Annotated in this window: 46 protein-coding genes and 1 tRNA gene (1 of these 47 running past the window's edge); 25 read left to right on the forward strand and 22 right to left on the reverse strand. The window is 63.7% G+C overall.

What is annotated here, in order from left to right:
• Positions 1–689, reverse strand: a 689-nt coding sequence (locus ACTJKX_RS16890) for a caspase family protein (protein WP_440725951.1), incomplete at its 3' end; no start/stop codon positions are given.
• 296 nt (positions 690–985) lie between these two features.
• On the opposite strand from ACTJKX_RS16890, the gene ACTJKX_RS16895 reads away from it, so the two are divergent.
• Complete coding sequence (locus tag ACTJKX_RS16895; RefSeq protein WP_394309313.1) at positions 986–2242, forward strand: hypothetical protein; 1257 nt, start codon at positions 986–988, stop codon at positions 2240–2242.
• A 98-nt stretch (positions 2243–2340) separates the two neighbouring features.
• On the opposite strand, the gene ACTJKX_RS16900 is transcribed toward ACTJKX_RS16895, so the two are convergent.
• Together ACTJKX_RS16900 and ACTJKX_RS16905 are read right to left on the reverse strand one after the other, a co-directional pair.
• On the reverse strand, positions 2341–2865 hold the full coding sequence (locus ACTJKX_RS16900; protein WP_367622546.1) for a universal stress protein: 525 nt from the start codon (positions 2863–2865) through the stop codon (positions 2341–2343).
• A 159-nt stretch (positions 2866–3024) separates the two neighbouring features.
• Positions 3025–4056, reverse strand: a complete 1032-nt coding sequence (locus ACTJKX_RS16905; RefSeq protein ID WP_440725952.1) for an NAD(P)/FAD-dependent oxidoreductase — start codon at positions 4054–4056, stop codon at positions 3025–3027.
• 236 nt (positions 4057–4292) lie between these two features.
• Between ACTJKX_RS16905 and ACTJKX_RS16910 the strand changes: the two genes are divergently transcribed.
• Positions 4293–5174 (forward strand): AraC family transcriptional regulator, encoded by an 882-nt coding sequence (locus ACTJKX_RS16910; protein WP_394309317.1) that lies wholly within the window; start codon positions 4293–4295, stop codon positions 5172–5174.
• Between the two features lie 12 nt (positions 5175–5186).
• Here ACTJKX_RS16910 and ACTJKX_RS16915 read toward each other — a convergent pair whose 3' ends face one another.
• From ACTJKX_RS16915 to dgcN, 3 genes are all read right to left on the reverse strand, one after another.
• A complete protein-coding gene (locus ACTJKX_RS16915) occupies positions 5187–6134 on the reverse strand; it encodes a L,D-transpeptidase family protein (RefSeq protein ID WP_415086596.1) in 948 nt (315 codons plus the stop codon).
• A 148-nt stretch (positions 6135–6282) separates the two neighbouring features.
• Positions 6283–6969 carry a fumarylacetoacetate hydrolase family protein gene (locus ACTJKX_RS16920; protein WP_440725953.1) on the reverse strand — a complete coding sequence of 229 codons (687 nt, stop codon included), beginning with the start codon at positions 6967–6969 and terminating at the stop codon, positions 6283–6285.
• Positions 6970–7026: 57 nt separating this feature from the next.
• On the reverse strand, positions 7027–8034 hold the full coding sequence (gene dgcN, locus ACTJKX_RS16925) for an N-acetyltransferase DgcN (RefSeq protein ID WP_440726081.1): 1008 nt from the start codon (positions 8032–8034) through the stop codon (positions 7027–7029).
• A gap of 295 nt (positions 8035–8329) precedes the next feature.
• Between dgcN and ACTJKX_RS16930 the strand changes: the two genes are divergently transcribed.
• Genes ACTJKX_RS16930 through ACTJKX_RS16945 form a run of 4 tightly spaced genes read left to right on the forward strand, consistent with a single transcriptional unit; the run spans position 8330 to position 12438 of the window.
• Positions 8330–9352 carry an MlaE family ABC transporter permease gene (locus ACTJKX_RS16930; protein WP_311940329.1) on the forward strand — a complete coding sequence of 341 codons (1023 nt, stop codon included), beginning with the start codon at positions 8330–8332 and terminating at the stop codon, positions 9350–9352.
• Between the two features lie 2 nt (positions 9353–9354).
• Complete coding sequence (locus ACTJKX_RS16935; RefSeq protein ID WP_311940331.1) at positions 9355–10161, forward strand: ABC transporter ATP-binding protein; 807 nt, start codon at positions 9355–9357, stop codon at positions 10159–10161.
• A gap of 56 nt (positions 10162–10217) precedes the next feature.
• A complete protein-coding gene (locus tag ACTJKX_RS16940; protein WP_367622541.1) occupies positions 10218–11795 on the forward strand; it encodes an MlaD family protein in 1578 nt (525 codons plus the stop codon).
• A gap of 16 nt (positions 11796–11811) precedes the next feature.
• Positions 11812–12438 carry an ABC-type transport auxiliary lipoprotein family protein gene (locus ACTJKX_RS16945; RefSeq protein ID WP_440725954.1) on the forward strand — a complete coding sequence of 209 codons (627 nt, stop codon included), beginning with the start codon at positions 11812–11814 and terminating at the stop codon, positions 12436–12438.
• A 103-nt stretch (positions 12439–12541) separates the two neighbouring features.
• Here ACTJKX_RS16945 and ACTJKX_RS16950 read toward each other — a convergent pair whose 3' ends face one another.
• Positions 12542–13840, reverse strand: coding sequence for a hypothetical protein (locus ACTJKX_RS16950; RefSeq protein ID WP_440725955.1), 1299 nt, complete (start codon positions 13838–13840; stop codon positions 12542–12544).
• A 126-nt stretch (positions 13841–13966) separates the two neighbouring features.
• Between ACTJKX_RS16950 and ACTJKX_RS16955 the strand changes: the two genes are divergently transcribed.
• Positions 13967–15169, forward strand: coding sequence for an MFS transporter (locus ACTJKX_RS16955; RefSeq protein ID WP_394309325.1), 1203 nt, complete (start codon positions 13967–13969; stop codon positions 15167–15169).
• On the opposite strand, the gene dgcA is transcribed toward ACTJKX_RS16955, so the two are convergent.
• On the reverse strand, positions 15139–16122 hold the full coding sequence (gene dgcA / locus ACTJKX_RS16960) for an N-acetyl-D-Glu racemase DgcA (RefSeq protein ID WP_440725956.1): 984 nt from the start codon (positions 16120–16122) through the stop codon (positions 15139–15141). The two genes, ACTJKX_RS16955 and dgcA, sit on opposite strands and share 31 nt — an antisense overlap.
• Positions 16123–16130: 8 nt before the next feature.
• Entirely contained in the window at positions 16131–16451 is a 321-nt protein-coding gene (locus tag ACTJKX_RS16965; RefSeq protein WP_068298777.1) for a 2Fe-2S iron-sulfur cluster-binding protein, read from the reverse strand.
• A 399-nt stretch (positions 16452–16850) separates the two neighbouring features.
• On the opposite strand from ACTJKX_RS16965, the gene ACTJKX_RS16970 reads away from it, so the two are divergent.
• Entirely contained in the window at positions 16851–23906 is a 7056-nt protein-coding gene (locus tag ACTJKX_RS16970; protein WP_440725957.1) for a hypothetical protein, read from the forward strand.
• 193 nt (positions 23907–24099) lie between these two features.
• Positions 24100–24741 (forward strand): LysE family translocator, encoded by a 642-nt coding sequence (locus ACTJKX_RS16975; protein ID WP_394309330.1) that lies wholly within the window; start codon positions 24100–24102, stop codon positions 24739–24741.
• Positions 24742–24793: 52 nt separating this feature from the next.
• Here the strand turns inward: ACTJKX_RS16975 and ACTJKX_RS16980 are convergent, their stop codons facing one another.
• From ACTJKX_RS16980 to ACTJKX_RS16990, 3 genes are all read right to left on the reverse strand, one after another.
• Positions 24794–25858, reverse strand: a complete 1065-nt coding sequence (locus tag ACTJKX_RS16980; protein ID WP_394309331.1) for a glycosyltransferase family 4 protein — start codon at positions 25856–25858, stop codon at positions 24794–24796.
• A gap of 9 nt (positions 25859–25867) precedes the next feature.
• Complete coding sequence (locus ACTJKX_RS16985; RefSeq protein ID WP_440725958.1) at positions 25868–26683, reverse strand: UDP-2,3-diacylglucosamine diphosphatase; 816 nt, start codon at positions 26681–26683, stop codon at positions 25868–25870.
• A gap of 299 nt (positions 26684–26982) precedes the next feature.
• Positions 26983–27843, reverse strand: a complete 861-nt coding sequence (locus ACTJKX_RS16990) for an undecaprenyl-diphosphate phosphatase (RefSeq protein WP_440725959.1) — start codon at positions 27841–27843, stop codon at positions 26983–26985.
• Positions 27844–28079: 236 nt separating this feature from the next.
• Between ACTJKX_RS16990 and ACTJKX_RS16995 the strand changes: the two genes are divergently transcribed.
• Positions 28080–28505 (forward strand): DUF2852 domain-containing protein, encoded by a 426-nt coding sequence (locus ACTJKX_RS16995; protein ID WP_311940350.1) that lies wholly within the window; start codon positions 28080–28082, stop codon positions 28503–28505.
• Between the two features lie 445 nt (positions 28506–28950).
• Positions 28951–29799: a fumarylacetoacetate hydrolase family protein gene (locus tag ACTJKX_RS17000; RefSeq protein WP_440725960.1), complete on the forward strand. Its 849-nt coding sequence runs from the start codon at positions 28951–28953 to the stop codon at positions 29797–29799.
• 152 nt (positions 29800–29951) lie between these two features.
• On the opposite strand, the gene ACTJKX_RS17005 is transcribed toward ACTJKX_RS17000, so the two are convergent.
• Positions 29952–31235 (reverse strand): OmpP1/FadL family transporter, encoded by a 1284-nt coding sequence (locus ACTJKX_RS17005; RefSeq protein WP_440725961.1) that lies wholly within the window; start codon positions 31233–31235, stop codon positions 29952–29954.
• Positions 31236–31684: 449 nt separating this feature from the next.
• On the opposite strand from ACTJKX_RS17005, the gene ACTJKX_RS17010 reads away from it, so the two are divergent.
• Positions 31685–32743 (forward strand): hypothetical protein, encoded by a 1059-nt coding sequence (locus ACTJKX_RS17010; RefSeq protein ID WP_440725962.1) that lies wholly within the window; start codon positions 31685–31687, stop codon positions 32741–32743.
• A gap of 96 nt (positions 32744–32839) precedes the next feature.
• Here ACTJKX_RS17010 and ACTJKX_RS17015 read toward each other — a convergent pair whose 3' ends face one another.
• On the reverse strand, positions 32840–34162 hold the full coding sequence (locus ACTJKX_RS17015) for a dicarboxylate/amino acid:cation symporter (protein WP_440725963.1): 1323 nt from the start codon (positions 34160–34162) through the stop codon (positions 32840–32842).
• 243 nt (positions 34163–34405) lie between these two features.
• On the opposite strand from ACTJKX_RS17015, the gene ACTJKX_RS17020 reads away from it, so the two are divergent.
• A complete protein-coding gene (locus ACTJKX_RS17020; RefSeq protein ID WP_415086615.1) occupies positions 34406–36238 on the forward strand; it encodes a sensor histidine kinase in 1833 nt (610 codons plus the stop codon).
• Between the two features lie 166 nt (positions 36239–36404).
• Complete coding sequence (locus tag ACTJKX_RS17025) at positions 36405–37778, forward strand: sigma-54-dependent transcriptional regulator (protein ID WP_440725964.1); 1374 nt, start codon at positions 36405–36407, stop codon at positions 37776–37778.
• A 151-nt stretch (positions 37779–37929) separates the two neighbouring features.
• Here the strand turns inward: ACTJKX_RS17025 and aceA are convergent, their stop codons facing one another.
• The gene (gene aceA, locus ACTJKX_RS17030; RefSeq protein ID WP_367622527.1) at positions 37930–39228 is read right to left on the reverse strand and encodes an isocitrate lyase; all 1299 of its coding nucleotides are present in this window, start codon (positions 39226–39228) and stop codon (positions 37930–37932) included.
• Between the two features lie 150 nt (positions 39229–39378).
• On the reverse strand, positions 39379–39612 hold the full coding sequence (locus tag ACTJKX_RS17035; protein WP_068298726.1) for a hypothetical protein: 234 nt from the start codon (positions 39610–39612) through the stop codon (positions 39379–39381).
• A 172-nt stretch (positions 39613–39784) separates the two neighbouring features.
• Between ACTJKX_RS17035 and ACTJKX_RS17040 the strand changes: the two genes are divergently transcribed.
• The gene (locus ACTJKX_RS17040) at positions 39785–41194 is read left to right on the forward strand and encodes a helix-turn-helix domain-containing protein (RefSeq protein ID WP_440725965.1); all 1410 of its coding nucleotides are present in this window, start codon (positions 39785–39787) and stop codon (positions 41192–41194) included.
• 22 nt (positions 41195–41216) lie between these two features.
• On the opposite strand, the gene ACTJKX_RS17045 is transcribed toward ACTJKX_RS17040, so the two are convergent.
• Complete coding sequence (locus ACTJKX_RS17045) at positions 41217–42773, reverse strand: FAD-dependent monooxygenase (protein ID WP_440725966.1); 1557 nt, start codon at positions 42771–42773, stop codon at positions 41217–41219.
• Between the two features lie 152 nt (positions 42774–42925).
• Between ACTJKX_RS17045 and ACTJKX_RS17050 the strand changes: the two genes are divergently transcribed.
• From ACTJKX_RS17050 to ACTJKX_RS17065, 4 genes are all read left to right on the forward strand, one after another.
• Positions 42926–43537, forward strand: coding sequence for a TetR/AcrR family transcriptional regulator (locus tag ACTJKX_RS17050; protein WP_440725967.1), 612 nt, complete (start codon positions 42926–42928; stop codon positions 43535–43537).
• A 149-nt stretch (positions 43538–43686) separates the two neighbouring features.
• Positions 43687–44772, forward strand: a complete 1086-nt coding sequence (dinB, locus tag ACTJKX_RS17055; protein ID WP_367622524.1) for a DNA polymerase IV — start codon at positions 43687–43689, stop codon at positions 44770–44772.
• 103 nt (positions 44773–44875) lie between these two features.
• Positions 44876–45595: an SDR family NAD(P)-dependent oxidoreductase gene (locus ACTJKX_RS17060; protein ID WP_440725968.1), complete on the forward strand. Its 720-nt coding sequence runs from the start codon at positions 44876–44878 to the stop codon at positions 45593–45595.
• Entirely contained in the window at positions 45592–46698 is a 1107-nt protein-coding gene (locus ACTJKX_RS17065) for an S-adenosylmethionine:tRNA ribosyltransferase-isomerase (protein ID WP_440725969.1), read from the forward strand. The genes ACTJKX_RS17060 and ACTJKX_RS17065 overlap by 4 nt, the downstream gene beginning before the upstream one ends.
• On the opposite strand, the gene ACTJKX_RS17070 is transcribed toward ACTJKX_RS17065, so the two are convergent.
• Positions 46688–47299, reverse strand: a complete 612-nt coding sequence (locus ACTJKX_RS17070) for a helix-turn-helix domain-containing protein (RefSeq protein ID WP_311940376.1) — start codon at positions 47297–47299, stop codon at positions 46688–46690. The two genes, ACTJKX_RS17065 and ACTJKX_RS17070, sit on opposite strands and share 11 nt — an antisense overlap.
• 262 nt (positions 47300–47561) lie before the next feature.
• On the opposite strand from ACTJKX_RS17070, the gene ACTJKX_RS17075 reads away from it, so the two are divergent.
• Both ACTJKX_RS17075 and ACTJKX_RS17080 read left to right on the forward strand, forming a co-directional pair.
• On the forward strand, positions 47562–48374 hold the full coding sequence (locus ACTJKX_RS17075) for a helix-turn-helix domain-containing protein (RefSeq protein WP_440725970.1): 813 nt from the start codon (positions 47562–47564) through the stop codon (positions 48372–48374).
• A 69-nt stretch (positions 48375–48443) separates the two neighbouring features.
• On the forward strand, positions 48444–48872 hold the full coding sequence (locus tag ACTJKX_RS17080; protein ID WP_440725971.1) for a VOC family protein: 429 nt from the start codon (positions 48444–48446) through the stop codon (positions 48870–48872).
• A gap of 131 nt (positions 48873–49003) precedes the next feature.
• On the opposite strand, the gene ACTJKX_RS17085 is transcribed toward ACTJKX_RS17080, so the two are convergent.
• Positions 49004–51319, reverse strand: coding sequence for a xanthine dehydrogenase family protein molybdopterin-binding subunit (locus ACTJKX_RS17085; RefSeq protein ID WP_367622519.1), 2316 nt, complete (start codon positions 51317–51319; stop codon positions 49004–49006).
• A 178-nt stretch (positions 51320–51497) separates the two neighbouring features.
• On the opposite strand from ACTJKX_RS17085, the gene ACTJKX_RS17090 reads away from it, so the two are divergent.
• Together ACTJKX_RS17090 and ACTJKX_RS17095 are read left to right on the forward strand one after the other, a co-directional pair.
• A tRNA-Lys gene (locus tag ACTJKX_RS17090) sits at positions 51498–51573 on the forward strand.
• Positions 51574–52346: 773 nt separating this feature from the next.
• Positions 52347–53201 (forward strand): cupin-like domain-containing protein, encoded by an 855-nt coding sequence (locus ACTJKX_RS17095; protein ID WP_394309356.1) that lies wholly within the window; start codon positions 52347–52349, stop codon positions 53199–53201.
• 441 nt (positions 53202–53642) lie between these two features.
• Here ACTJKX_RS17095 and ACTJKX_RS17100 read toward each other — a convergent pair whose 3' ends face one another.
• Both ACTJKX_RS17100 and ACTJKX_RS17105 read right to left on the reverse strand, forming a co-directional pair.
• Complete coding sequence (locus ACTJKX_RS17100) at positions 53643–53891, reverse strand: hypothetical protein (RefSeq protein WP_068298675.1); 249 nt, start codon at positions 53889–53891, stop codon at positions 53643–53645.
• A 181-nt stretch (positions 53892–54072) separates the two neighbouring features.
• Positions 54073–54576 (reverse strand): ABZJ_00895 family protein, encoded by a 504-nt coding sequence (locus tag ACTJKX_RS17105; RefSeq protein WP_311940388.1) that lies wholly within the window; start codon positions 54574–54576, stop codon positions 54073–54075.
• Positions 54577–55382: 806 nt separating this feature from the next.
• On the opposite strand from ACTJKX_RS17105, the gene ACTJKX_RS17110 reads away from it, so the two are divergent.
• Entirely contained in the window at positions 55383–55706 is a 324-nt protein-coding gene (locus ACTJKX_RS17110; RefSeq protein ID WP_394309359.1) for a hypothetical protein, read from the forward strand.
• A 126-nt stretch (positions 55707–55832) separates the two neighbouring features.
• On the opposite strand, the gene ACTJKX_RS17115 is transcribed toward ACTJKX_RS17110, so the two are convergent.
• Positions 55833–57113 carry a DUF3422 family protein gene (locus ACTJKX_RS17115; protein WP_440725972.1) on the reverse strand — a complete coding sequence of 427 codons (1281 nt, stop codon included), beginning with the start codon at positions 57111–57113 and terminating at the stop codon, positions 55833–55835.
• Between the two features lie 237 nt (positions 57114–57350).
• On the opposite strand from ACTJKX_RS17115, the gene galE reads away from it, so the two are divergent.
• A protein-coding gene (gene galE / locus ACTJKX_RS17120) for a UDP-glucose 4-epimerase GalE (RefSeq protein WP_440725973.1) crosses the window boundary here: on the forward strand, positions 57351–57671 show its start. Its footprint extends 657 nt past the window's final position; the window shows 321 of its 978 coding nt (coding positions 1–321); the start codon lies at positions 57351–57353; its stop codon lies beyond the right edge, outside the window.

Here is a 57671-nt window from a genome sequence, read left to right on the forward strand (position 1 = left end):
CCCTGGGTCGACTGGTCGACATCGGCCCTGACCTGGCCGAACATCTGGCGGATGTCGAGGCCGGGCGTCTCCATATGGGCGAGCAGCGCCGTGGTGAAGGGCGAGTTGCGCCCGCTGCCATCCTGCGCCACCGAACCCGGCGCCGTGGAGAAGGCGATCAGCGTGCCCTTGGCCGAGGAGGCGTCGAGATCGATGCGGGCCAGCCCGCGCGTCCCCGCCCCCCGCGTCAGCTGGCGCGTCAGGGGATTGTCCCGGCACGAATCAAGGATCACGATCTTCACCTTCGGCGCCGCGCTGTCGACCAGTTCCAGCAGCTTGTCCAACGACAGGGTCTGGGTGTCCAGATCGAGCTCGTCCGAGATCTTGGCCGAGACAGGCACCAGGTAGTTGCGCCCCTTCACCTGCACGCCATGGCCCGAATAGAACACCACCACGCTGTCGGCATGGTCGGCATCGCGCAGGAACGCCCTCAGCCCGTCATTCATCGCCGCCAGGTCGCCGTCCTTGACCAGGGTCACCGCATAGCCGATCCGCCCCAGCGCCGCCGCCATGTCGTTGGCGTCATTGGCCGGGTTCACCAAAGGCGTCACCGAGCGATAGGCGCTGTTGCCGATCACCAGAGCCGCCTTCTGGGCCGCCAGAGCCTCGCCCCCGACAAGCAGGCCGGCGAGCAGAAAAAGACCCCACATATAACGTCGCATCATCATGGCCCGACCGGTCTTATGCACCTTCGCAGAGTATCACCTTTTGTTAACACATCGAACGCGCGAAAAAGCACATCGAGCCCCCAGCACAATTTTGAGGAGCGATGGCTGTGGCAGGATTGTCACGCCGACCAACCGTCTCATGATTCAAGGCAATTTCGCCGATTTCACCCTTGCAACGAAGCAGCGCTTGCGGCCATGAAGGCTGCGACCCAAGTGTTGTGTACGGGATCGGAGAGGCCGTGGATTTGCGCCAGGCAACCGCCATTGCGAAACAATTCATGCCACGGCCGGGCAAACCGGCCAGCCTCGCGGTTCTCGCCCTGCTCGCAGCAACCGGCACGGTCCAGGCAGGCGACGATTCGCAGCCCATGCAATTCAGCATCATTGCCTCCGGCAAATCCTGTCCGGGATGCGTGGTGATCAATGCCTCGGGCCAGATCGTCGACGAAACCTCGCGAAATTTTGCCGTCTTCCTCTCGCAGAACCGCCTGAGCGGTGTGCTGCCGGCGGAACCTGCGGACGGGCAATTCCCACCAAGCGATGCGACGAAGGTCATCATCGCTTTCGAGTCGATCGGCGGCAAGGTGCAGCCTGCCCTGATCATGGGGCGCCGCATCCGCAAGGCCGGATGGACGACCGTGATCGGCCAGGCCCGCCTTCAGCGCGGCCAGCCGGTCTTCAATCAGGCCGGCTGCTTCTCGGCCTGCACCATGGTGATGCTGGGCGGTACAGCGCGTTTCGTCGTGCCGGGCTCGAAGGTCGGCGTGCACCAGTTCTCGCCGCAATTCACCGATGGCGAAAGCTTCGATGCCCGCGAAATGGGCCAGATCGTGCGTGACTATGGTCGCGAGGTCGTCAGTGTCTATGATTTCGTCAAGACTCTGGGGGTGAACGAAGCGTTCTTCACCACCACCCTGCGCACCCCCTTCAACAGCCTCGACGTCCTGCCCGAAAGCCAGTGGATCCCGGTCGGCGTCGCCACGACCCTGCTGCCGGCCTCCGATGAACCCGTTACGACCTCGAGCCTGCTCACCGGCAGAGGGAACGAGCAGCCGATGGCCGCTGTCGCCAAGCCGAGCGTGGGGCTCAAGGCCTCGCCAGGCATCCCGCCGGCCGGCCACGGCCGCTGGACCCTCATCCAGGCCGCGGGCCTGCCGGCAACCGCGGAATTTGCCAGCGAACAGTTCCGTGTCGCCCTCGCCTGCCGCGACAGCAAGACGGCGCGCCTCGAATTATCCTTCAAGGCCCTGGCGCCGCTCGATCTCGAACGTATGCGGGCTGCTGCCGTCTCGGCGCGATCGCTTAGAATTGCCGGGCGCCAGATTGCGATAGACAGCGTAGAGGCGGCCGGAAATGGCGAACAGAGCGTTGCCGCCCTGCTCGCCGCCAAGGATGTCAGGGATTTGCGCAGGAGCGGCAATCTCACCGTCGCCGTGCTCGACAAGGCCGGTGAGCCGGTCGGTCGATCGGAAGCGATCCCGACCGAAGACGCCTCGAAAACGCTCGACGACGCCATGGCCTCCTGCGGAGCCTGAGAGCCCGACGCCCCGGGACAGGCTGTGGCCTTCGCGGCCTCGCTGCGCTTTTTTTGAGGCAGGGGCCTAATCCATCAGGAACGGCGCCGTCTCGCGCTTCAATGCAGCTTGTCGGCTTCCCAGGCTGCCCGCATGGCATCGTCGACCGAGGCGAAATGCGGCGACACATCGTCGGTGGTTTCCTCGGCGTGCGGCTTCTCCTCACGGATGACCAGCACAGAGCAGCCGGAATGGCGTACGATGGCGCTCGCATTGCAGCCGAGCAGATAGGTGGCGACACTCGGTTGGTGTGAACCGACCACCACGAGATCGGCCTTCTGTTCCTCGGCGATGGCCAGAACTTCGTGGTAGATGCCGCCGATCCGCACCACGCTCTGCACCTGGCCGCCCGGCAGCAGTACCGTGCGGGCGAGATCGGCGAGCGAGCCCTTGGCCTTTTCGGCCACTTCGCCTTCAAAGCTTACGGGCACCGTATCCAGCATCATCAGGGGCATGATCGGCACGACATGGACCAGGGTCAGCGTCGCGCCGGCGGTATCGGCAAGTTTCACTGCGCTGTCGATGGCGAGTCTGGCCAGTTTCAGATCTGCAATATCGACAGGAACGACGATCGACTTGAACATCTTGTCTACTCCCGTTGGCCGAGCTGACGCACAGAACAGAATAGACGTTATGGCGTCACGCCTCAGTTGAAAGAGCACGCCCCAGCCATCCTTGGACGGCTGTACCTAATCGATATAGGGCCCCCTGACGAATTGCAAACGCTTGGGATGCCAAAAAGTTCAGAGCACACCGAGTTTTTTTTGCAGGGAAGACGATGAGGTTGTGTATTGAAACGTCAAGCGTTTCTCCGGGTAGATATAGCGGAAAGCCTTCTGCGCCATCAGTGCGCCTTCATGGAAGCCCGACAGGATCAACTTGAGCTTGCCGGGATACCAGTTGATGTCGCCAATGGCGAAAATGCCCGGCTGCGACGTCTCGAAGGTCTCGGTGGACACCAGCACCAATTCGTCATTGTGCAAATCGAGCCCCCAGCTCGACACCGGTCCAAGCTTCATGGTCAGGCCGAAGAAGGGCAGCATGTGCTCGACCGGCCAGGTGTAGACCGTGCCGGAATCCTCGCGGATCACCGCACCCGAGAGCTGGCCATCCGCTCCCTCCAGGCCGACGACCTGCCCGAATTTCAGGTCCATCGCCCCCTCTGCCGCCAAGGCCCGCATCTTCTCCACCGAATGGGGAGCAGCCCGGAACGCATCGCGGCGATGCATCAGGGTCACGCGCTTGGCGATGGGCTGCAGGTTCAGCGTCCAGTCGAGGGCGGAATCGCCGCCGCCGACGATCAGTACGGAGCGGTCGCGGAAAGCCTCCATCTGCCTGACGGCATAGGAAACCGACTTGCCCTCATAGGCTTCGATGCCCTCGATCGGTGGCTTCTTGGGCTGGAAGGAGCCACCGCCGGCGGCGATGACCACGGTCTTGGTCTCGAACACGTCGCCGGCATCCGTGGTGACGCGGAACAGGGGATCACCGATGCGCTCGATCGTGGAGATCATGCGCGACAGATGGAAGACGGGCGAGAACGGTTCGATCTGCTTGAGCAGATTGTCGACGAGTTCCTGCCCCGTCACGATCGGGAAGCCGGGAATGTCGTAGATCGGCTTTTCAGGATAGAGCTCGGCGCACTGGCCGCCGATCTTGTCGAGAATGTCGACCACATGCACCCTGATATCGAGCAGACCGAGTTCGAATACGGAGAACAGGCCAACAGGCCCGGCGCCGACGATGAGCACGTCGGTCTTGATAATCTCAGTCATGATCTGTCCGATAGGTGGTTCACAGCAGCTTCTAAAGCGTTTTGCGATTTGGCGGAATCGCCAAGAATCGCAAAGACGCGTCCAATCAAAGAGTGAGAGCAATGCGGCGTTTCCGTCTAAACGCGCTTTGCTCTAGGGCAGCAAGGCTGACCAAAGTCAACGAAGCGCATGCCCTCGTCAACTCCGCAATCATGATCAAATCAGCGCAGCTAGGGTGAGGCCACCGGAGACAGATCATGACCCGACACGAAACCAGCCTTGCCTATGCAGCTCGCATCGAACGGGTGATGAGCCATATCGCCGATCATCTCGACGACAGGCTCGAACTCGACGATCTGAGCGACATTGCCTGCTTCTCGCCCTACCACTTCCACCGCGTTTTCGTAGCGGTCACGGGAGAAACCGTGGCAGAGGCTGTGCGGCGGCTGCGCCTCCATCGTGCCGCCGTCGAGCTCAATCGCTCGCAGCACGCGCTGGTACGCATCGCCGCCCGGGCCGGCTACGGATCGGTGGCGGCCTTCACCCGCGCTTTTGCGGCCTCCTATGGCTCGCCGCCGGCCGCCTATCGGCGTGCGGGCCAGGATCTGCGCCCGATCCTTCAGCCATCAGGATCTCAAGCCATGACCCGTGCCACTGCTTTGCGCTCAACCGTGCACTATGACGTCACCATCGAGACTGTGCCCAAACTCCGCCTGGTCACCCTGCCCCATCGCGGCGACTACCAGAAGATCGGCGCCAGTTTCGAGCGCCTGTTCGCCTGGGCTGGCGGCCACGGCCTGCTGCGCCCGGGTGTCCGCATGATCGGCATCTATTATGACGATCCCGACAGCAAGCCTCTCGCGGAACTGCGCTCCGAGGCAGGCCTCGCCGTGCCGGAAGATAGCCCGCTCGGCCCCGAGATGGCCTGGCGCGAGGTTGGCGGCGGCCCCGTGGCCCGGCTTGTGCACAAGGGCCCCTATGCCGATCTCGATATCGCCTATGCCTATCTCTACCACAGCTGGCTGCCGCATTCCGGGCGTCAGCCGGGCGAGGCACCCTGCTTCGAGGAATATCTCAACGACCCGCGTAGCGCGCCGCCGTCCGAATGGCTGACGGCCGTGAACCTGCCGTTGAAGTGACATCCATCCAGATCAGAGGCTGGCACCCAATCGAGTCAGCCAGCGGCGCCAGCTTGGTGCGACGTCAACCGCCACCTTGGTAAAATCGGCTTCGTCTCCGGCACGGTACTTTGCAACGGCAGCGAGAGTATCCGGGGAGACAACCAGCGAAGGACACGGCTTTGCCGGCTCCAGCGGGACCGAGCTGCGGGCGTTGAAGACGTAGCGCCCGCCGCAGCTTGCCACGGTTGGTTCCCGCCGCGTGGCTTCGAAATGATCATACCCTTCCTTCAGATTCAGCCAGAAGGCCAGGTCGGGGCCACTCGCGTTGACGGCCATGTTCCGGGCATGCATGCGGAAAGGAAAAGCCTGCACCTGAATGGTTTGCTGCCCGGCATCCAGGGCGTCGCGCACCAGCGGATAGATTTCGTTGATGCCTCCATCCGTCATGGCGAAACAGCCGACAGAGCGGCACGCACCATGCACCATCAGGGCAGACCCGGTATAGCCAAGAGAGCGTTCAAGCGAGTTGGGAAAGCCGAGGTTGAAGGAAAGGTAATAGGCCGAGCGCGGATTGAGCGAGGTCTTGGTCAGGGTGTAGAACCCTTCCGGCGATTGACGGTCGCCTTCGCGCCTTTTGCGCCCGAGTTCACCCGACCAGCTACAGATGGGCCATGTCTTCAGAAGAGAAAAGCGCCCGTCTGCGCCTTTCTTCCAGATTTCAAGCTCGTTTTCGGCCTTGAATATGCGGATCAACACCGGATCGGCGCTCTTCATGCCTGCTTTTGCCATCACCGTTCGAACCGACATCGGTATGGGTTGAAGGTGACGCTGTTCGAGCGGAATACCAGGCGGAAGGGCGGCAAAAACAGGCGGTTTTTCATCCTTGAACGGCAGGTGGAGCCCCGAGCGATCAAGCATCGCGGGCAAAGCCGTGAACGCTCCTGTCAGCGCAAGTATCGAAACACCAATACCGATCATGCGCCTCGTCATTCCAACTCTATCATCTACATGAATCGGCCCAGCAATCGCAGGCTTTTCCGGCGGTTTTGTGATTGCTGCGGCCTTGGTGGTTACGGTCCCGCCCGGATTCTCATGGGAAATGTGCGGCGAACAAGCCGTCGCCCCATCAGCTCTCGTAGCTCACGACGATCTCCCCGATCCCCTCGCAACTGCCGCGCAGGGTGTCGCCCGGCTTCACCGAGCTGACCCCGGCCGGTGTTCCAGTCATCAGGAGATCGCCGGGCGCCAGCGCCACATAACGCGACAGATAGGCGATCGCCTCCGGTACCGACCAGATCATCTGCGACAGATCGCCGGACTGCTGCACCTTGCCGTTGACCGTCGCCTCGATCCTGCCCTTGTCGGGGTGGCCGATGCGCGCCGCCGGCACGATGGCGCCGATCGGGCAGGACTGGTCGAAGCCTTTGGCGAGCTCCCATGGCCTGGAAAGCTTCTTGGCCTCGGCCTGGATGTCCCGGCGTGTCATGTCGAGGCCGACGGCATAGCCATAGACATGGTCGAGCGCCCGTTCGACCGGCATGTCCCGTCCGCCCCGTCCGATGGCGACCACAAGCTCGATCTCATGATGCAGATCCGAGGTTTGGCTCGGAAACGGCAACAGGCCGCCGGGATTGACCGCATCGGCAGGCTTGGCAAAGAAGAAGGGCGGCTCGCGCGTAGGATCGGCTCCCATCTCGCGGGCGTGGTCGGCGTAGTTGCGGCCGACGCACCAGATGCGCCGTACCGGAAAGACGGCGGCTTCACCGGCGACCGCTACGAAGGCCTGTGGCGGCGGTTCAATGACATAGTCCATCGCAAGATCTTCCTGGTTGATTGGAACGCTCCGGCTCATCGCGCCGACAAGCGCAAGTCAGTCGAACACTTCTCTCAAGCGCTTGACGATATCGGCCACACCGAACCTCACGGGATCCGTCGTGGGCAGGCCTTCGGTCTCGCCGATCTCGGCCAGGCAGGCCCTGGCAGCCGTCTCGTCCAGGGCCTGGGTGTTGACGGCGATACCGACACATTGAATGCCCGGATTGGTCAGGCGGCCATTGGCGATGGTGGCGTCGATGACGGCTCGAATGCTCGGCAAGGCGGCCGGCACACCACGCATGGTCGTGCGGGTCGGCTCATGGCAGACGACGAAAGCATCGGGCTGGGCGCCATGCAGCAGCCCGAGGGTCACGCCGGCGAAGGAGGGATGAAACAGGCTGCCCTGTCCCTCGATCACGTCCCAATGACGGGGGTCGGCATCGGGGCTGATCCATTCGGCGGCGCCGGAAATGAAATCGGCCACCACCGCATCCACAGCCACACCCCGCCCCGAAATCAGGATACCGGTCTGCCCAGTGGCCCGGAAATCGGCGTCGAGCCCCTGGACCCGCATCTCCCGTTCCAGAGCAAGGGCAGTATATTTCTTGCCGACCGAACAATCGGTGCCGACAGTGAGCAGACGCAGGCCGCTGCGCTTGGTGCCCTTGCCGGTGGCAAAACTCTGGCCCGGGATACGCACATCGTGAAGCTGCCGGCCATGGCGCCGGGCGGCTTCGGCAATTTGCGGAAATTCCTCCAGCCGGCGATGCAGGCCCGAGGCGACGTCGAGCCCGGCTTCCAGCGCTTCGACGATCACGCTGATCCAATGCTCCGGCAGGACGCCGCCGGCGTTGACCACCCCGATCACCAGCGTCCGCGCGCCACGTCGAACACCCTCGCCAATGCCGATGTCCTCCAGCCCCAGATCCGCCCTGCACCCCGGCAGCCGCAACTGGCCGAGGCACCAGTCCCTGCGCCAGTCGACGATACCGGCCGCGGTCTTGGCGGCAAGCTGGTCGGCCACGTCGCCAACGAACATCAGATAGGGCTTTTCGATCTGCATGGGGGCGGCGACCTTCCTGAAGATATGCGCGCAGTGGTTGCCGGGTCGCGCCGTCACACGCTATCCTATTGACTGCACAGAAATATTGGCAAAATGGCACGGGGCTTTTTGCGCATCATGCCCGAAAGATTAGTATGACCTCCAGTGATTCCCCCGCAAGAGCCCGTTTCGCAACTTGAAGCCCGAGCAGGACATAGACAACAGCGATCTGACCCAGACGGGTCCCGCTCGGCTGGCGCCAACAGGCGCCTGGGTCGCACGCAATTCGCGGCATCTGGAAAAACTCTCCGCGATCATGATCAAGGCCGCCCCGGCCAATACGGTAGTGGAGTTCGACCTGTCCGGCGTCTCGCAGCTCGACACGCTCGGTGGGGTCGTCATCGAGAATATCCGGGCGGCCTTCGGCGCGCGCAACTCCACGCTCGAGATCACCAATGCTACCGAAGCGCAGGCGATCCTGCTGGCGGAGATCGCGGCGCAGAACATTACGTCGCCCCCACAGCCGCCGGAAGCGCATCATCTCATCGAACTCCTGGCCGATCTCGGCCAGTCCATGCGCCGGATCGTGCATGATGCCGTGAACATGAATGTGTTCCTCGGCGAAACCATGCGCGCGATCGGACGCCTGCTCACGGCGCGTACACGCTTTCGCTGGGCCGCAGTGGTGAACCAGATCGAATTGATCGGCCTGCGCGGTGTACCGATCATCGCGCTGATCTCCTTCCTCGTCGGGGCCATTCTGGCCCAGCAGATGATCCTGCAACTGAGCTATTACGGTGCCACGCTGCTGGTGGTGTACACCCTGGCCGTGCTGATGTTCCGGGAAGTCGGCCTGCTGCTTGCGGCCATCATGGTGGCCGGCCGCTCGGGTTCGGCGATCACGGCCGAACTCGGCTCTATGAAGATGCGCGAGGAGATCGATGCCATGCATGTCATGGGCATCGATCCCATGGAAGTCCTGGTCATCCCGCGCATCCTCGCCTTGATCATCGCCCTGCCGATGCTGACCTTCCTGGCCGCGATGGCGGGTATGTTCGGCGGCGCTCTGGTGGCCTGGGGCTATGGCGGCATCACGCCCACCACCTTCCTGCAGAACCTGCGGGATTCGATGACCATGCACACTTTCCTGGTCGGCCTGATCAAGGCGCCGGTCATGGCGCTGATGATCGGCATTACCGCCTGCATCGAAGGTTTCAAGGTCCAGGGATCGGCTGAATCGCTCGGGCGCCAGACCACGGCCTCGGTGGTCAAATCCATGTTCATCGTCATCGTGGTCGATGGCCTCTTCGCCATCTTCTTCGCATCCATCAGTTTCTGACCATGGCGCCCCCAGACCAATCCCGCGAAACCATCATCTCCGCCCGCGACGTGCGCGTGAACTTCGGACCCCGATTCATCCTCGACGGCCTCAGCCTGGACGTCTACCGCGGCGAGATCCTCGGGGTTGTCGGCGCTTCGGGCACCGGCAAATCGGTACTGATGCGCACCATCATCGGCCTGGCGCCGCTTCACTCCGGACAGATCGAGGTCTTCGGCCTGGACTATCTCAATTTGCGCCCGCGCGAACAGCAGCGCATCGCCCGGCGCTGGGGGGTGCTGTTCCAGCAAGGCGCCCTGTTCTCCTCCCTGACGGTGAAGCAGAACATCCAGGTTCCGATGCGCGAATATCTCAAGCTCTCGCCCAAGTTGCTGGACGAGCTCGCCATGCTGAAGATCGCGCTGGTCGGCCTCAAGCCCGATGCTGCCGACAAGCGTCCCTCGGAACTCTCCGGCGGCATGATCAAGCGCGCGGCACTGGCGCGGGCGCTGGCCCTCGATCCGGACCTGGTTTTCCTGGACGAACCGACCTCCGGCCTCGATCCGATCGGCGCCGGTGAATTCGACGAATTGATCGCCACGCTCAGGCAGACACTCGGCCTGACCGTCTATATGGTGACGCACGACCTCGACAGTCTCCACGCGATCTGCGATCGCATCGTGGCGATCGGCGAGGGACGCGTGTTGGCCCAAGGCCCGATGGAGACCATGCTCGCTTCCGAACACCCCTGGCTGCGCGCCTATTTCCATGGCCCCCGTGCCCGCGCCGCCTTGGCGACCGCCAGTAACGGCGCCAGGAAACCGGGTTGAGCATGGAGACCGAGTTGAGCATGGACATCGAGCTGAACATGGATAGTGCCTGACCCATGGAAACACGCGCTCACAATGCCCTGATCGGCCTGTTCACGCTTGCAGTCGTCGCCGCAGCGCTCGGCTTTGTGGTCTGGTTCGCCCGCATCAGCGAGAGCCAGACGGTCCGGCGTTTCCAGGTGGATTTCGCCGGTTCCGTTACGGGCCTTACCGTCGGGTCGAGTGTCACTTTCAACGGTATCCGGGTTGGCCAGGTCGAAACGCTGGAGATCAATCCCAACAATCCCTCGGGCGTGATCGCCATCATCAGCGTGCGCGACAAGACCCCGGTGAAGGTCGACACTTCGGCAAGACTGGAATTCACCGGTATCACCGGCGGCGCCAACATCCAGCTCTATGGCGGCAAGCCGAACACGGAGGACCTCAAGCCCAAGGACGACCAGCAATATGCCGTGATCCAGGCCCAGCGCTCGGAGCTGCAGAACCTGGTCGATGGCGCGCGCGACACCATCACCCAGGCGGCCTCCACCATGAACCGCCTGGATGGCTGGATCGCCCAGAACGAAGGCAATGCCACGGCGACCATCCAGAACGTCCAAGCCTTCACCAAGGCGCTCGCCGACAATTCCGCCAATGTCTCCGACTTCCTGCACAGCACCGGCGAGGCTGCCCAGAGCATCAAGCGCGTGGCCGACAACCTCAACGGCATGACATCCGACCTGCAGGCCTTGCTCAAGGCGGTTTCACCCGAGAAGATCGATCATATCGTCAGCAACGTTTCCCTGGCTTCCGACAATCTGACGTCGTTCACCAAGGCCTTCGACGCCGCCAAGGCGCAGGCTGCCGTGGACAATATCACGGCCTTCAGCAAGACCCTGGCCGACAGCCGCGAGCCGCTGCAGGCGTTCGCCACCAATGCCTCCTCGCTGACGGCGCAGCTCAATGCGATGGCGCCGAAGCTCGATGCGGGCCTCGAAAACATCAACCGCATCACAGCTGCCGTCGATAGCGGGAAGGTCAACCAGGTGGTCGACAACGTCGCCGCCTTCACCGGGGCCCTCGGCCAGAACGCCGAAGAAATCACGGCTTTCGTCAAGGATGCCCGCAGGATTTCGGGCGACCTGTCGGCAATGACGCCCAAGCTTGCCGCTGCCTTCGACAGTTTCAACAGGGTCGCGACCGCGCTCGATCCGGCCAAGATCGACGGCGTCGTCACCAATGTGAACAAGTTTGCGACCACCCTCGGCGACTCCAGCGCCCAGGTCCGCCAAGTGGTCGCCGATGCCGGCGATATCTCCAAGAAGCTCAACCGCGCAGCCGACCAGCTCGACGGCATCATGAAGAACATCACCGCCATGACCTCGGGCCAGGGCGGCCAGGGCATGTTCGCCGAGATCACCGAAGCGGCCAAAGCCATCCGCCAATTCGCCACCAATCTCGACGCCCGTACTGCGGCATTGGCCAAGAATCTCGACCAGTTCACCGGCGCCGGTCTGCGGGATTATCGGCAATTGGCCGTTGACGGACAGAAAACCCTGCAGAATCTGCAGCGAACCCTCAACGGACTTCAGCGCAATCCACAACAGCTGATCTTCGGGCCGAAATCGAATATCCCTGATTACAAGGGTAAATGATATGCGTGGTGTCGGTATGCGTTCCCTCCTCCGCCCCCTGCCCGCCCGTTCGGCAAAGGCCCTGGCGCTCGCGGCAACCCTGCTGGCCGGCGGGTGCTCCACGCTGGCCGGTTCGCCACCGCCGGCCACCTATGACCTCAGCGCCCCCCGGGACGTCGAGGCACGCGGCAACAGCCGCGCCCAGATCATGGTGGCCGAGCCGACCGCGCTGCAGGCCATCAACAGCGACCGCATCCTGGTGCATAGCGCCAACAGCCAGATTTCCTATCTGCCTGCGGCCCAATGGGCCGACCGCCTGCCCGTGCTGGTGCAGGCCCGCCTGATCCAGACCTTCGAGAATGCCCACCGCATCGGCATGGTTGGACGACCCGACGACAAGTTCACGCCCGATGCCCTGCTGGTGACGGAACTGCGTGATTTCCAGATCGATGCCGGCACTTCGCCCGTCGCCGTAGTCACGGTTGCCGCCCGGGTGGTCAGCCAGAAATCGGGGCGCATCGTCGCCGCCAATCTGTTTTCCGCCCGTGTCCCCGCCGCCGGCTTGACCGGTCAGCAGGCCTCCGCCACCCTCGATCAAGCCCTGCGCAAAGTGTTGATCGAGATCGTGGCCTGGACGACGGGCAAGGCATCCCTGGCATCATAATTTAGATTATGATTCAATCGTAATAGATTGAAACAAAAGGGATATCCTTTGATGCCCCTCAACCCGCCCCGGCGATCATGCCTCCACCGCCTGCCGGTTCGATTCAGCTGAACAGCGCCGCCTTCTTGGTGAACGGCATGATCTCGATTTCGCCGAGAGTCAGGTGAGGCGCGAGTTCGCGTGCCTTCGGCGGGGCGGGCCGGTGTGCGACGGCGACCTCAACGTCCTTGTCCACCACCGCCTCAGGCTCGAGCCTGAGGGGAGCGGTAAAGATCGAGTGCTCCTCCTCCATCGGTTCCTCATCGATGAAGGTCACCAGCCCGGGAGTAGGTGCAGGCTCGAGTGCTTCCTCCACCACCGCCACCATGTCGAGCACCTTGTCTCGCTCGCTCTCCGGTATTGAAAGACCGGCAGCGCCATCGCCCTTGCCCGAAATTGCCGCCCATTTGTCGAGGCGATGCTGAGCCGTCTCCTCGCCGGCCGCCAGTTCCCTGTGCCAGCGCTGAGTAGCGAGGTGATTGGGCGGCAGGATCAGTTCCTGGCGCGGCACGTCCAGCGTCAGCAACGCCTCGGTCGCCTCCTCATCGAGTTCCAGGATCGGAAAGAGCTCTCCGGGTTCCGCCGTGCCGCCGCCGGTCGCGGAAACAGCCTCGTCTTGCTCGATGGCAGTGGCGCCGATCTCGCCCCCAGCCTGCTCGTCGGCCAGCTGGGTGAACGGGGCATCGGGGCTGTCAGGGCTCGCCAGGTCGGGCGGCAGGCCCAAAGAAGCGATCTCGGTTGCCGCGAGTTCGAGCCTTGCCCATCCCCGATCGGTGCCAGGGACTTCAGCCCCGTGCCCGGCAACCGGTTCAGCCTGCTCCGGTTCGGCGGTCGACGGCGCCTTCATCGTGGAAGCTCCCGCCTCGATCGGCTCTGCAGCTTCGTCCTTGGGCGTGTCTTCCGCCAGTTCAGCAGTCATGGCGGAACCAGCATCCACGCCATCCGATCCGGTTTCGGAAACGGATTCGGTGCTGTCTGTCTGGGTTGCCGCATCGCTCCTTCCGAAAACCGACGTCTGCTCTTCCACGCGGCGCTCGACAAGGGAGGGCGGAGCATCCCCCGGCGACGAAGCCACGCTGGCAGCAACCTCCACGGTTACCGGAGCCGATTGGGCAGCGGCGATCGCCTGCGCGATATCGGCCATACCGCGCGTGACCTCGTCACGGGCATCCAGCGCCCCGGCACTATGGACGAGACGCTCGAGACGGCGGATCGCCGCCAAGACCACTTCGGTGTCGGCATTGCGGTTTCGGCGGGCATATTCGGCCAGGAACCAGCGCCCCCGCGCCGTCTCCATCACGGCCGCTTCGATGGCGCCGTAATCCTCTTCGCTGAGCAGCGTTTCGGGCGAAAGCGATTGCATGAAATGGCCCTCGTCAACTGGCACAGGCGGGCGTAAGAGAATCAACGAATCGTCGTTGTCCTGATTCTCCCCCATATAATCCAAAGCGCCCGCCCGGAGCCAATCCTGCGCGGTTGTTTTCCCCCGATGTCGCTGATTTCCTTCAAGGATTGGAGCGTCTCACGCAAATCTGCGATCGCAGCCAGCGTGACCTACGCCCTGTTGCTCTCCGGCCCCGGCGTCTACACGCCCTTCTTTCCCCTTTGGCTGGTCGAGCGGGGCTTCGATGCCAGCGATATGGGCCTGCTGCTCGCCATCCCCATGCTGATGCGCGTGACTTCGGCCCCCTTCGCCTGGGTCGGCGACGGTCCGCTCGGCCCACGCCGCACCTTTCTGTTCATGGTGTGCTGCGCGGCCTTCGGCTATGCCGGCCTCACTTTTGCCGAGAGTTTCACCGCGGTCGCCATCAATCTGGCCATCGCCTTTGCCTTCGTGGCCGCCACCACGCCCTTGCTCGACACCATCGTTCTGGGCGGTGTCAGCCTGCATGGCCATAAATACGGCCAGATCCGGCAATGGGGCTCGCTCGCCTGGCTCGTTTCAGGACTCACCGCCGGTCTGGTGCTGAAGCATCTGCCGATCACGACGGTGCCGCCGATCCTGGCGATCCTCGCGGCGCTCACGGTTTTCGCCGGCCTGTCCCTGCCGGACGATCGCAGCCGCGGCCGGCGGCTGGTCATGCGGCCGGCATCGGAAGGCACCTCGCCGCCGCTCAAGCTGATGATCGTCTTCGTTGCCGGCATCGCCTGCCTGCAGGGGGCCCACGCCTTCCTCTATAGTTTCGGCACGCTGATCTGGCAGGATCAGGGCTTTTCTTCCCTGCAGATCGGCGTCCTCTGGGCCATCGGCGTGGTGCTGGAGACCAGCGTCTTCCTGTTCGGCAGCAATATTGCCGGGCGGCTCGGTCCCTACCGCCTGATCCTGTTCGGCGGAGCTGTCGGCATCACACGCTGGATCCTGCTGGGCCTTGCTCCCGCCAATGGCTTCGCCGTGGCAGGGCTCCAGGCCCTGCACGGCTTTTCCTTTGCCTGCGTGCATCTGGCCACCATGGGATGGGTCGCCCGCTTCACGCGCAATCCCTCGGCGCGCCAGGGCGTGGTCGCCTCGGTCATCGGCATCGGCCTCACCCTCGGCACCGTGCTGTCCGGCGAACTCTACGGCCTGTTTTCAGCCCATGGCTATTTCGCCATGGCCCTGATCGCCATGATCGGCACCGGCCTGGTGGTCGTCGCCGGCACGGTCGAGCGCAGGAGTGGCTCTCAGCCCCAGAGCCCGGCTTCGGGTGGATAGACGGTGCTGCCGTCATAGCGCAGGCCGGGCTCCCGGTCGCGGGCGAGCAGCAGCGGCCCGTCGAGATCGACGACGACGGCCTGGCCGGCAAGCAGCAGTGCCGGAGCCATGGCCAGGGACGTGCCAACCATGCAGCCGATCATCAGGTCGAGCCCCAGCGAACGCGCCTGCCCGGCCAGCGCGATGGCTTCGGTAAGGCCGCCCGCCTTGTCGAGTTTGATGTTGATGGCGTCATAGCGTCCCTTGAGGCTCGGCAGCGACGCGCGGTCATGCAGGGATTCATCGGCACAGACCGGCACGATCCGCTCCACCTGCGCAAGGGCGCCATCATCCCCGGCCGGCAGCGGCTGCTCGATCAGCGTGACGCCGGCCTCCGCGCAGGCGCGCAAATTGGCCGCGAGATTGTCGGCCCGCCAGCCCTCGTTGGCATCGATGATCAATTGCGACTGAGGGGCATGGCGGCGGACGGCGGCGATGCGCGCGGCATCATCGGGCGTGCCGAGCTTGATCTTGAGCAGTGGCCGATGCGCGGCCTTGGCCGCTGCCTCGGCCATGGCCTCCGGCTCGCCCAGTGAAATCGTATAGGCGGTGGTCAGCGGGCCGGGTTCGGCCAGGCCCGCCATGGCCCAGGCCGGCTTGCCGGCAAGCTTGGCCTCCAGATCCCACAGGGCGCAATCGATGGCGTTGCGGGCGGCACCGGCTGGGACAAGGTCCTGGAGAGCGGCACGCGACAGCCCGGCCGCGATCGCCCCACGCCGTGCCTCGATCGCCTCGATCACGCCTTCTACCGTCTCGCCATAGCGCGCATAAGGCACGCATTCGCCGCGTCCCCTCAGGCCATCGCGCACGATCTCGACGACGACCACTACGGCCTCCGTCTTGGATCCGCGGGCAATGGTGAAAACGTTGGCGAGCGGCCAGCGCTCTACGGCGACGGAAAGATGCGCGGCCATGGCGAAGATCAGGCCTGCTTTTCGGGGGTGTTGACGATCAATCCGTCGAGATTGTCGCGAACGCGGATCTGGCAGGAGAGCCTGGAGGTCGGGCGCACGTCGAAGGCGAAGTCCAGCATGTCCTCCTCCATCGGCTCGGGCTCACCGACCAGGGGCATGAACGCCTCGTCGACATAGACATGGCAGGTGGCACAAGCGCAGGCGCCGCCGCACTCGGCCACGATACCCGGAATGCCGTTGCGGATCGCCGCCTCCATCACCGTCGAGCCCGGCTCGGCCTCCACCTCCCGGCTTTCGCCGGTGTGATCTCGGAATATGATTTTGACCATCGTCCATCTCAGCTTTCTGACAAGCGTTCTATATAGAGCGCATTGGCAAGGTTCCAGTCCGGCCCCGTCGAGATTGCACGCGAGGCGGGCTTTCCGGACGCTCCACTTTTCACCAACGCGGTCCCAATCCCGGGAGAACCTCGAATTTGCCTCATTTTCGCGCGATTTCGACGTGGTAAAAAAGTCGTTAACGATGCTGCTGGAAAGCGTGCCGAAGCGGTTTCCATTCCCAGCCGTGCAGGATAGGATTTCAAGCTGGCAGCATTGTCCTTCGCATAGGCGGACCGATGCGAACCCCATTTCGCCTGGGATGGGGGCCGAAACAGGTGCAGCGATTTCAGCCTGGGGTCGTCCGGATCCCAGGCGGGCGGCGTTGAATTGAGTAGCGTGAGGCAGATTATGGCGAACAAGTCGAAGATGCAGGATCCGGCGGATGCCGCCCTGTCTGCGATCGAGGAAGCACTCAATCTGAGCACGGCTGCTTCACAGACGCCTGACAAGGAGCCCGCGCAGCTGCCCAAGGCCGACGAGGGCTTCAACTTCGAAGTGGAACCCGAGCCACAGGAACCACCGGCCGCCGCACCTCGCGCCGAAGACAAGCCTGCTGCCGACCGCCCGCTCGCCCGTGAACCCCGCTCGCCCGCCAATGACGATCGCGCCAGCGTTGGCCAATTGCTGCAGGCCCTCCAGCGCCGCCCCTCGCGCACGCCCTATTGGACCGCCCTCGCCCTTTCCGTCGTCTGGCTCGCCGGCGGCGCCCTGCTTCTCAGCATCCTCGGCAACCTCAACCTCGCCAACCTGTTCCAGGCTTCGACCTACCAGGCCAATCCAGGCCTGGCGCTCGGCATTCTCGCCGTGGTGCTGCCGCCCTTCTTCTTCTTTGCCGTGGCCGGCCTGATCTGGCGCTCTCAGGAAATGCGCTTCGTCACCCGTTCGATGACGCAGGTCGCCTTGCGTCTGGCGGAGCCTGAAGGAGCCGCGGCCGAGGCTGTCACCTCCGTCGGCCAGGCCATCCGCCGGGAAGTCGCCGCCATGGGCGACGGCATCGACCGCGCCCTCGCCCGCGCCAGCGAACTCGAAATCATGGTGCATAACGAGGTTTCGATGCTCGAGCGCTCCTATACGGAGAGCGAGCAGCGCATCCGCTCGTTGGTGGACGATCTTTCGACCCAGCGCGAAGCCATCGTCGGCAATGCCGACCGCGTACGCTCGGCCATCGTGGTCGCGCATGACGACCTGACCCTGGCGCTCGGCTCCGTCGCCGGCCGCATTTCCTCGGAAGTCTCCGAAGCCGGCCTGCAGGTGATGCGCTCCTTCGGCGAGCGCGGCAGCCAGCTCACGTCGGAGCTCGCCAAAGTTGGCGACCACATGGTCGGCGCCATGGCCGATCGTGGCAATTCGCTGATCGACCGCATGACGACGACCGCGCAGGACGTCAACAAGGCACTGTCGAGTTCGTCCGACCAGGTGACCGAGCAGCTCAACCGCCGCGTCGCCGAGATCACCGAACACCTGACCTCGACCTCCAACCAGGTCAACGAGAACTTCGCGACCCGCGCCAACGAGATCAGCAACACGTTGTCCTCGCGCGCCCTCGAGCTCAACGAGACCCTGACCACCAGCAGCCAGCGCATCGTCGACGACATCGTCGAACGCGGCACCGCGGTCAACGACACGCTGGTGCGCACCGGTTCGGGCCTGACCAATGCCTTCGCCGAGGGCACCGACGTGGTGGTCAGCTCCATTCGCGATACCGGCGCCAAGATGGTCGAGCAGATCATCGGCTCCGTGGCCGACGTCAATAGCACGCTGCGCTCGACGGGCGATGCCATTCTCGGCGACTTGCAGAACCGCGGCATGGACGTCGCCGGCAAGCTCGAGAGCACGGCCACCCAGATCGCAGAGATCATCACCACCCGCGGCGGCGACCTTGCCGATCGCCTCACCCAGACCGGCGAGCGCATTCACGAATCCATCGTGGTCGGCGGCGGCGACATCGATCGCAGGCTGGCAGCGACCGGCCAGACCATCGTGGCCAACATCGAAAAGCGCAGCACCGAAGCCGAGTCTGCTGTCACGGCATCGGCACAGCGCCTGCAGGCCGTGCTGGAAGAGGAAGGCACACAGCTTTCAGCCCGTATCAACACGGCCGCCCGCGACGCTTCCGGCATTCTCGCCATTGGTGGCGACACGCTGACCCGCGTCATCGGCGAGCGCAGCGCTGCCGCCGTCTCGCAGATCAATTTCGGCGTGTCGCGGCTCGAGAACACCGTCGAAACCCAGACCAACGCCTTCGGCAAGGCTCTCGCCGAACGGCTGGACAGCCACGAGAAGCGCAGCCAGGAGATCGCAGACAATCTGCATGCGCGTCTCGACGAGCGCCTGTCGGGCCTGGAATCCCGCAGCCTCGACCATGCCCAGAAGGTACATTCGGCCCTGGACGACACGCTCAAGGGCTTCGATACACGCTTTGCCGAAAGCGCCGGCACCATCCATGCCGGGCTCGACACCCGCATGTCCGAGTTTGAGCATCGCTTCAAGTCGCTCTCCACCCTCGCCCATGCCGATCTCGACCGGCGCCTGGGCGAATTCGAGGTGCGCTTCGCCACCAATATCCAGAACAACCGTTCGGGCCTCGACGATACGCTCAAGGGCTTCGAGCAGCGCTTCAACGCCAATGCCGAGCAGGCGCATGGTGCTCTCAGCCAGCGCCTCGGTGAGTTCGAGCAGCGCTTCGGCACCAATGCCGAGGATATCCACGCCTCGCTCAGCCAGCGCCTCGGCGACTTCGAGAAGCGCTTCGGCTCGGGTGCCGACAGCATCCATGCCTCGCTCAGCCAGCGCCTCGGCGAATTCGAAGAGCGCTTCGGCGCCGGCGCCGAGACCATTCACACCACGCTCAATCAGCGTCTGGGCGACTTCGAGAAGCGCTTCGGCTCGGGCGCCGACAGCATCCATGCCTCGCTCAGCCAGCGCCTCGGCGAGTTCGAGCAGCGCTTCAGCGCCGGCGCCGAGGATATTCACACCACGCTCAATCAGCGTCTGGGCGACTTCGAACAGCGCTTCGGTGCGGGTGCCGATGACATCCACGCCGCCCTCAGCCAGCGTCTGGGTGACTTCGAGCAGCGCTTCATGTCGGGCGCCGGCGACATCCAGACTGCCCTTTCGCAGCGCCTCGGCGAGTTCGAGCACCGCTTCATGTCGGGAGCGGGCGGCATCCAGACTGCCCTCGCCGACCGCATGAGCGAATTCGAACAGCGCTTCATGTCGGGCGCTGGCGACATCCAGACCGCCCTCGCCCAGCGCATGAGCGAGTTCGAACAGCGCTTCGGCTCCGGTGCTCAGGGGATCGAGACCACGCTCAACCAGCATCTGGGTGAGTTCGAGAAGCGTTTCGGTTCCAACGCCCGCGACATCCAGACCACGCTCAGCCGCGAGCTGGGTGGTTTCGAACAACGCTTCGGCGCCAGCGCCGATCAGGCCCAGGCCGCGATCGAGCAGCGCATCAGCGATTTCGAGCAGCGCTTCGGCGCCAGCGCGGACCAGGTTCAGGCCTCGGTCGACAAGCGCCTGGGCGAGTTCGAACTGCGCTTCGGCTCCAGTGCCAACGGCGCTCAATCGGCTCTCGACAAGCGCCTGGGCGAATTTGAACAGCGCTTCGGTGCCAGTGCCGAGGATGCGCATGGCCGGATCGACACGCGCCTCAACCAGTTCGAGCAGTATTTTGCCGGCAGCGCCAATGACGCCCATACCCTGCTCGATACCCGCCTCAATGATTTCGAGCGCCGCTTCCAGCTGATGGCCTCGACGGCCGCCTCGAATTTCGAGAACCGCATCAGCGACTTCCAGGCCAGCTTCAGCGACACGCTGCAAGCCAACCAGGCCGATCTCGCCGCCCGTCTCGGCGATTTCCAGAGCCGCTTCAACGGAGATGTGCAGAACACCCAGGCCGCGCTCGACGACAGCCTGGCCGCCTTCGAGATGCGCTTCGCCAGCAACACCGCTCTGGTGCGCTCCTCGCTCGACCAGCGCTTCGGCGCCTTCGAGACGCATTTCCTCAACAACTCCTCCGTCTTGCAGGACGCACTCGACGAACGTCTGGTTACGCTGCAGGCGCAGGTCGCGGCCAATACCGACGTCATCCATGGCGCGATTGCCGACAAGCTCAACGCCTTCGAGACCAAGTTCCAGTCGAACGCGACCACCATCCACGCCACGCTGGACAATCAGCTCAAGGCCTTCGAGGATGGCATGAGCCAGCGTATCGGCGAGGTGAACCAGTCACTGGGGCGCCAGATCTCCGAGCTCGACGACATCGTCAGCAACCGCGGCCAGGCCCTTGCCGCCCGCATCGGCGACGATTCCCGGGCCCTCAGCGACGACCTCGCCCAGAAGCTGCTCGGCTTCGAGAGCTCAATCCGCCTGCACGGTACCCGCCTCACCGACCAGGTGCAGGCCCACACCGCACAGGCAGCCGAACTGCTCGGTGGCAAGCTCGAAGCCTTCGATGCCCGTTTTGGCACCCACACGGCCTCCGTCGCCCAGACGCTGGAAGAAAAGCTGGCGGCACTGGACGGACAGTTGTCGGATCTCGATGACCGCCTGACCACCAAGGCGAGCGACGTCGCCCAGGCCATCGAGGGCCGCCTCGCCCGGATCGATCAGGGCCTGGACAGCCGCGCCCGCTCGCTCAACGAGACCCTGGCGACCCGTACGCTCGAACTCGCCAAGCTCCTCGGCGAAGGCGGCAAGGAAGTCGGCGCCACGCTGGAAGCCAAGGCCCGCGAGGCCAGCGACCTGCTCGACGGCCGCGCCGCCGCCATCGGCAGCGTGCTCGACAACCGCGCCTCCCAGATCAGCGACCTCCTGGATGGCCGCAGCAGCGCCATCGACGAATTGCTCGGCGGCCGCGCCACGCAGATCAGCGCCCTCATCGACGAACGGACGCAGGCGATCGGCACCCTGCTCGACGGGCGGGCCCGCGAGATCACCTCGCTCATCGACGGCCGCAGCGCGGCGCTCACCGAGACCCTGTCGCGCCGCGCCGACGACATCGTCGTGGCGCTCGGCAACAAGGGCGCCGACCTGACCGAAACGCTCGGCGCCCGCGCCGAGGACCTGACCTCGCATCTCGACAGCCGCTCCTCGCTGATGAGCAACGACCTGACGGTCAAGGCGGCCGAAATCGCAGCGCAGTTCGACAGCAAGACCACGGCCATTGCGGACGCGCTGTCCAGCAAGGTCGGCGAAATCGATCGCGCCCTCAGCACGCGTGCCGACGACATCGCGCACACGCTCGACTCGCGGATCACCCGCTTCGAACAGGACGTTCTCGGCCGCCTCGCCGATCTTTCTGACTCGCTCGACTCGCGCGGCCTGCATATTGCCGACACCCTCAGCGAGAAGGTGCAGAACGTCTCGGTCGACCTCCTGCAGAGCGTCGCTTCGGTCGATGCCACGCTGAGCCGCCTGTCCGGCGACGTCAGCGTCAAGCTCGGCGAGCGTGCAGAGGAGATCAATGCCCTGCTCGACACCCGCGCCAATGCCATGGCCGGCCTGCTCAGCGAACGCGGTCAGCAGTTGATCGACACGCTGAACCAGATCTCGGGCGATGTCAGCACGCAGTTGCGCGACAAGACCAGCGCCCTCGCCAGCCTCCTGGGCGCCCGCTCCGGCGAGATCGCCCGGATTCTCGACGAGCGCGGCCAGTTTCTGGTCGAGACGCTGTCCACGCGCAGCACCAGCATGTCGAGCGAACTCGGCGACATCGCCGACACGGTGGCCAAGGCGCTCGACGAGCGTGCGGGCCAGCTTGCCGAGTTGATCGGCCAGAAGGGCGGCGACCTGGTCGAAGCACTCTCGACCAAGCGTTTCGAACTCAGCCAGGCGCTGGAGGCTTCGTCGCAAGCCCTCTCCTCCTCCATCGAGACCAAGGCCAGCCAGGCGATCGGCGATCTCGGTTCGTTGCAGGCCCGTCTGCGCGAGGAGATCACCGGGCTGCTGGATCGGGTCGCGGGCACCAACACCGCCCTGCACGAGTCGCTCGACAATTCCACCAAGGCCCTCGATGCCATCGAGGGTGGCCTGGCCGGCCGCCTGCGCGACTTCCAGTCGACCATGCTGAATCTCGCCGACCAGACCAGCGGCGCGACCGATCGCGTCGGTGATCAGGTCACGACGCTGCGCGACCTTGCCGCGCACGTCATCAGCGATGTCGGCACCATGGCCAATCGCCTGGAGGAACAGAGCAACCACCTCAGCAGCGCTGCGGCTGTCCTGACCGACACACAGACCCGTGTCGACCAGGCCCTCGACGAACGTCGCGCCACCCTGGAGGCCCTGGTCTCCACCGTCGGCGGCAAGGTCGAGGCGATGGAAGCGATGATGAAATCCTTCGCCGAAGTGATCGAGGAAAAGCTCGCCAATGCCGAAAGCAAGGCGCGCCAGACCAGCGGCCTGCTTGCCGACAACGCCAACACCACGGCGCAGGCCATCGCCGACCAGTTCGAGCTCATCCGCGCCACCACCGGCAAGGAGCGCGACCGCACCTCCACGGCCCTCAAATCGACCTATGAGCAGGCAGTGCAGGAAATCTCCGGCCTGTTCGGCAGCGCCACCGAGCGTTTCGCCGAAGTGGCCCAGGAGATGCGCGGCATGACCCAGACCGTGAAGCAGGAGCTGGAAGCCACCCGCTCCGAGCTCAAGCGCGGCCTCCTGGAGATCCCGAAGGAAACCTCGGACTCCACCGCCACCATGCGCCGTGTCGTGGCCGAGCAGATCCAGGCCCTCAACGACCTCGCCGATATCGTCAGCCGCTCCAGCCGCTCGCTCGATATCGCCGAGCCGACCGACCGGCCGATCCCTGCCCCGCTCCGGCTGCGCGAGCGCGCCGACGTGGCGGCCGAGGCCCCTGCCCGCCGGGCGGAAATGCCGCGCGCCGGCACGCTGCCTCCGGTGCCCGAGTTGAAGCCTGCCGCGCCGGCCCGCAGCACCGCTGTGGCAGCACCCGCCTCGCGGGGTGAACGTCGCGGTACCGGCTGGCTCTCGGAAGTGCTGGCCCGCGCCTCGCGCGAAGAGCCCGAACCGGCTCCCCAGGCCAACACGCCCGCCGTGATGGCCTCCTCCCTCGACACGCTGTCGGTCGATATCGCCAAGATGGTCGAGCATGACGCCGTCGCCGAGGTTTGGGACCGTTACCGTCGTGGCGAGCGCAACGCCTTCTCGCGCCGGCTCTACACGCTGCAGGGCCAGCAGGCCTTCGAGGAAATCCGCCGGCGCTATCGGCGCGACGCGGACTTCCAGGCGACGGTGGACCGCTACGTCCAGGAGTTCGAACAGCTCATCACCGAAGTGGACCGCGAGGATCGCAGCGGCAACATGGCCCGGACCTATCTCACCGCCGATTCCGGCAAGGTCTATACGATCCTGGCGCACGCAGCCGGCAAGCTCACCTGAGCCCGGCTGGAAACGACCTTTCTCAACTGCCTGGTTGAGCATGGAAAAGGCCCCGAAATCCCAGGGCCTTTTTCGTTGTGTCGGCAGGATGGCTGCCATGCCGAAGCTGGGCTTGCGCTGAAGCCAGGCGCCGCTATTGTCCGTCAATCCTCAGCCAACATGCCGACGCCCGGCTTGCAGTGAGACGTTTGCGATGGGTGACGCCCTGCTCCATCAGTTCCATGCCTTGCTGGCGGTCTATGCGCTCTACACCGTCGCCGTCGCCAGCCCCGGCCCGAGCAACATGGCCATCATGGGCGTGGCCATGGGACAGGGGCGCCTGCCGGCGCTGGTACTGGCTTCCGGCATCATGACGGGCTCGATGATCTGGGCAATGCTGGCGGCCACCGGGGTTTCCACCTTGCTGGCCGCCTATGCCAACGCCATCACCGCCATCAAGATCGGCGGTGGGCTCTATCTTCTCTATCTGGCCGTCAAATCGGCGCGTTCGGCCTTCAAGGCCGGCCAGGACGAAACCAGGCAAGAACGGGGTCCGATCGACTACCGCCGGCTCTACTGGCGTGGCCTGATGCTGCATCTGACCAATCCGAAGTCGATCCTGGCCTGGATCGCCATCATGTCGCTCGGCCTGAAATCGGACGCTCCCGGCTATACGGCCCTGGCCATCATCGTCGGCTGCGCCATGATCGGACTGACGACCTTCGGCGGTTACGCCCTGGTCTTTTCCGCCCGCCCCATGGTTCGCCTCTATCAGAAGGCGCGGCGCTGGATCGAAGCCACGCTGGCATTGTTCTTCGGCCTGGCCGGTATCCGCCTGCTGCTGTCGCGGATGTGAGTCCGGACATCGCCTGGTCATAGGGCCGCGCGCCGGGCTCCAACCTTGATAGTCAAACCGGCAGGCTGGCACCGCCCTGTTTGACCGCACTGGCTGGCACAGGCGTGGTCTTTGCCCGGCGGCAGGCATCCACCACATTGGCGACGAACTGGTGGGCGCAGGCGTCCCAGGAATATTTCAAGGCCTCCGCCCGGGCGTCCGCGGGCTTGAGGTCGAGGCAGGCGCGCGCCGCGACGGCAAGGTCGTTGTCGAGGATGCCGGTCCTGCCGGAGCTGATCACGTCGATCGGCCCCGTCACCGGAAAGGCTGCCACCGGCAGGCCGCTGGCCATCGCTTCGAGCAGGACGATGCCGAATGTATCGGTCAAGCTCGGGAAGACGAAGACATCCGCCGAGGCATAGGCCCTCGCCAGGTCCTCTCCCTCCAGCATGCCGGCAAAATGAACGGCCGGATAGCGCGAGCGCAGTATCTCCAGGGCTGGGCCTCCGCCAACCACCACTTTCGAGCCGGGCAGGTCGAGATCGAGGAAGGCCTCGATGTTCTTCTCGACCGCAACCCGGCCGACATAGAGGAAGATCGGTCCCGGCAGGTCGAAGATGCGCACCGGTCTTGGCCGGTACAGTTCGGCATCGACCCCGCGAGACCAGCGCATCAGCCGCTTGAAGCCGCGGGCCGCCAGTTCACGCTCAAGAGCCGGCGTAGAGACCATCGTCCCTGCCCCGGCATTGTGGAAACGCCGGATCCAGCGATAGCTCCAGTCGAGCGGTACCGGAACGCGCGCAGCGAGATATTCGGGAAAGCGAGTGTGATAGCTGGTGGTGAAAGGGCGTCCCTTCTTCAAGCAGGCCCGGCGGGTCAGCAGGCCGATCGGCCCTTCGGTGGCGATATGGACATAATCCGGCTTCTCGGCCTCGATATGCCGCTCGATGGCGCCGAGCGGCGGCATGGCAAGGCGGATTTCCGGATAGGATGGCATCGGCACCGACCAGAAGCGATCCGGCGCCAGGAAGTCGATTTCGACGCCCTGTCGCGATGCAGCAGCAGCCGTCTGCTCCAGGGACCGGACGACGCCGTTCACCTGCGGGCGCCAGGCATCGGTGGCGATCAGGATCTTCATGGGACCGGCTCAGGCGGCGCGCTGAGGAACCAGCGTCTCGTCCTGGAGGGCCGGAGGCTTGTCGGCCTGCCGGACCAGTTCGCTCCAGCGCACCAGTTCGAAACGGCCGTCGAAATGCTCGACGATCGCGGTGCAGCTTTCCACCCAGTCGCCGGAATTGATGTAGGTGACGCCATCGAGGTCGCGCAGCGTGGCGTGGTGGATGTGGCCGCAGATGATCCCGTCGCAATTCAAACGCTTGGCTTCCTTGGCCAGGGTTTCCTCGAAATGGCCGATGAAGCTGACGGCGTTCTTCACCTTGAGCTTGGCCCAGGCGGACAGAGACCAGTAGGACATGCCGAGGCGCCGGCGAATGGCGTTCAGCCAGGTATTCACACCCAGGGCCGTGACATAGGCCCAGTCGCCGAGCAGGGCCAGCCACTTGGCGTGGCGCACCACCACGTCGAAGGCATCGCCATGCATTACTAGGTAGCGCTTGCCATCCGCCGCGACATGCACGGTCTGCTCGATGACCTCGATGCCCCCGAAGTGATGCCCGGGAAAATCGCGCAGGAATTCGTCGTGGTTGCCGGGAATATAGACCATGCGCGCACCCTTGCGGGCCTTGCGCAGCAGCTTCTGCACCACGTCGTTGTGGGCCTGCGGCCAGTACCAGCCGCTTTTCAACTGCCAGGCATCGACGATGTCGCCGACGAGGTAGATCGTCTCGGCGTCATAGGCGCGCAGGAAGTCCAGCAGCATGCCGGCCTGGCAGCCACGCGTCCCCAGATGCACATCCGAGATAAAGAGCGCTCGGTAGCGCGTGCCTTCGCTGTCGCTGTTCATGGCACCATCCTCGCCTGGCCCAAAAAACCTGTCGTCGAAACGAAGCATGAGAACGCGGCGCTTGCTTTGATGCGCTTTGCTGCAGACATCAGCGAAATCGACGACGCATCCTGATTGTCACAAACACGATTCAGTTCATGGTTTTATGACAGGCGACATGTCCGAGGGGGATCGCTGCCCATTCGCCCGCTTTTTCTCTGATGGCGTCTTGAGCCGAGACGAAAACAGCTCGATTTGCAAAGACACGCCGAAACAAAGACTTGCAGCAAACAGGCATTCACTCATGAGGGCCTTTCGCTCTAGTGATAGGCAACCCACAGCACGATGGCACCAAGCACAATGCGGTAGATGATGAAGGGCCAGGTCGAAAAGCGCTCGAGGATGCGCATCAGTCCCCAAAGGGCGGCAAAAGAGGAAATCGCCCCGACCACCAGGCCCACCAGGAGGATCAGCCAGCCTTCAACGGAGAGATGGGCACGCAGAAGCGTGGCGATTTCGTGCAGGCCGGCCAGGGCAATCGCGGGAATGCCCAGAAGGAAGGAAAAGCGTGCCGCCTCCTCGCGCGAGAAACCGCAGAACAGCGACGCCGTCAGGGTCGAGCCGGACCGCGACACGCCGGGGATCAGGGCGCCCACCTGAGCGAGCCCGACGATCAGGGCATCGCGCAATCGCATGTCCTCGACCCGGCGCCGATGGCGAGCCAGGAGTTCGGCAGCAGCGAGCAGGCCGCCCATGACAAGGCAGGCAAGGCCGATCACAGGCAGGGCCCGCAGGGGACTGTCGCAACGATTGAGCGTTGGCGCGAGCAGCAGGCCGGCCAGCACGATCGGCACCGTACCCAGCACCACGCCGACCGCCAGGCGAAATTTCGGGGACATCCAATCCCCTGTCCGCACGGCCGCCAGCGATCCCAGGGTGATCGAGCGGATATCCGTCCAGAAATAGCAGACCACCGCGCACAGGGCCGCAAGCTGCATGGCCGCGGAGAAGGCCGAGCCGGGATCCTGCCAGCCAAGCAGGGCCGGCACCAATCGCATATGGGCCGTGGAGGAGATCGGCATCAACTCGGTGATACCCTGGACGACGCCGAGGAAAGCGACCTTTGCCACCCCCAAAGTCATGAAGCCGGTGTCGACGCCTTCGGTGCAAGCGCCATTCATTCCACACCTCGAAGATTGCGCCCGGCCCAGCACGCGCGCCCACAAAGCTTTCGATCACGGCAACTTTGCGGCAGGCTAGCGTCGCCGATGAAATTGCGGTGCGCTTCATGTGACGGCGTGTTGCCGCTGCGGCGAGCGGCAAGATTAAATCGGACACAACTTCGGCTTGTACCCTTGAAGCTGCCCCCAGCCACCCCCAATTGCTCGGGTGCTGGGTTGCAACATGGGAGAGGATAATGACCTCTTGTTCTACGCGTGGCCGCTGGCATCCGCTTCATGTCGTGGCGGTCATCGCCGGCTTTCTGATCTGGTGGCCGCTTGGCCTGGCGGCGCTGGCCTATTTCATCTGGGGCGACCGCTTTCCCCGGGAAAAGGTGCGTGAAGGCTTCGAGCGGGCCAAGGCGGAATTCGCCGGCTTCTCGCGTGATCAGCGCAGCTATGCCGGCCAGGGCTGGTCGGCCACCGGCAATGCCGCTTTCGACGATTATCGCCGCGAGACGCTGCGCCGCCTGGAAGAGGAGCGCCGGCGCCTCGAGGAAGAAGGTCGCGCCTTCGCCGAATTCGTCACCAATCTGCGTCGTGCCCGCGACAAGGAAGAGTTCGATCGCTTCATGGCCGAGCGCAATGCCGCACGCAATGGTGGCGAGGGACACTCCGCCTGATCCCGAGAGCAAGGCGCGTTTGGGCGGGAGCGATGTAGACCAAGCAGGTCGCACCTTGCTCAGGCCACCAATGTTTCCAAACCGATCACGAGGCCCGCACAGCCCAGCTGTGCGGGCTTTGTCATGTGCCGGGCTTGGGGACGACAGGCTTGGACGCAACCTTCGCGAAACCCGCGAAGGACTATCCGTTCTTTCTGCGCAAAGCGCGCTTCCACCGCATTTTGCCCGCAGATTGGGGGGTGCATTCCCTCTTCTCGACATGATTCCAACCATTCATCTGACAAATATTGGTGTGGCATCCCACACAATGCTTGCGACCGCCCCCCCGATCGGGCATGGTCCGCACCGGCCGGCTGATGGCATTTGCCTCGCGAGGACCGGCTTTCAGGATCGATAATTTCAACGACAGCCGAAGGGCTGCAACTTTCGTCTAAAGGACCCCACAATGAAGCTGGTACGGTTTGGCGTGCCGGGCTCTGAAAAGCCCGGTTTGATCGATGCGGATGGCAAGATCAGGGACTTGTCGGCCCATGTCGCCGATTGGAAGGGCGATGCCCTCTCGCCGCAGTCTTTGGCCCGGATCGCCGCCCTTGCGCCAACCTCGCTGCCGGAAGTGACCGGTAATCCGCGCCTGGGCTCCTGCGTCGCCCGGCCCGGCAACTTCATTGCGGTCGGCCTGAACTATGCCGACCATGCGGCCGAGAGCAACATGCCGATTCCCAAGGAGCCGGTGCTGTTCAACAAGGCACCGTCCTGCGTGGTCGGCCCCAATGACGACGTCGTCATTCCGCGCGGTTCGGAAAAGACGGACTGGGAAGTGGAGCTCGCCATCATCATCGGCAGCCGCGCTTCCTATGTCGAGGAGAAGGACGCCCTCTCCTATGTCGCCGGCTATGCCGTCTGCAACGACGTCTCCGAGCGCGCCTACCAGATCGAGCGCTCCGGCCAGTGGATGAAGGGCAAGGGCTGCCCGACCTTCGGTCCGCTCGGCCCCTGGCTGGTTACCCCCGACGAAGTCGGCGACGTCCAGAACCTTTCCATGTGGCTCGATGTCGACGGCGAGCGCGTGCAGACCGGCTCGACCAAGACCATGATCTTCGGTGTCGCCCACATCGTGCACTACATCTCGCAGTTCCTGATCCTGGAACCCGGCGATGTCATCACCACCGGCACGCCTCCCGGCGTCGGTATGGGCATGAAGCCGCCGCGCTATCTCAAGCCCGGCAATGTGATGACGCTCGGCATCGAGAAGCTCGGCGACCAGCGCCAGACCACGGTGGCCTGGAGCGCCTGACCTTCCACCGCGCCTGACGGCATGACTGGCGCCCTTCCCCGCTCGATGAGAGGAAGGGTGTCAGGTGTTGAAAGGTGAGACGGCACAACATGAAAAAGCCTTCGCGCCGGCGAGAACCTGCGCGAAGGCTTTTTTATTGGAAGTTCAGCGTCTTACTTGAAGATACCAGGCTGGTTGGGTTCGCCCGGATCATCCCAGCGATAGGTCAAGCTGGCCGAAACGATGTCGACGGACGAGTCCGTCTTGGCGAAATAGGGCAATCCCACATAATGAGGGTTGCGGGCATTGAGCTTGATATCGCCGTTCACGGTGAACAGATGCGAATAGGCAAGATCGACCGAAAGCTTGTTGTTGATCTTGTAGCCCAGGCCGATCGAAGCGTGGATGCGATCACTGTCAGGTAGACGCAGATCACGATTGAAGTCGGAAATCGGCGACCATTCGTAGCCAAGGCCCGCGCGCAACGTCAGCTCCGGGCTCCAGGCATACTCACCGCCGACCGAAACGAAATAGCCATCGTCATATTTGAACGGCAGAGTCGTCACTTGGCGGCCTGTTGCAGGTCCCGATGTCGCGATGACGGGGATTATGCCGAAAGTGCTCCATTTCGTCCATTCGAAACCGGCGGAAAGCGTGAGGTCGGGCGTAACCGTCTGCGTGATGCCGATGGTCAACTGATCCGGGAGTTCCAAGTCGGCCTTGACTCCCGTCCGTCCCAGCGGAGTACGCAAATTGCCCTCCAGGTCCTGCTTGACGGACGAACGGTAACCGATGCCGATTACGGTGCCTTCCATTGGCGTCAGCGTTACACCCGCGGTGAAGCCATAGCCCCAGCTATCGCCCCGAAGAGTTGCATTTGGAGCGTTGGGAGCCGGAGAGATCGCTTGACTGAGCCGAGTCTTGAAGTACATGGCCTGGAAGCCGACGCCAACTGACAGCCAGTCCGTTACCTTATAGGCAATGTTGGGATTGATGTCGAAGGAGACGACCTTGGAGGTACGTGCGTAAACCTGCCCAGGCGCGTTGAAGGGGTTCTTGGTGACCAAGCCGAACGGCGTGTTGGTGGCAAGACCGATCCAGAGCCTGTCATTGACCTGGTAGGAGGTATAACCAGCTGCAAGGAAACTGTCCTGGCCGATATCCCCCGTCGAGGGCCAGTCCCGGGTTATGCCGCCGACACTGTATGGCTTGATGTCAGACTGCGGAAAGATGCCATTGAGGACCCACTCCGATTGCCAGCCCGGAACGAAGGTCATCGTCGCCGGGTTCCAATACATGGAGCTGAGGCCAGCCGATCCCGCCGCGACGCCGGCAAAGCCCTGGCCAAGACCAATCGTGCTCTGCTCGCGCAGCATGAAGGAGCCGGCATAGGCCTGGCTTGCCGTCAGCGAAACGCCGGCCATCAGCAGGAATGCGAGTTGGGTGTTTCTTGCCATTCGTTCCCCCATATGATGACCCGCCGCTACGGCAGGTCCGGCTGAGTAATCTCAGCTGCCTATTGCTTTTGTCTGACCACGAGCAAGTAAGTGTTGCTTGCGGACGGTTCATTCGAACTCATGATTCTTCGTACCAGAATATTCGACGCTTCGTAACGGCCGGGGTCGCCGTTTCATCGTGTTTCCGTCACACCTGTGTCTCAATTCAGCGGGGTTGTTGCGTTCCTGTAACACTCGGTTTTTACGTCAACTTGGGGCGAGAAATATGCTTTACCGAGTGAAAAACCATCCCAAAGCTCGTTGGCGCGCGACCACGCGGGTCGGGGGCACTCCGACGGCTCGATGAAAGAGGAGTGAAACACAAACGTCTCCATCATCATCTTGTTGGATGACAATACATCGCAAAGCTTAGATAATTCCCGAGAACTTCTTCAGGCGGGAGCTCGGCAATGAGCGTCATCCCTTTTCCTCGCGTCGGCCTGCAGAAAGGCCCTGCAGCCCTGTTGCCGCCCATTCCCATCTTCGATGCACGCGACAGCGGCCTGGCCCTGCACGCCCAGGCCCGCCTGGATACCGTGCGGGCGCTGCTGCGCTCCTGCCTGATCTCGATGCCGGCGGAGGCCCATGGCAAGGTGGCCGAACTCGACGCCGGCGCGCATGCCTGGCTGCTCGCCAGCCCCTCCCCCTATGTCGGCGAGATCGAGGCGATCGCCGCGCTCCTGCCGATGCCTGGCGCCTTCCTGATCAACGCAGCCTATGAGTGGGGCTGCACAACCCTGGCGGCGGCCGCTCCGGACGGACGCGGTGCCCGGCTGCTGCGGACGCTCGATTGGGATTTCGACGGTCTCGGCCGCTTCGTCGAAGTGGTCCGCCAGCGCGGCCCTGCAGGAGAATTCCTCAACGTGACTTGGCCGGGCGCCGTGGGTGTGCTGACGGCCCTGGCACCCGGCCGTTTTGCCGCCACCATCAACAAGGGCCCGACACCGGCCGGCGCGGCCAGCGCCAGCGGTGCGATCGTGCCGGATCTGTCCGGCTTGCGGCGCGGGCTGATGCCCGCCATGCACCTGCTTCGCCGCGTCTTCGAGGAGGCTCCCGATTTCGCCACCGCGCGGGACCTGATGGAACGTATACCGATCGCCGCCGAGACGATCTTCACGCTGACAGGCCTCTCGCCTGCCGAGACCTGCGTGATCGAGCGCAGGCCCGAGGCTTTCGTCACGCAGCCCGGCCCGGTCGCCGCCGCCAATGACTGGGCCAATGCGCCGAGCTGGAACAATGGGATGCTGTGCGAAAGCGACAGTCCCAGCCGCCGGCTGGCGATCGCCTCCCATGCCGGCCGGGCCATGGCGCCCTTCGCCTGGGTGGAGCCCCCCTTGCGCAATGCCATCACCCGGCTTGCCGTCGAGGCCGACGCCCGCCAGGGCAGCCTGCGTGTCCGCGGCTATGAGGCAACACCGGACCGCAGCGATGCCATGCCCGTCACTGCCGACCTTGAGCTGCAGGTCTGACGACAGCGCTGGCGGGAAACACGCGCACTCGCGTCACCATAGAAGAAGGGGCGGACCGTTGGCCCGCCCCTCTCCGGTGTTGCCTGTCGTTGGACTTCAGGCCGCCGCAGCGACCGTTTGCGGCGTGTCGTCGCCGCTCAACGCCGCTGCGAGCTGGGCCTTGTCGAGTTCGCCTTCCCAGCGAGCCACCACGATGGTGGCGACGGCATTGCCGACCAGATTGGTGAGGGCGCGGCATTCGGACATGAAGCGGTCGATGCCGAGGATGAGCGCCATGCCGGCAACCGGGACGGCGGGCACCACGGCCAGCGTCGCCGCCAGGGTGATGAAGCCGGCGCCGGTGATGCCAGCCGCGCCCTTCGAGCTCAGCATGGCGACGAGAAGCAGCAGGATCTGGTCGCCCCAGCTCAGCTGGATGCCGGTGGCCTGCGCGATGAACAGCGCCGCCAGGGTCATGTAGATGTTGGTGCCGTCGAGGTTGAAGGAATAGCCGGTCGGAATGACGATGCCCACCACCGACTTGCGGCAGCCGGCCCGCTCCATCTTGTCCATCAGGCTGGGAAGCGCCGCCTCGGAAGAAGAAGTGCCGAGCACCAGCAAGAGCTCTTCCTTGATATAGCGGATCAAGGCAAGGATCGAGAAGCCGTTATACCAGGCGACTGCCCCCAACACGACCAGCACGAAAAGCAGCGAGGTCAGGTAGAAGGTGCCGATCAGCATCAAGAGATTGGCGACCGAACCGATGCCATAAGCGCCGATGGTGAAGGCCATGGCGCCGAAGGCGCCGATGGGGGCGGCCTTCATCAGGATGGCGACCAGCCGGAACATGCCGCGCGAGATCGAGTTCAGCACGATCATCAGCGGTTCGGCCGCACTGCCGATCTGGGCCAGCGCGATACCGAACACCACCGAGAAGAACAGCACCTGCAACACGTCCCCGCCCGCCAGCGCGCTGATCGGGTTGTTGGGAATGATGTTCATCAGGAAGCCGGTGATGGTCTGGTCATGCGCCTTGGCGGCATAATCGGCCACTGCCTTGGGATCCAGCGTGGCCGGATTGATGTTCAGTCCTGCGCCCGGCTGCACGACATTGCCGACCAGAAGCCCAATGATCAGGGCCAGTGTGGAGAAGGTCAGGAAGTAGATGAAGGCCTTGCCGACGACACGGCCGAGCTTCTTGAGATCGCTCATGCCGGCAATGCCGGTGATCACGGTCAGCGCGATCACCGGGGTGATCACCATCTTCACCAGCTTGATGAAGGCGTCGCCCAGCGGCTTCAGGGACTTGCCGATATCGGGATAGAAATGACCGAGCAAAATCCCCAGCGCGATCGCGACAAGGACCTGGAAATAGAGGTTTGCATAGAAGGGGCGCTTGCGCGGAGCTTCTGCCTTGGGCGTCTCGCTGAGGGCGATCATCTGTTCCTCCGTGGGGCCTTGGCAGGCAGCCTGGCCCATGGGTTTCCTCGACGCCGCTTTCTGCTAGCGGCTTCCCTGTGAACAGCAAGTCTCGTGCCAACCTTCCAAGATATTGATATTGCTTGCCTTCACGATTCTTACCCGATGACGGCGCCGGCAGCATTGAGCGAAGTCCCGCACATCGACCTTGCTCTTGTGCGGATTTCCGCACATGCTCGATATGAAGGATGACAGCGGAAACCGATGAGCGGAGCGGCACAAAGACGGCGAAGGCGACGGATCGAATGGCTGATTTTTGCTGCCCTCAGCCTGGCAAGCCTGGCACTCTCCGTCTGGCTCGCCGGCAATTACGGCACGCGCCAGGCCGCCGACGCCCTCAGGGCCCAGGCTGCCGGCAGCGCCACGCTGGATATCGCGGTCCTGCGCAGCGAGCTGGAAAAACAGCGCACGCTTTCCCTGGTGCTGTCGCGCGATCCCGATGTGCTTACTACCTTGAGCACGCCGGATACGGCCCATATCGGCGCCATGAACGCCAAGCTCGAAAGCCTGAACGCGGGCGCGCGCTCGGCCGTGATCTATCTGATCGACCGCACGGGCCTGGCGATCGCCTCCTCCAACTGGAAGGAGGACATCAGCTTCGTCGGCACCAACTATGCCTTCCGCCCCTATTTCACCGAAGCCGTGGCCAAGGGTGATACCGAGCATTTCGCCCTCGGTACCGTCAGCCAGCGGCCCGGCCTCTACATCGCCCGACGCATCGACGGCCCAGGCGGCATGCAGGGCGTCATCGTGGTCAAGGTGGAGTTCTTCTCGGTCGAGGAAGACTGGCATCGCTCGGGCGCCATCGTCTACGTCACCGACCCTCGCGGCATCGTGCTGCTGACCAGCCAGCCGGAATGGCGTTTCATGGCGCAGGCCCCGATCACCGCCGAGGAGGCAGCCAAGATCCGCGCCTCTCTGCAATTCGGCGACTCGCCACTGGCCGTCTTGCCGATCCGGCGCAGCCAGGCGGCGACGCCGGGCGCGGACTTCGTCTCGCTGCGCGGCAGCGGACTGCATCTTGCCAGCGCAAGCGAGGTCCCTTCCACGAATTGGCAGCTGCATCTGCTCGAGCCCGCCGCACGAGCGCTTGCGGCCGGCGCCGCGACCTTGCGCTCCATCACCTTTGCCGTGGTCGGCGCCATTCTGGTCCTGCTCGGCATTCTGCTGCACAGGCGCCAGCGGGCGATCGCGCGCACCGCCGAACTCACCGAGGCCCAGATCGAGCTCGAGCATCGCGTCGAGGCGCGCACGCTCGACCTCAGCCAGAGCAACGCCCTCCTCTCGGCCGAGATCGACGAGCGCCGCAAGGTCGAGGCCAAGCTGCAGACCGCGCGGGACGAACTCACCCAGGCCAACCGCCTTGCGATCCTCGGCCAGATCACGGCGGGCCTTGCGCATGAGGTCAATCAGCCGGTCGCCGCCATCCGCAGTTTCGCCGACAACGCCGCCATTTTCCTCGATCGCAGCGAGCCGCAGCCAGCACGCCAGAACCTGGCGACCATTGCCGGGCTGACCGAGAAGATCGCCGACATCATCGCGCAACTGCGCCGCTTTGCCCGCAAAGCCAGTGGCGATGTCGGTCCGGTTGCCTTGCAGGACGTGCTCGACGGCGCACTGCTGCTCGTAGGCATCAGGGCACGGCGCCAAGGGGCCGAGATCGAGGTCGAGCCGGTCGCCGAGGATCTCCAGGTGGCTGCCAATCGCGTTCGGCTCGAGCAGGTGCTCGTCAATCTCCTGCAGAATGCCCTGGAAGCGTTGGAGGGACGGTCCGAGCAAACAATCCAGATCGGCGTCGCCTGCGAGGGCGAATTGGTCCGGCTCGTCGTCGCCGACAACGGCCCCGGCCTCGCGCCGGAGGTAACGGCCAACCTCTTCACGCCCTTCACCACCACGAAAGCCGGCGGACTCGGCCTCGGGCTGGTGATTTCCAAGGACATCGTAGAGGAATTCGGTGGCCGTCTCGAGGTCGAAAGCCAGCCGGGACAGGGCTGCCGCTTCCTGGTGACATTGAAGCGAGCCGAGAAAGAAGGATGAACGGCATGGGCAACACTTTGGTATTCCACTCCGTTCGGCCTCCGACTCTCGCCATTGCAAGCGTAGCGAAGCAATCCAGTCCTTCGCAGAGAGCCGAGACTGGATTGCTTCGCTACGCTTGCAATGACGGCTCGTCCGCGTGCCTTCTCCCGACGAGATACGCACCATGAGCATCGACACCCCCCGGCCTGTTGCCTTCGTCGACGACGATGCCGTCCTGCGCGAAGCCAATGCCCAGACGCTGCGGCTTGCCGGCTTCGAGCCTTTCCTGTTCGAATCCGCCGTCGAGGCCCTGAAGGCCATCGACGAGCGCTTTCCGGGCGTGGTGATCACCGACCTGCGCATGCCGCGCATCGACGGCATGGAACTGTTCCGCACGCTGCGCGCCCGCGATCCCGACCTGCCGGTGATCATGATCACCGGCCATGGCGACATCGCCACTGCCGTGGAGGCGATGCGCGAAGGGGCCTATGATTTCCTGCCCAAGCCCTTCGCCTCCGACAGGTTGATCCAGAGCGTCAGGCGCGCCACCGAAAAGCGGGCGCTGGTGATGGAGAACCGGCGCCTGCGCCAGGCGGCGGAGGAGGCCCATGCCCCCTCTCCCCTGCTCGGCGATGCTCCCGCAATGGAGCGTCTGCGCGAGACGCTGAAGGCGGTGGCCGATGCCGATGTCGACGTGATGATCGTGGGCGAAACCGGTACCGGCAAGGAACTGGTGGCCGACCAACTCCACCATCTCGGCCGCCGGCGCAGCGGGCGCTTCGTCGCCCTCAATTGCGGCGCCCTGCCCGAGACGGTGCTGGAAAGCGAGCTGTTCGGGCATGAGAGCGGCGCCTTCACCGGCGCGCTGAAGAAAAGGGTTGGCCTGATCGAGCATTCCAGCGGCGGCACGCTGTTCCTGGACGAGATCGAGAGCATGCCGCTCAGCGCACAGGCCCGCCTGCTGCGCGTGCTCGAACAGCGCGAAATCACGCCGCTCGGTTCCAATACGGCCCGGCAGGTCGATCTGCGCGTGGTCGCCGCCGCCAAGAGCGATCTCGGTTCCTCCGCGCACAAAGCGAGCTTCCGCGAAGACCTGTTTCACCGGCTCAATGTGGTGACGCTGCGCATTCCGCCCCTGCGCGAACGGCAAGAGGATGTGCCCTTGCTGTTCGCCGTCTATCTCGACCGGGCCTGCCGGCGCTTCCAACGAGAGGTACCGATGCTGACACCGGCCGTGCGCCATCACCTCGCCAGCCACGACTGGCCCGGCAATGTGCGCGAGATCGTGCATTTCGCCGAACGCGTAGCGCTGGGCCTCGCCGAGATCGACCTCGCCGCGACGGGGAAAGCCTCCCCTCCTTCGGCCGGGCCGCAAGGCGCCTCCCTGCCCGAACGCCTGGAGCGCTACGAGGCCGACCTCATCCGCGAGGTTCTCACCCAGCACAAGGGGGATGTCCGGGCCAGCCTCGAAGCCCTCGGCATCCCGCGCAAGACATTCTACGACAAGCTGACGAAATACGGCATCAACCGCGCGAGCTTCGAAGCGGAAGAACCATAATCTGCGGGTGCACGGGCATCCTGCCCGTTCTTTCCTTCCAGAGTGCGTCGCATTTCCAAGAGCGGGCAAGATGTCCGCGCAGCCCGAAACACAACGGCCCTCCCCACTGTCGCGGGAAGGGCCTCCATGACTTCAGGACCTGGCTATCGCCTCAGAACTGAGCCGTCTCGGTCGAATGTTCCATCGCCGTGGTCGAACTCTGGCCTTCGCCGAGAATGGTGGCGACGGCATCGAAATAGCTGGTGCCGACTTCGCGCTGGTGGCGGGTTGCAGTGAAGCCGTCGGCTTCCGCGGCGAACTCGGCCTGCTGCAGCTGCGAATAGGCGGCCATGCCATCCTGCTTGTAGCGGCGGGCGAGATCGAAGGTGGTGTAGCTGGTGTTGTGGAAGCCAGCCAGCGTGATGAACTGGTACTTGTAGCCCATCGCACCCAGCTCGCGCTGGAACGCCTTCATCGCCGCCGGATCCATATGCTTGGCCCAGTTGAACGAGGGCGAGCAATTATAGGCCAGCATCTGGTCGGGATGGACCTTGCGCACGGCTTCGGCGAAGCGCTTGGCATCCGGCAGGCTGGGCGTCGAGGTCTCGCACCAGATCAGGTCAGCATAGGGCGCATAGGCAATGCCGCGGGCGATCGCCGCCTCGAAGCCGCCCTTGAGCACATAGAAGCCTTCCGGCGTGCGCTCACCGGTGATGAAGGGCCGATCGGCCTCGTCGACATCGGAGGTGATCAGGCGGGCCGCCTCGGCATCGGTGCGGGCCATGATCAACGTGGGCACGCCCATCACGTCGGCCGCAAGGCGCGCCGCATTCAACGTCTTGATGAAGGTGCGCGTCGGCACCAGCACCTTGCCGCCGAGATGGCCGCACTTCTTCTCCGAGGCGAGCTGGTCCTCGAAATGCACCGCGGCGGCGCCGGCCTCGATCATCGCCTTCATCAACTCATAGGCATTGAGCTGTCCGCCGAAGCCGGCCTCGGCATCGGCGATGACGGGCACGAAATAATCGAGCTGCTCGCCGCCCTTGCCGTCGACGCGCTCCATGGTCTGGATCTGGTCGGCACGCTGCAGGGCCTTGTTGATGCGGCGCACCACCGAGGGCACGCTGTCGACTGGATAGAGGCTCTGGTCGGGATACATGTTGCCCGAGGTGTTGGCATCCGCCGCCACCTGCCAGCCGGACAGATAGATCGCCTCGAGACCGGCCTTGACCTGCTGCACCGCCTGGTTGCCGGTGAAGGTACCGAGCGTCGGCACATAGTCGCGCTTGTGCAGCAGCTCCCACAGGCGCTTGGCACCATTCTCGGCCAGCGTATGGCGGATCGGCAGCGACCCGGCGAGCCGCTCCACGTCACGCGGCGTGTAGTTGCGGCGGACGTTGCGCCAGCGATCCGGCGCCCATTCCGGGGCGGGGAAGGTCTCGGCGGGGCGGTTCTTCTGGGTATCGAGCATCACAAAGTTCCTAACGTGGAGACGTGTAAAGAGATTGACGGTGACAGCATCCCTGCCTGCCTTGGTGCTGCGCCACCTGCTGGCAAGGAAAGGCCGGCTGTCGCCACGACCATGCTGCGGTCGTGGCCGAGATACCGGCGGTCCTACGGCTCAATTGCGCCGGGTGCGGGTGAAGGTGGCGGCGATCATCGACTGCCCATCGAACATGTGTTCGGAAGCGCCGCCGCCGACGCGGGTGAAGCGATGCCGGCCGATCTTGTGGACGATCGAGAAGTCCCGATCCGCCAGTCCCTGGGCGTGATACTCGGCGTTGATCTCGGCCATGCTGGCACCGATGATGGTGATGAATTCGTCGTGTTCGTTGCTCTGGCGCATTTGGTCCATAACACGTTCCTCCGTGCCGCGTTTCGTGTTAAGTCAATGATTGACACCGCGGCGCAATAAAGCAAGACGTATCGCAATTCCGGGGCGTCAACCGGAAAAGCGCTGTAAAGAAAATTTTGTAATGTTGTAAATCATGTAAATATTTACAACATTCCGGAACCAGGGACGAGCCATGACAAGCGCCATGCAAGAAGCCGATCCGCGCATCGGCGGCAAGATTCAGCGGCTGCGCCGGCAGAGCCGGATTTCGCAGGCGCAGCTGGCCAGCTCGCTCGGCATTTCGGCGAGCTATCTCAATCTGATCGAGCACAATCGCCGGCGCATGACGGTGCCGCTTCTCTTGAAAACCGCGAGCTATTTCGGTGTCGATGCCACCGAGCTCGCCGAGAACGATGATTCGCGCCTGGCCGGTGACCTGATGGAACTGTTCGGCGACGATCTCTTCGCCGACAGCGACGTCACCAACCAGGATGTGCGCGATCTCGCCAGCTCCAACCCGCAGATCGGCCGGGCCATCGTGCATCTGTTCGATCGCTTCCGCTCGCTGCGCAACGCCAATCAGGGCGCCACCTCGGCGCAGGAGGCTGGCTATCACGTCGCCACCGATGCGGTTTCGGACTTCCTGCAGGCCAACGCCAACTATTTCCCGGGTCTGGAGGCCCAGGCCGAACGCATTCGCGGCGAGATCGACAATCTCTCCGATTCCTTCGAGCCCGGACTCAAGCTCTACCTCTCCAACGTATTCGGCGTGCAGTGGCGGCTGGCCCCCCTGCCCCAGGGCCTGGCCGGTCGCCTCGGCCGCGACGAGGAAACCTTCGAGACGGCCGACGTGCTCTCGCCCGAAAGCGCCACCTTCACGGCCGCCCACCGCCTCGGCCTGCTCGCCGCCTCGCGCGAGATCGAGCATCTCATCACCGAAAGCGCCTTGCCGGCCGATGCCCCCGCCCTGGCACGCCATGCCCTGGCCGCCTATTTCGCCGGCGCCGTGATCATGCCCTATCAGCCCTTCCTCGCCGCCTGCCGCGAGACGCGCTACGATATCGACAGGATCGCCCGGCGCTTCAAGGCCAGCTTCGAGCAGGTCTGCCATCGCATGACCACGCTGCAGCGCCCCGGCGCCAGCGGCATTCCGCTGCATCTGATCCGTACCGACATCGCCGGCAACATTTCCAAGCGTTTCTCGCTCTCCGGCATTCACATCCCGCGCCATTCCGGCGCCTGCCCGCGCTGGAACGTCTATGCCGCCTTCCTGCTGCCCGGGCAGATCAACATCCAGATCAGCCAGATGCCGGAAGGCACCCGCTATTTCTGCATTGCAAAGTCATTGACAAAGGGGGGGCATCGCCACAACGCTCCCCGGCGCCATCTCTCGATAGGCCTGGGCTGTCACATCTCCCATGCCGCCGAGATGGTCTATTCCGACGGCATGGACGTCTCCAATGCCGCCCAGGCGGTGGCGATTGGGGTGGGCTGCCGCATCTGTCCGCGTCTCGATTGCGGGCAACGGGCCCATCCTCCGGCCGAGCACAAGCTGGTGCTGAACGAGCACGAGCATGCCGAGAGTCTCTATTCGCGTATCTGAAAACCGGCTGCGGGAAGAAATACTACGCCTCACCAGGCTTGCCGAACCATCGTGCTAGGGCCTGAGAAGCTTCCTCCGGGTCGGCGGCAGTGCCATCGCTGGCCCAGGCGACGACACCATCGGGGCGAACCAGAACGGCGCTCAGGTCGAGCCGATCATGGACGCCAGCGGCGACATAGCCGACCCGGTCGCTCCACTGCGAGGCAAGGGCGCGACGATGGGGCTGGGCCTCGAAGTCCAGGAAGACGCCTTTGCCTGTCCTGAGGAGTTCGGCCAGCCTGGTACCGTCGTTCAACGCGAAGTCGGGGGCACTGCGGCCCACCAGCGGATGGCTGTCACCGAGATCATAGCGCAGCGACACCCCCCAGACGCGCTCGGCGAAATAGGTCGCGCCATCGCGCGTCTCGACGAGGTCGCGGATGATCGCTTCGAGCGCGCGTGTACTGGCGGTTGGCCGCATGACCGCGACCTGGGCGCGGGACCAGTCGAGGATTTGTGCACCCACCGGATGACGCTCCTCGAAATAGCTGTCGAGCAAGCCGGCCGAAGCATCGCCCCGGATGGTGGCGACTAGTTTCCAGCCGAGATTCATCGCATCGCCAACGCCGAGATTGAGGCCCTGCCCGCCCAGCGGAGAATGAATATGCGCGGCATCGCCGGCCAGCAGCACTCGCCCCTTCCGATATGCCGTGGCCTGATAGGCGCGATCCGTCCAAGTCGCGGCCATCTTCAGGGCGGTCAGGGTGACATCGGTGCCAGAAATACGGCGCAGCACCGCTTGGACATGGTCGAGCGTGATCGCCTGGCTTCGATGGCAGGCGCCGCCGTCGAAATCGACCATCGCGATCGTCCCGGGCTGTGAATAGGTGTACACGCCTGTCGGGGTATAGTGACGGCCCGGGCTGAGCCTGTCCGGATCCGCCATGTCGACGTCGACGGAATAGCCGGTGAACTCGGGATCGGTGCCGACGAACTCAAAACCGCCGGCCTTGCGCACCGTACTGCGGCCGCCGTCGCACCCGACGAGCCAGCGCCCGCGAACGGTCGAGGCGCCGGCGCGAATGATCACGTCTTCCTCCGATTGATCGAAGCCCTCGACACCAACACCGCGCCGGATCTCCACTCCCATGGCATGGGCACGCGCGGCCAGGACGGTTTCGAGATGCTCCATCGTGACTGCGATGCCGGAGTCGGCCGGGCTTGGCAGGCGATAGGGCCACCTGGAAGCATCGATATTGTCATAAAAGAACTGGATGCCGGCGAAATGCCCGCCGGGACGGCGGGCCTGCTGCATCCAATGCGCGCTGGCCTGGGCACCACGGCCCGAACCGTCTTTCGCCGGCTGCGAGGACGCGATCTCCTCCAGCAAACCGCGACGATAGAGAGCTTCGACGCTGGGCACCGACAGGCCCCGCAGGCCGAAGGGAAGCTGTTTCAGAGGGGACCGTGTGTCCTCGTTCTGCTCCAGCACCAGCACGGACAGGTCGGCCAGGCGCAGTTCACAGGCAAGGAACAGCCCGACCGGCCCCGCGCCGGCAATCACGACATCATACAGCAAGGAACCGATCCTCCACCGCATCGGTACACGCCGGCATGCCAGGCGGCATTACCTTGCCCGAAGGCGTCGCCATAGGCCCAATCATCCCTTGAGGCATGTCACCAATATCATTATAAAAATTACACCGAGTGCGATTTTTTATTACACTCAGTGTAATTTTGCAAGAGGTCGCAATGGAACCGGTTCGCATGAAAAACGCCTCGGAAAGGCCTGATGGCCTAAGGGAACGCAAGCGGCGTGAAACCTCCGGGCGCATCGTCGAGCAGGGCCTTAAACTGTTCGTGAAGCACGGCTACGAAGGCACGACGCTGGACGCGATCGCGCAGGCCGCCGGCATTTCACGCCGGACCTTCTTCTATTATTTCAAGTCGAAAGAGGATGTGCTGCTGGCCGCGCATGACGGCGGCTTCCGTGAGGAACTCAAGCCGGCCATGCTGGCGGAATCTCCCGAGCAGCGTCCGCTCGCTGCCGTCCAGAACTGCCTGGTCAAGCTGGCCTCACGGCGTGAGACCAAAGAGTCCGTCATTTTCGACCGCCTGATGCAATCGACTGAGGCCTTGCGTGCGCGCAAGGAGGCCGGCTTCGTCGAGACCGAGCGAATCCTGCTCGAAGCGATGTGCGAACTATGGCCATCGCCGGAACGGCGGGACGGGCTTCGGCTGGTGGCGATGGTGGCGCTCGGTACACTGCGACTGGCCCTGGAGAGATGGAAGCAGGACGAGGCGGCCCTTCCTCTCGCCCATTATGTCGAACAAAGTTTCGGCCTACTGGCGAAAGAGTTCTGAAGCGGCCATTGTTCCGAAGCGAGGCGTCAGAACGCAGGCTGGGCCTCACAGCCAACCTCCCCTCATCGCTGCAGCTTTGCTGGTGCCGACGGTATTGCTGCTTGCCCGATGAGGCACCGTCATCGCGACCATTGGTATAGACTGTCTCCATGTCCGCCCTCATCCGCAAGATCATCCATATCGACATGGATGCCTTCTACGCCTCCGTCGAACAGCGTGACGATCCCTCGCTGCGCGGACGGCCGCTGGCGGTGGGCTATTCGGAACGCCGCGGCGTGGTGGCGGCGGCAAGCTATGAAGCGCGAGCCTTCGGCGTGCGGTCCGCCATGCCCTCCTCGACCGCGCTGCGCAACTGCCCCGATCTCGTCTTCGTCAGGCCGCGCTTCGAGGTCTATCGAGCCGTCTCGCGTCAGATCCACGCTGTCTTCGCCGAGTTCACGCCGCTGATCGAGCCTCTATCGCTCGACGAGGCCTATCTCGACGTCACCGCGAATTTACAGGGCCTGCCCAGCGCTGCGGCAACGGCGCAGGCCATCCGCGCCCGCATTCTCGAAGAGACCGGCCTAACCGCCTCTGCCGGCATCTCCTACAACAAGTTCCTGGCCAAGCTCGCCTCCGATCACCGCAAACCCAATGGCCAGTTCGTCATCACACCTGCGATGGGACCGGCTTTCGTGGAGACATTGCCGGTGGCCAAGTTCCACGGCGTCGGCCCGGTCACGGCCGAGAAGATGAACCGGCTCGGCATCATGACCGGCGGCGACCTCAAGGCGCAGCCCCTGGAGGATCTCGTCCGCCATTTCGGCAAGGCCGGCGCCTGGTACCATGCAATTGCACGGGGCGAGGACGACAGGCCGGTGGAACCGGACCGCCCGCGCAAATCCTCCGGTTCGGAGACGACGTTCGCCGACGACCTGACGAAACCCGAGGATATCGAGGCCGGCGTCCTCGCCATGGCCGACGAAGTCTGGGCCTGGTGCGAGAAAACCCAGGCCTTCGGCCGCACCGTGACAGTGAAGATCAAATATGCCGATTTCCAGCAGGCCACCCGCAGCCGCACCCTGGCCGCACCGGTGCACACCCATGAAAGTCTGCGATCCGTCAGCCTGGACCTCATCCGCAGCGTGTTTCCGCCGACGAAGGGCATCCGCCTGCTCGGTGTCACCATGTCCGGTTTTGCCTCTGAGGACGCGTCGGACAGCGAACAGCTCGAACTCGGCTTCGGGGAACCATGACCGCCGAAGAAGCGTGCCCAGCCGCCCGTCGAATTGCCACTTGACTTAAAGCTCACTTGAACTTTTATCAATATGCCCTGAGTGATTCAGGGAGTCTCGATCGATGAGCGTTCATAGCGATCTCAAGGGCCTGCGCGCCGCCGTTACCGGCGGCACCTCCGGGCTCGGGCTGGCCCTCGTGCGGGCGCTGGCCAAAAGGGGCGCGCAGGTGGCCTTCGTCGCCCGCACCAGGGAGGCCGTCGAGCGCGTGTCCGCGGAAACCGGTGCGCTCGGCATTGTCGGCGATGTCGGACGCAAGACCGATATCCATGCCATCGCCCTGCAGATCACCGGCAATCTCGGCGGCCTCGATCTCCTCGTCAACAATGCCTCAAGCCTGGGGCCGGTTCCCCTCGCCTTGCTGGCCGATACCCAATGCGAGGAACTGGAGGAGGCCCTCGCCACCAATCTGGTCGGCCCTTTTCGCCTGAGCAAGGCCTTGTTCGGTGCCCTCACGGCCTCGGCTCGGCAGGAGCGTGACGCGGTCGTGGTCAACATCACCAGCGATGCGGCCGTCAACGCCTATGCGGGCTGGGGCGCCTATGGCGCTAGCAAGGCTGCGCTGCAGCATCTCACCGCCATCTGGGCCGAGGAAGTCCGCGAAGAGGGTGTGCGCTTCCTCGCCATCGACCCCGGCGACATGGACACGCCCCTGCACGCGCAAGCCGTTCCGGAGGCCGACAGATCCGCGCTCAAGCGCCCGGAGGAAGCGGCTGCCCACATCATCGGTGCCTTGGGCCTGGACCAACCGCGTCTCGCCTTGACCCTGGAGACCCGGCCATGATCGCCGTCGGCAACCCTGAACCAGGCTCTGCGCGGCTGCTCGCCGTCTCCAACTCCGGCAAGATCCGCCATTTGCCGCGCAGCGCCCTGTCGCTGTTGTTCAATCCTGGCGACCTTGTCGTCGCCAATGATGCGGCCACGCTTCCCGCCAGCCTTGCCGGCAGCCATGTCGACAGCGGCAGACCAATCGAGGTCCGGCTTGCCGCCTGGGTTGTGGCCGGCGACCCCACCCGTTTCATCGCCGTCGTCTTCGGGGCGGGCGACCACCGCATGCGCACCGAGGACCGCCCCGCGCCACCCCAGTTGTTCGCCGGCGACAAGCTCAAGCTTGGCCCGCTGACGGCCGAGGTCGAGCGCCTGCACGGTTATCCCCGTCTGGTAACGCTGCGTTTCTCTGGTCCCTCGGAGCGTATCCTCGCCGGGCTGGCACTGCATGGGCGACCGATCCAATATGCCCATGTGCCCGAGCCTCTGGCGCTTTGGGACATGTGGACGGCGATCGCAGCCGAACCCTTGGCGTTTGAACCGCCCTCAGCCGGTTTTGCGCTCGATTGGCGCACGATCGCTGCCTGGCGACGGCGCGGCGTCGGCTTTGCCAGCCTGACCCACGCCGCCGGCATTTCCTCGACGGGCGATGCGGTGATGGATCTGCGCCTGCCCTTCGACGAGCCCTATCGCATCCCGGCGGCGACAGCGGCAGCGATCACGCGCACGAAAGCCACCGGGGGACGTGTGATCGCCATCGGGACCAGCGTGGTGCGAGCCCTCGAACATGCCGCCTCGGCTCCTGGCGGCCTCAGGGCCGGCGACGGCCTGGCGCAGGGCCGAATCGGGCCGAAGTCGAGGCTTCGCCTCGTCGATGCCGTGCTCAGCGGCGTCCATCAGCCAGGCGAGAGCCATTTCGAACTGCTGCGCGCCTTCGCCGACGATCTCACTCTCGACCGCGTCTCGCTGATGCTGGAAGCCTGGAACTATCGCGCCCACGAATTCGGCGACTCCGTGCTGATCGAGCGCCGGGCGTCGAAGCGGAAAGAACAGGGCGCAGATCGGCCGGGGCGCCTGACGGCAACCTCCTTATGGGCGGGCACGGCCCCTACTCCATGAGGGCCGCCTTCATGAAGCAGACCATGGTGGCGTGGACGGGCTCGTCGCCGACCACGCGGATGGCGTGCTGCCGGTCGCAGCGATAGCGCAGCGTCTCGCCGGGCTCCGCCCGTTCGCGCACGCCGGCCACGTCGACCTCGACCATGCCGGCCAGGATCGAGAGGCATTCGACCGAGCCACGCTGGTGGGCGTCGCTTTCGAGCACCCCGCCCGGCTCGGCCCGGAAATCATACCATTGCAGCCATTCCACCGTCTTCAGCCAACCGACCACCGCCAGACGGCACTTGCCGTCGTCGGAAATGATCACGGGCGTATCGACACGGGTGGTCTTCTCGATGAAGGGCTCGTCGTCGCTCGAACCCAGCACTCTTTCGATCGAAACGTCGAGAGCCTGGGACAGGCGCCAGATCGTCGCCAAGGTGGGATTGGTCTCGTTGCGCTCGATCTGGCTGATGATCGACTTGGCCACGCCCGACTGCTCGGCCAGTTCCGACAGCGAGAGATTATAGGCCTTGCGCAGGCGCTGGACCGTCTTGCCGAGCTGTCCCGATAGCGCAACCGCGCCCGCATCGAGCTCACCCCGCCTGTCCAACCCACTCATTGCCAGCCTTTCGTTTGTTATGACGAACGATTGTTTGTTCTGGCGGACAATACGGCCAAGCCGCGCAGGAGAAAAGCCCTTTGATGGGAAACAGGGACAGTCCGGTGCCCTGTCTATCCTCTATGAACCTTGCATGGTGCCGACGCTGTCAAAGCTGCGGAAGGCGAACTTTGGCGCGAGACTCCCTCAGCGAAGCAGATCGTCTTAAGATCGGCCTCTCGATTGCATGCAAGCGGGCTGCAGGATCGACAATGGGACGACGATGGGACGTGGGCAAAACAGTTCGGGCGAGCCTGTCTTTTGGTACCGGCCTCCGGCCGTCGGCCTGAACGCGCTGGTCAGCGGGATCTACGGCTATCGGGAGAACGGCACTGCCATGCAGGGCCTCACCGAAGCGGCCTCGCTGACCGTGCCGCTGATCGTCAATTTCGGCAGCCCGTTCCGCATCGGCCTCGGCCAGCCACCGACATGCACGGACACTTATGGCAGCTTTGCGGCTGGCCTGTTTGCCGGCCCCATCGTCATGGATTCGGACGGTGCGGCCGAATGCATCCAGATCAATTTCACGCCGCTTGGCGGCCGGCTGTTCTTCGGGCTGCCAATGAGCGAGCTGGCCGACAGCATGGTCGCACTGGATGATCTGGCCGATGCCGGCATCAACCGATTCGCCCGACGGCTCGCTGACCTGAACTGCTGGGAAGCGCGCCTCGATCTCGCCCAACATTTCGTCGCAACCCGCCTTGGGCGAGCTTCGCAGGCCAATCCCGCCATTGGCTGGGCGTTCTGCCAGCTCATGCGAAAAGGCGGCGACGTGCGCATCGGCGCGCTGGCGGAAAAACTCGACTGGAGCCGCCGGCGCCTGGTCGCAAGTTTTCGCGAAGAGATCGGCCTCCCTCCGAAATCCGTCTCCCGTATCATCCGCTTCAATGCCGCGCAGGATCTCGCCACCAAGGGCACGGCAACGGGTTGGGCCGATATCGCAGCGGCTTGCGGTTATGCCGATCAGGCGCATCTCACCCGCGAATTCACCGCGCTGGCCGGCTGTTCGCCGACGGCGTGGCGCACGGGCGGGTAACATTTCTTCAAGACGGCCCATGGCCATGCGAACAAGGATCGCTCCGGTTCGCAAACGGAGACATCCCCCATGCCGCTATCATCGACCGAAGCCCCACGCCTCTACCCGGCCCTGCGCTACGCCAATGCCCGCGCCATGATCGACTGGCTGCAGGAGGCCTTCGGCTTCACCCTGCACGCCTGCTACGCCAAGGGCGACATCGTCGAGCACGCCCAGCTTGCCCTCGGCTCCTCGATGATCATGCTCGGCACGGCGCGCGATGACAATTTCTGCAAGATCGTCGGCTCGCCGGGATCGGGCGGCGGCAAGTCGATCTATATCGCCGTCGACGACGCCGATGCCGCCTATGAGCGCGCCAAGGCCGCTGGGGCAAAGATCGAGGAAGAACCTGTCGATCGCGACTATGGCAGCCGCGACTTCATCTGCCGTGATCCGGAAGGCAATATCTGGGCTTTCGGCACCTATTGGCCGAAGGCATCCGAGCCGGCCGCCCCCTGAAAAGCAAGGGCGGCAGTCACGAAAGCCACCGGAAAGCAGATAGCGATTTTCGACAGGAACGCCGCGGCAGAGACAATCCGCGGCGTTGGACCTTCTTTCGGAATCGGGGCCGGCGCCGCGGCTGCCTTCCCCTATTCCGCCGCCAGCTTCCTGGCCTGCGCGTCCTGGATCGTGCGCCACACCACCTCGGGCGTCGCCGGCATGTCGAGCCTGGTGACGCCGACGCCGCGCCTGAGCGCATCGATCACTGCGTTCATCACCGCCGGGGCGGCGCCGATGGTGCCGGCCTCGCCGGCGCCCTTGACGCCGAGCGGATTGTTCTTGCAGGGAATGTTGCGTGTCTCGAAATGGATGAAGGGCAGATCGTCAGCCCGCGGCAGAGCATAATCGGTGAGCGAAGCCGTGAGCAACTGGCCGTCTTCCGAATAGACCGTGCGCTCCAGCAAGGCCTGGCCGATACCCTGCACCACGCCGCCATGCACCTGGCCTTCCAGCAGCAGCGGGTTCACCACCATGCCGAAATCGTCGACGATGGTATAGCCGAGGATATCGGTGACGCCGGTCTGCGGGTCGATCTCCAGCTCGCAGATATGCGTGCCGTTGGGATAGGTCGCCTCGCCGGGCTGATAGTCGGTCTCGGCACTGAGCAGATCCGGCGTCGCCTTCGGCAGGCGGGCGAGCGCTGCAAAGTCGATCGCCTTGTCGGTGCCGACCACCCGCACCCGGCCGTCGACGATTTCGAGATCGGCGATGCCGGCCTCGAGCTCGTCGGAGGCGAGCGTCTTCAGCTTCTCCGCCAGGGTCTGGCTGGCTCGGGCCACGGACGCGCCGCCCACCGGGATCGAGCGCGAGCCGCCTGTGCCGCCCCCTGTCTTGATCAGGTCGGAATCGCCCTGGATCACGTTGATACGCTCCAGCGGCAGATCGAGATATTGCGAGACGAACTGGGCGTAGGCCGTCAGGTGACCCTGCCCGTTGGTCTGCGTGCCGATCAGCACGGTGGCGGTACCGTCCTTTTCCAGCGTGACGCTGGCGGCTTCCTTGGGCCCGTCGGCGCAGGCCTCGATATAGGTGGACATGCCAATGCCACGGAACTTGCCCGCCTTCTTCGAGGTCTGCCAGCGGCCCTTGAAGTCGCCCCAGCCAGCGACCTCCATGGCCTTGCGCATGTGGCCCTCGAACTCGCCCGAATCATAGGTACGGCCGGTGGGCGCCTTGAACGGCATCTGCTCCGGCTTGACGAAATTGCGCGAGCGCACCGTATCGACCGAAAGCCCGGTCTCGAAGGCGATGGCGTCCATCAGCCGCTCGATGAGATAGGCTGCCTCCGGCCGGCCGGCACCGCGATAGGCATCGACCGGCAGCGTGTTGGTGAAGACGCCGCGCACCCGCACATCCATGGCGTCGATTGCATAGGCTCCGGTCGCCATCAGGGCGCCGAGCCAGGGAATGAAGGGCCCGAACTGCGAAAGATAGGCGCCGAGGTCACCGATAATGTCGATCTTGACCGCCAGGATGCGCGAACGCCGGTCCAGCGCTGCCTCGATGCGGCTGATATTGTCGCGGCCCTGGGTGTCGGCGAGGAAATGCTCGGCGCGGTCAGCGAACCACTTCACGGGTTTGCCCAGACGCCGCGCCGCCTCCAGCGAGAGCGGATATTCGCGATACATGAAGGCCTTGGTGCCGAAGCCGCCGCCGACATCGCCGGTCTTCACATGCACCTTGTCGGGCTCGACCTTGAAGACATGGTTGGCGAGCGTATCGCGGATGGAGTGCACGCCCTGACTGCCGACCGTCAGGGTGAAGCGCTTGCCGTCCCATTCGGCGAGGCAGCCGCGAGTTTCCATGTAATTGGCGACCAGGCGGTTGTTGACCACATCCAGGGAGACCACGCGTGCCGCCTTGTCGAAGGCCTTGGCCACCTTCTTGGTGTTGCCGATCTGAGCATCGAAAGCCAGATTCGAGCCGTGCTCCGGCCAGACCAGGGGAGCCCCGGGTTCCAGGGCCGCGACGGATCCGACGATGGCGTCGAGCGAATCATAGTCGACCGGGATCGCCTCGGCGGCATCGCGGGCCTCGGTGAGCGAATCGGCGACCACGAAAGCCACCGCATCGCCGACATGGCGCACCACGTCACGCGCCAAAAGCGGATAGGGTTGAGGGCGCTGCGGCGAGCCGTCGGCGTTCTTCATCAAGGCCAGGCATGGCAGGTCCCCGAGCCCGTCGAGGTCATTGGCCGTCAGAATCAGCCTGACACCCGGCATCGCCGCGGCGTCGGAGAGATCACCGATGCTGAAGCGGGCATGGGCATAGGGAGAGCGCAGGACATAGGCCCTGAGCACGCCGGAACGCGATTCGTCGTCGACATAACGGCCGGCGCCCGTGATGAAGGACTGATCCTCCTTGCGGCGCACGGCTTGGCCAACGCCAAATTTGGTGGGCGGCATAGGGGACCTCCGGCGATTTAATGAATGGCGCTTTTGAATAGAGCCTTCGAATAGCACGCCGAAGCGCAATTTCAAAAAAGCTGAAGAATTTTTCCGTCACACGCTAGACACACACAAAGAGCTTTGCTACATCGCGGCCATCGAACGCGGCACCGCGTCGCGCTTCGGTGGTTTCGATGGGCGCATAGCTCAGTTGGTAGAGCAGCTGACTCTTAATCAGCGGGTCCTAGGTTCGAGCCCTAGTGCGCCCACCATCGAAACTCCTGATATCGCTGACGAAAAGCAAGGCGCCCTTCGAGGCGCCTTCTTTCGTTTCAAACCGAACCGCTCCGCGTAAGGCCCCTCCACTTTCCTTCCCGTCATGCGCAAGGCGCAGAGATTTGCGCAATGATGCTCGCCGGTCTGTGGCTCGGACAAGCCTCCTGGAGGCAGAAGATGCCGGTAAATCATGCCGCCATCGAGCCCGGATGATGTCGGCGTTGCCCAATAAAAAGTCGGCGCGCTGTCCCGGAAGCTTACTTGAGAAAAAGCCGGACCCGCGGCAGGCGCTTACGGCATCCATAGTTCTGGCTGGTCCATTCTCGATGAATATTGCATTCATCGGCAATAACTACAGGGTGCCGCATCGTAATGTATATTGGCCAGAATTCGGATGTTATCACGACCTGAATTCCCAACTATCCTTCATGTCGGAAACGAATTTTCCCCAACGAGACAATCTTCGAAACTAATCATCTCAGATGATGACATGTTTTCGGCATTCACCCTCCTAAAGAGTTAATATTTGCACCGTCTCTACTCCTTATAAAATTTCACCCAAGTGATATCATCAGTGTTACTGGACTGGGGGCATTCCAGAAAGAGCGAGTTACTGACCATGAACATCGCCTTTGAAAGCAAAATAGAGAGAGGACCGCCATCAAATTCCATTGAAATAGATCACATACTCGAGACCAGCGAACGAACATTCAAAGAAAATTACAACATTCGACCTTTCAAAGTTCATCACACACTTTGCCGGAGCGGCTTGTTCGAGATCCCCGAGATCGTCAAAACTGCTCGCAGCATCATCGAGAGTGGCAATGCCGCCGACTTTCTCGCACTCGATTTGAAAAAGGAATCGATCAGCAGCAAATTCACCGAAGCTGCGCAGCATGATCGCCTGACAGAGGTGATCGAGCGCCTCGGCGAGGGCGGTTCCTGGATCAGGCTTTCGCGTACGCAGGACTACAATGGCGATTACGCCCGGGTTCTGGCCAAGCTCATCGACGAAATCGGGATCTATGCCGATCGTCCGTTCCGCCAGGAGGTGACCTGGGCAACCCTGACCGTGATTCTGACTTCGCCGGGGATTTCCACCCCCTTCCATATCGACCACGAATCAAACTTCCTGTTCCAGATTCAGGGCGAGAAGGATGTCTGCCTGTTCGATCCCGGGGATCGCGAAGTCCTGCCGGAAATCGAGCTCGAACGCTTCTATGCCAGCAGCTACAACACCCCGCGCTACAAGCCCGAACTGCAGAGCCACGGCCAGATCTTCAAGCTGACGCCTGGCGAAGCCGTGCACCATCCGCCGGTGGCGCCCCACTGGGTCAAGAACGGCAGCAACATCTCGGTCAGCCTGAGCATTTCCTTCTGCATGCGCCCGTTAGAGCAGCGAGCCAGGATCTATCAGGCTAATTTCATGCTGCGTCAGCTCCGGCTGAAGCCCAGACCGCCCGGCCTCTCCCCGAGACGGGATGCCCTCAAGGCCAAGCTGGTCTCAGCCCTCGAAATGCCCAATCCCAAGACCTTCCAGGACATCGTCTATTCCCCGATGACCCGGCTGAAATCGCCCATGCAATTCCTGAAGAAAGTTTCCGGCCATCGAGGGCGCGCCTGAAAGTCGAGGTGCCTTCCGGTCGCGCGCCATTCGAGCGATCGATGGGGCTGCCAAAAAGAAAAACCCGGCGCTGTCGGAACGCCGGGCCAAGGTGGTTGCTGTCTCGCTGAATCGCGAGGCAGCGGTGATAAATTTCATATCACGTGATACGCGCGTGACGCGAAAGCTGGGACGCAAAAGCTGGACGGACACGCTGCCCTGATCCCGGCGTTCGCCACCAAAGAAAAAGCCCGGCGATACGCTACCTGCCGGGCCAAGATCGGATGCGACGTATCGGGCCGGTATTGGGACGGCCGACAACGCGCGATGATTAGACCAAATGGTGTGACGGGAGCGTGATAGAGCTCGGCCCGCTATGCCTCCGCCATTCATTGCAGCCAATTTCTTGATGAAGAGACCGCTTGCTACCCCATCTCTGCGCCCTGCTGCCATCGCCGGCCGTCACGGCTTGGATAGCCGCTTCACATTGGACCGAACCTTGCGTCGATAGTCTCGAACCACGGCACCAGGCGCCGCGCCCGTCATCAGCTTGCCAGCGGCGTTCTGTGCGGCAGCGACTTTCTCGCTGATCATCAGCTTGGCCTCGCGCTCGGCACGGCTGCCACCCTGTGCCAGCCGAAGCGTACGCAGCCAGATGGCCTGCTGCGATTCAAAAGCAAGCATCGACATGTCGTAAAACAGTTTGAACATCAGGTCTCCTATGCCCTTGCGTAACATAGTCCGATGTTTGCGACGCAGCTATGTCGATCACGCAAGTCCGGCATTCACACCCGCCGTTCCTCCGCGACGACAGCACTCCTTCGCCGCTCCTGCTGAAGAGGACGACCTGCCCCTCCGGCCTTCGGGCTGGAAGAGCTTCCTGCGTTTTGCTTCAGAACGCGTTGGTGGCGTCCTTGCGCATCTTCTTCACGACGGGATTGGCTCCCATCCACAGGAACAGACGCGTCAGGGCGACAAAGAGCAGGAACAACCCACCGAGCACCAAGGGTACCAACCATTGCTCTTCGCCGCGCAGGCGGAAAGAGCCGAGACTGCCCAGCTCCTGCCAACTGTCGGTCAAGGCAACGAAGCCGAGGACCACTGCCAGATTGAAAGCCAGCGATATGACGAGCCCGACAAGCGCTATCAGCCACGCTTTGCCGCCCCTGGGTTTCGTGCCGGTGCGGGTGGCATAGTATTTTCCGGTTCCTGAGCCCGCCGTCATCAAGGGCAGCACCCCCAAGAAGGAATTCTTGCTCATGTCGATATGCAAGAAGGCCTCCAGCAAGAAGGCAATGACCACGACGGCGATCGCCGCAAGAACATATATCCATGAAAAGCGAAAGACCGCTGCTCCGAATGAAACGGTATTGGTCGCTGGAACGTAACTATCCACTTACAAGCCCCCCAAGGCTCAAACGAAACTCAGCAGGCTGTACTTAACCAGCATTCGAGCGTCCCTCTAGCTGATTCTCCTTGCTGTTATGAGTTGTACGTTCGGATTAGGCAGTTCCAAGCGAAACGCATCGTCACCTCTGCTTCCATAGGAACGCCGGATCGAAGCGTATGGGAGCATGATGCATATAGCCAAAGAAAAGCCCGACGCGACAAGGCATTCCGGGCTGGGATCTTCAGATGCTATGATGTCACCGAGGTCGGAGCGCGGTAAGCAACAATCGATCAATAGATCGAAGAGCATGACAGGGATGCGATGCAGCTAAACTGGCCATTGCCCCGTCGGATCATATCCTTGGACCTCGACTGTATTCCAAATGTTCTTCACCATATACCAAGATCGGGAATTTCGTTTATATCAAGGTATGCAACGCCAATACCTATGTATGGCCCAACTGCGCCTGACGTCTAATTCTCATCTAAGTTTCAGCAGTCTAACTCACGGGCGTTCCCACCCCGGGAACCCGGAGGCCCGGATGACAACCTCAGCAAGGCGTCCTCCCCGGGCCTCCCCCCCTTTTTGGGCGATCCATCCTTTGCATATGCAACCGCGATTGACCTTTTTCTCGCGGAGGACGCGAGCCCATCTGTCCTGATCCTCGGTCGGGAAGAAGTGAGCGAGGCAATGTGCGCCCTGTGCGAAAACGCACAACCATGTGCCGCGGCACAGGCTAAGCCGCGCATGGATCATCTCGATGGTCCACGCAGTGCATCTCGACACATCTCCATCAGACCCGAGCCCGCTCCATGATCGCCAGAGCCCCTATCCTGCTGCCCGCCGCGTTGATGTGCCTGGTCGCGCTTGCGCCCACCGGGCTTGCCGCTCAGGAGGCCGCCATGGCGAATGCTCCCGCAACGGCCTCCGCTTGCGCTCCAGGCTTCCATTTCAATCAGTGGCGCAGATGCGTACCCAACCGCTCCATCAATGACGCCAGTCGCGATGCATTCGATCCCCGACGCATGGTGTCGAGTGCTTCGGTCGGCCAGACATCGGAGCATCGCAAGAATATCGACGTGTGTCCGCCATCGCAGCGTCCCAATCACGCCGGCCAATGCATTCCCAACGGTTGACGGGAGCCGACACACCGCCTCGAAAACGACCGATACTGCCGAATTGCCCCCTCATCGGCCGGCAGCAGAGGGAGCCAAGGGCCCGTGAGCCCTTCGTTACCCTTCTGCGTAGTTCGAATAGGCCCTTCAGGCAGCGCGCTTGCGTAGGCTCTTGATGCCGCGCCAGACCAGGAACAGCACCACCGGCGCCGCGCACAGCATGGCAATGGCCTTGTCGACATGCCAGATATGGCTGACGCCCTCGATCATGTAGCCGATGATGGCAAGGGCATAGTAGGAGATCGCGATGATGGAGAGCCCCTCCACCGTCTCCTGCAGACGATATTGGCTTTCCGATGTGCGCGAAATGGTATCGAGAATCGTCTGGTTCTGGGTTTCCAGGCTCAGGCTGATATGGGCGTTCAAGAGTTCCGCCGAACGTTCCAGCTTCATCGCTACCGCCTGCAGGCGCTTTTCCGTCGCCAGGCAGGTGGCTACCGCCGGTGTGGTCCGATTGGTCAGATAGCGGTCGATGGTGGTGAACTCGCCGATCGGTCGCTCGACGAGCTGCCGCAGACGGGTGTCGAGCACGGCCGCATAGGCCTGGCTCGCCGCGAAACGGAAGCTGGTTTCCTCGATGCTGCGGCCGACCTCGGCCGACAGCGCGTGGATGCTCTCCAATGCCTCCCGGTTCTCCCCGGTCGAGTGGGCATGGCCGACGCGTCCCATCACCTGGCTCACAGCGCCCTCGAACTGACGGATCGTCGAGCCGAGCGCCCGAGCCACCGGCAGGCCGAGCAGGACGAAATTGCTGTAGGTCTCGATCTCAAGGAGCCGGCGCACCAGCACGCCGCGGCGCAAGACGTTGCACTGGCCGGCCGCGAGTTCGTAGCGGGTGAAGCCGTCGCGATCACGATTGAAGTCGGTCGCGACCTGGGCCCTGCCGTCATAGAGCTCGGAATAGCACAGGCTGACCGGGTTGAAGCCGACCAGCGCCGCTTCCGCGATCGTGTGGGTTTCTGTCAGGTCGACACGCGTGGCGCTGACCCGCTGCAGCCCCGCAAAGCAATCCAGGCCGATATCCTCCGGCCAGGGCTCGCGGTCGGTGAGATCGGACTGCCAGGTCAGGGTCGCAAATTCGTTGTGGAGTTCGAAGGTGGCCTTACGCCCTCCCCGTTCCACCTTGATATGGCGTGTACGGGCATCATCGAAGGGCAGTTCGGGCTGGCCGGCGAAAAGGACGAAGCGCCGTGCCACCTCCTCCAGCGAAGGTCCGGCGCCCATCGGCATGAAGGCGATCCTGCGGATGCGGGCCGAAGTTGCGATCGGCTCCGTCGGCCGGGCATGCAATTCGGCATAGATGGCCGCTCGCTCCGGATGGTCGACAAACGGGGGCTCGCTCGCTTCCGAGACGCCGATCGCCGTCATCGTGATTTCTCCAATTCCATTGCGCCGAGCCTTTCGAAGCAATTTCCGGGCCATGGCCTGCTGGTTCACCCACCCGTACCCGCAGGAAATACACGCCAGCGTTGCAGTGCGAAAGGCTGAACAAGCGCTCTCGCCCGCCTCCATTTGACGCGGCACACCCATTCTTTGCTTCTAATTGACGGTTGCGGCCCTTACACCGGCATGTCGCAATCGCCCGTCAGGAGCACGAGAGCCATCGTGAGTATCATCTTGGTCACCGGGGGCGCCGGCTATATCGGCAGCCATGTCTGCAAGACCCTGGCCTCATCCGGGTACAGCCCCGTCGCCTGCGACGACCTCTCGAACGGCAGAGAAGCCCATGTACGCTGGGGGCCCCTCGAACGGGGCGACATCACCGATGTGGACTGGCTGGCCGGCGTTTTCGCTCGCCATCGACCCGAGGCGGTCATGCATCTTGCCGCCTATGCCGACGTGGGGTCGTCGGTCACCAATCCCTCGCCCTGCTATGAGGCCAATGTTGCAGGCACGCTCGCCGTGACCGAGGCAGCCCGGCACAAC

It is taken from the genome of Labrys sp. 22185, assembly GCF_052045555.1.
Taxonomy (GTDB): domain Bacteria; phylum Pseudomonadota; class Alphaproteobacteria; order Rhizobiales; family Labraceae; genus Labrys; species Labrys neptuniae.

What these genes read in the sequence shown, in the direction of transcription:
- ACTJKX_RS16895 (WP_394309313.1), top strand. Translation starts at nt 986, where the DNA reads ATGCCACGGCCGGGCAAACCGGCCAGCCTCGCGGTTCTCGCCCTGCTC.
- ACTJKX_RS16900 (WP_367622546.1), bottom strand. Translation starts at nt 2,865, where the DNA reads ATGTTCAAGTCGATCGTCGTTCCTGTCGATATTGCAGATCTGAAACTG.
- ACTJKX_RS16905 (WP_440725952.1), bottom strand. Translation starts at nt 4,056, where the DNA reads ATGACTGAGATTATCAAGACCGACGTGCTCATCGTCGGCGCCGGGCCT.
- ACTJKX_RS16910 (WP_394309317.1), top strand. Translation starts at nt 4,293, where the DNA reads ATGACCCGACACGAAACCAGCCTTGCCTATGCAGCTCGCATCGAACGG.
- ACTJKX_RS16915 (WP_415086596.1), bottom strand. Translation starts at nt 6,134, where the DNA reads ATGATCGGTATTGGTGTTTCGATACTTGCGCTGACAGGAGCGTTCACG.
- ACTJKX_RS16920 (WP_440725953.1), bottom strand. Translation starts at nt 6,969, where the DNA reads ATGGACTATGTCATTGAACCGCCGCCACAGGCCTTCGTAGCGGTCGCC.
- dgcN (WP_440726081.1), bottom strand. Translation starts at nt 8,034, where the DNA reads ATGCAGATCGAAAAGCCCTATCTGATGTTCGTTGGCGACGTGGCCGAC.
- ACTJKX_RS16930 (WP_311940329.1), top strand. Translation starts at nt 8,330, where the DNA reads ATGATCAAGGCCGCCCCGGCCAATACGGTAGTGGAGTTCGACCTGTCC.
- ACTJKX_RS16935 (WP_311940331.1), top strand. Translation starts at nt 9,355, where the DNA reads ATGGCGCCCCCAGACCAATCCCGCGAAACCATCATCTCCGCCCGCGAC.
- ACTJKX_RS16940 (WP_367622541.1), top strand. Translation starts at nt 10,218, where the DNA reads ATGGAAACACGCGCTCACAATGCCCTGATCGGCCTGTTCACGCTTGCA.
- ACTJKX_RS16945 (WP_440725954.1), top strand. Translation starts at nt 11,812, where the DNA reads ATGCGTTCCCTCCTCCGCCCCCTGCCCGCCCGTTCGGCAAAGGCCCTG.
- ACTJKX_RS16950 (WP_440725955.1), bottom strand. Translation starts at nt 13,840, where the DNA reads ATGCAATCGCTTTCGCCCGAAACGCTGCTCAGCGAAGAGGATTACGGC.
- ACTJKX_RS16955 (WP_394309325.1), top strand. Translation starts at nt 13,967, where the DNA reads ATGTCGCTGATTTCCTTCAAGGATTGGAGCGTCTCACGCAAATCTGCG.
- dgcA (WP_440725956.1), bottom strand. Translation starts at nt 16,122, where the DNA reads ATGGCCGCGCATCTTTCCGTCGCCGTAGAGCGCTGGCCGCTCGCCAAC.
- ACTJKX_RS16965 (WP_068298777.1), bottom strand. Translation starts at nt 16,451, where the DNA reads ATGGTCAAAATCATATTCCGAGATCACACCGGCGAAAGCCGGGAGGTG.
- ACTJKX_RS16970 (WP_440725957.1), top strand. Translation starts at nt 16,851, where the DNA reads ATGGCGAACAAGTCGAAGATGCAGGATCCGGCGGATGCCGCCCTGTCT.
- ACTJKX_RS16975 (WP_394309330.1), top strand. Translation starts at nt 24,100, where the DNA reads ATGGGTGACGCCCTGCTCCATCAGTTCCATGCCTTGCTGGCGGTCTAT.
- ACTJKX_RS16980 (WP_394309331.1), bottom strand. Translation starts at nt 25,858, where the DNA reads ATGAAGATCCTGATCGCCACCGATGCCTGGCGCCCGCAGGTGAACGGC.
- ACTJKX_RS16985 (WP_440725958.1), bottom strand. Translation starts at nt 26,683, where the DNA reads ATGAACAGCGACAGCGAAGGCACGCGCTACCGAGCGCTCTTTATCTCG.
- ACTJKX_RS16990 (WP_440725959.1), bottom strand. Translation starts at nt 27,843, where the DNA reads ATGAATGGCGCTTGCACCGAAGGCGTCGACACCGGCTTCATGACTTTG.
- ACTJKX_RS16995 (WP_311940350.1), top strand. Translation starts at nt 28,080, where the DNA reads ATGACCTCTTGTTCTACGCGTGGCCGCTGGCATCCGCTTCATGTCGTG.
- ACTJKX_RS17000 (WP_440725960.1), top strand. Translation starts at nt 28,951, where the DNA reads ATGAAGCTGGTACGGTTTGGCGTGCCGGGCTCTGAAAAGCCCGGTTTG.
- ACTJKX_RS17005 (WP_440725961.1), bottom strand. Translation starts at nt 31,235, where the DNA reads ATGGCAAGAAACACCCAACTCGCATTCCTGCTGATGGCCGGCGTTTCG.
- ACTJKX_RS17010 (WP_440725962.1), top strand. Translation starts at nt 31,685, where the DNA reads ATGAGCGTCATCCCTTTTCCTCGCGTCGGCCTGCAGAAAGGCCCTGCA.
- ACTJKX_RS17015 (WP_440725963.1), bottom strand. Translation starts at nt 34,162, where the DNA reads ATGATCGCCCTCAGCGAGACGCCCAAGGCAGAAGCTCCGCGCAAGCGC.
- ACTJKX_RS17020 (WP_415086615.1), top strand. Translation starts at nt 34,406, where the DNA reads ATGAGCGGAGCGGCACAAAGACGGCGAAGGCGACGGATCGAATGGCTG.
- ACTJKX_RS17025 (WP_440725964.1), top strand. Translation starts at nt 36,405, where the DNA reads ATGAGCATCGACACCCCCCGGCCTGTTGCCTTCGTCGACGACGATGCC.
- aceA (WP_367622527.1), bottom strand. Translation starts at nt 39,228, where the DNA reads ATGCTCGATACCCAGAAGAACCGCCCCGCCGAGACCTTCCCCGCCCCG.
- ACTJKX_RS17035 (WP_068298726.1), bottom strand. Translation starts at nt 39,612, where the DNA reads ATGGACCAAATGCGCCAGAGCAACGAACACGACGAATTCATCACCATC.
- ACTJKX_RS17040 (WP_440725965.1), top strand. Translation starts at nt 39,785, where the DNA reads ATGACAAGCGCCATGCAAGAAGCCGATCCGCGCATCGGCGGCAAGATT.
- ACTJKX_RS17045 (WP_440725966.1), bottom strand. Translation starts at nt 42,773, where the DNA reads ATGCGGTGGAGGATCGGTTCCTTGCTGTATGATGTCGTGATTGCCGGC.
- ACTJKX_RS17050 (WP_440725967.1), top strand. Translation starts at nt 42,926, where the DNA reads ATGGAACCGGTTCGCATGAAAAACGCCTCGGAAAGGCCTGATGGCCTA.
- dinB (WP_367622524.1), top strand. Translation starts at nt 43,687, where the DNA reads ATGTCCGCCCTCATCCGCAAGATCATCCATATCGACATGGATGCCTTC.
- ACTJKX_RS17060 (WP_440725968.1), top strand. Translation starts at nt 44,876, where the DNA reads ATGAGCGTTCATAGCGATCTCAAGGGCCTGCGCGCCGCCGTTACCGGC.
- ACTJKX_RS17065 (WP_440725969.1), top strand. Translation starts at nt 45,592, where the DNA reads ATGATCGCCGTCGGCAACCCTGAACCAGGCTCTGCGCGGCTGCTCGCC.
- ACTJKX_RS17070 (WP_311940376.1), bottom strand. Translation starts at nt 47,299, where the DNA reads ATGAGTGGGTTGGACAGGCGGGGTGAGCTCGATGCGGGCGCGGTTGCG.
- ACTJKX_RS17075 (WP_440725970.1), top strand. Translation starts at nt 47,562, where the DNA reads ATGGGACGTGGGCAAAACAGTTCGGGCGAGCCTGTCTTTTGGTACCGG.
- ACTJKX_RS17080 (WP_440725971.1), top strand. Translation starts at nt 48,444, where the DNA reads ATGCCGCTATCATCGACCGAAGCCCCACGCCTCTACCCGGCCCTGCGC.
- ACTJKX_RS17085 (WP_367622519.1), bottom strand. Translation starts at nt 51,319, where the DNA reads ATGCCGCCCACCAAATTTGGCGTTGGCCAAGCCGTGCGCCGCAAGGAG.
- ACTJKX_RS17100 (WP_068298675.1), bottom strand. Translation starts at nt 53,891, where the DNA reads ATGTTCAAACTGTTTTACGACATGTCGATGCTTGCTTTTGAATCGCAG.
- ACTJKX_RS17110 (WP_394309359.1), top strand. Translation starts at nt 55,383, where the DNA reads ATGATCGCCAGAGCCCCTATCCTGCTGCCCGCCGCGTTGATGTGCCTG.
- ACTJKX_RS17115 (WP_440725972.1), bottom strand. Translation starts at nt 57,113, where the DNA reads ATGACGGCGATCGGCGTCTCGGAAGCGAGCGAGCCCCCGTTTGTCGAC.